The 57,671-nt window shown below is 70.5% G+C and carries 47 protein-coding genes and 1 tRNA gene (2 of these 48 running past the window's edge); 28 read left to right on the forward strand and 20 right to left on the reverse strand.

Features of this window, described 5'->3' with window-relative positions; genetic code table 11:
* Window positions 1-452, forward strand: the 3' portion of a protein-coding gene (locus TR33_RS08355; protein WP_017534416.1) for a hypothetical protein. Its footprint begins 310 nt before the window's first position; 452 of the gene's 762 nt are visible here — the last part of the coding sequence; its start codon lies beyond the left edge, outside the window; its stop codon occupies window positions 450-452.
* Window positions 453-2,573: 2,121 nt separating this feature from the next.
* On the opposite strand, the gene TR33_RS08365 is transcribed toward TR33_RS08355, so the two are convergent.
* From TR33_RS08365 to TR33_RS08385, 5 genes are all read right to left on the reverse strand, one after another.
* Complete coding sequence (locus TR33_RS08365) at window positions 2,574-3,446, reverse strand: coiled-coil domain-containing protein (protein WP_042282513.1); 873 nt, start codon at window positions 3,444-3,446, stop codon at window positions 2,574-2,576.
* A gap of 11 nt (window positions 3,447-3,457) precedes the next feature.
* Window positions 3,458-4,783, reverse strand: coding sequence for a type VII secretion integral membrane protein EccD (gene eccD / locus TR33_RS08370; protein ID WP_014913391.1), 1,326 nt, complete (start codon window positions 4,781-4,783; stop codon window positions 3,458-3,460).
* 84 nt (window positions 4,784-4,867) lie between these two features.
* Window positions 4,868-5,845, reverse strand: coding sequence for a TNT domain-containing protein (locus TR33_RS08375; RefSeq protein ID WP_014910336.1), 978 nt, complete (start codon window positions 5,843-5,845; stop codon window positions 4,868-4,870).
* Window positions 5,846-5,894: 49 nt separating this feature from the next.
* Window positions 5,895-6,188, reverse strand: coding sequence for a pore-forming ESAT-6 family protein (locus TR33_RS08380; protein ID WP_014912421.1), 294 nt, complete (start codon window positions 6,186-6,188; stop codon window positions 5,895-5,897).
* 25 nt (window positions 6,189-6,213) lie between these two features.
* Entirely contained in the window at window positions 6,214-6,543 is a 330-nt protein-coding gene (locus TR33_RS08385) for a hypothetical protein (protein WP_014909589.1), read from the reverse strand.
* A gap of 766 nt (window positions 6,544-7,309) precedes the next feature.
* Here TR33_RS08385 and TR33_RS08395 point away from each other — a divergent pair.
* The 7 genes from TR33_RS08395 (at window position 7,310) to TR33_RS08425 (ending at window position 20,097) form a co-directional block, all read left to right on the forward strand.
* The gene (locus TR33_RS08395) at window positions 7,310-7,651 is read left to right on the forward strand and encodes a DUF6507 family protein (protein WP_017534411.1); all 342 of its coding nucleotides are present in this window, start codon (window positions 7,310-7,312) and stop codon (window positions 7,649-7,651) included.
* A gap of 135 nt (window positions 7,652-7,786) precedes the next feature.
* Window positions 7,787-10,897, forward strand: coding sequence for a hypothetical protein (locus TR33_RS26570; RefSeq protein ID WP_042282517.1), 3,111 nt, complete (start codon window positions 7,787-7,789; stop codon window positions 10,895-10,897).
* 14 nt (window positions 10,898-10,911) lie between these two features.
* Window positions 10,912-11,802 (forward strand): immunity 49 family protein, encoded by an 891-nt coding sequence (locus tag TR33_RS08405; RefSeq protein ID WP_108914123.1) that lies wholly within the window; start codon window positions 10,912-10,914, stop codon window positions 11,800-11,802.
* 445 nt (window positions 11,803-12,247) lie between these two features.
* Window positions 12,248-12,970, forward strand: coding sequence for an immunity 49 family protein (locus TR33_RS08410; protein ID WP_234305783.1), 723 nt, complete (start codon window positions 12,248-12,250; stop codon window positions 12,968-12,970).
* A 108-nt stretch (window positions 12,971-13,078) separates the two neighbouring features.
* Window positions 13,079-14,524 (forward strand): DUF6177 family protein, encoded by a 1,446-nt coding sequence (locus TR33_RS08415; RefSeq protein ID WP_042282519.1) that lies wholly within the window; start codon window positions 13,079-13,081, stop codon window positions 14,522-14,524.
* 164 nt (window positions 14,525-14,688) lie between these two features.
* Window positions 14,689-18,672 carry a type VII secretion protein EccC gene (locus tag TR33_RS08420; RefSeq protein WP_042282520.1) on the forward strand — a complete coding sequence of 1,328 codons (3,984 nt, stop codon included), beginning with the start codon at window positions 14,689-14,691 and terminating at the stop codon, window positions 18,670-18,672.
* 852 nt (window positions 18,673-19,524) lie between these two features.
* Window positions 19,525-20,097 (forward strand): hypothetical protein, encoded by a 573-nt coding sequence (locus TR33_RS08425; RefSeq protein ID WP_017534404.1) that lies wholly within the window; start codon window positions 19,525-19,527, stop codon window positions 20,095-20,097.
* A gap of 21 nt (window positions 20,098-20,118) precedes the next feature.
* Here TR33_RS08425 and TR33_RS08430 read toward each other — a convergent pair whose 3' ends face one another.
* From TR33_RS08430 to cutA, 3 genes are read right to left on the reverse strand one after another with little or no spacing between them, the layout of a single operon-like run.
* Complete coding sequence (locus TR33_RS08430) at window positions 20,119-20,775, reverse strand: GNAT family N-acetyltransferase (RefSeq protein ID WP_042282522.1); 657 nt, start codon at window positions 20,773-20,775, stop codon at window positions 20,119-20,121.
* A 53-nt stretch (window positions 20,776-20,828) separates the two neighbouring features.
* Window positions 20,829-21,410, reverse strand: a complete 582-nt coding sequence (locus tag TR33_RS08435) for a hypothetical protein (RefSeq protein ID WP_042282523.1) — start codon at window positions 21,408-21,410, stop codon at window positions 20,829-20,831.
* Window positions 21,407-21,748 (reverse strand): divalent-cation tolerance protein CutA, encoded by a 342-nt coding sequence (cutA, locus tag TR33_RS08440; protein WP_014911014.1) that lies wholly within the window; start codon window positions 21,746-21,748, stop codon window positions 21,407-21,409. The genes TR33_RS08435 and cutA overlap by 4 nt, the downstream gene beginning before the upstream one ends.
* 123 nt (window positions 21,749-21,871) lie before the next feature.
* Between cutA and pyrE the strand changes: the two genes are divergently transcribed.
* Window positions 21,872-22,405: an orotate phosphoribosyltransferase gene (pyrE, locus tag TR33_RS08445; protein ID WP_017534400.1), complete on the forward strand. Its 534-nt coding sequence runs from the start codon at window positions 21,872-21,874 to the stop codon at window positions 22,403-22,405.
* A 59-nt stretch (window positions 22,406-22,464) separates the two neighbouring features.
* On the opposite strand, the gene TR33_RS08450 is transcribed toward pyrE, so the two are convergent.
* Entirely contained in the window at window positions 22,465-22,851 is a 387-nt protein-coding gene (locus TR33_RS08450) for a RodZ domain-containing protein (RefSeq protein WP_026124979.1), read from the reverse strand.
* Between the two features lie 414 nt (window positions 22,852-23,265).
* Between TR33_RS08450 and fbaA the strand changes: the two genes are divergently transcribed.
* The 8 genes from fbaA (at window position 23,266) to TR33_RS08490 (ending at window position 32,395) form a co-directional block, all read left to right on the forward strand.
* Window positions 23,266-24,288: a class II fructose-bisphosphate aldolase gene (gene fbaA / locus TR33_RS08455; RefSeq protein WP_014912124.1), complete on the forward strand. Its 1,023-nt coding sequence runs from the start codon at window positions 23,266-23,268 to the stop codon at window positions 24,286-24,288.
* Window positions 24,289-24,428: 140 nt separating this feature from the next.
* Window positions 24,429-24,845 (forward strand): DUF3151 domain-containing protein, encoded by a 417-nt coding sequence (locus TR33_RS08460; protein ID WP_014909881.1) that lies wholly within the window; start codon window positions 24,429-24,431, stop codon window positions 24,843-24,845.
* 204 nt (window positions 24,846-25,049) lie between these two features.
* A complete protein-coding gene (locus tag TR33_RS08465) occupies window positions 25,050-26,333 on the forward strand; it encodes an adenylosuccinate synthase (protein ID WP_014912392.1) in 1,284 nt (427 codons plus the stop codon).
* A gap of 45 nt (window positions 26,334-26,378) precedes the next feature.
* Entirely contained in the window at window positions 26,379-27,629 is a 1,251-nt protein-coding gene (gene purD / locus TR33_RS08470; RefSeq protein WP_042282525.1) for a phosphoribosylamine--glycine ligase, read from the forward strand.
* An 85-nt stretch (window positions 27,630-27,714) separates the two neighbouring features.
* Window positions 27,715-28,620, forward strand: a complete 906-nt coding sequence (locus tag TR33_RS08475; protein WP_042282528.1) for a phosphoribosylaminoimidazolesuccinocarboxamide synthase — start codon at window positions 27,715-27,717, stop codon at window positions 28,618-28,620.
* A 373-nt stretch (window positions 28,621-28,993) separates the two neighbouring features.
* On the forward strand, window positions 28,994-30,289 hold the full coding sequence (gene murA / locus TR33_RS08480; RefSeq protein ID WP_014911077.1) for a UDP-N-acetylglucosamine 1-carboxyvinyltransferase: 1,296 nt from the start codon (window positions 28,994-28,996) through the stop codon (window positions 30,287-30,289).
* A gap of 250 nt (window positions 30,290-30,539) precedes the next feature.
* On the forward strand, window positions 30,540-31,805 hold the full coding sequence (locus TR33_RS08485) for a hypothetical protein (protein WP_026124978.1): 1,266 nt from the start codon (window positions 30,540-30,542) through the stop codon (window positions 31,803-31,805).
* An 80-nt stretch (window positions 31,806-31,885) separates the two neighbouring features.
* Window positions 31,886-32,395 (forward strand): hypothetical protein, encoded by a 510-nt coding sequence (locus TR33_RS08490; RefSeq protein ID WP_042282530.1) that lies wholly within the window; start codon window positions 31,886-31,888, stop codon window positions 32,393-32,395.
* 17 nt (window positions 32,396-32,412) lie between these two features.
* Here TR33_RS08490 and hisC read toward each other — a convergent pair whose 3' ends face one another.
* Window positions 32,413-33,495, reverse strand: coding sequence for a histidinol-phosphate transaminase (gene hisC / locus TR33_RS08495; RefSeq protein ID WP_042282532.1), 1,083 nt, complete (start codon window positions 33,493-33,495; stop codon window positions 32,413-32,415).
* A gap of 114 nt (window positions 33,496-33,609) precedes the next feature.
* Between hisC and TR33_RS08500 the strand changes: the two genes are divergently transcribed.
* Window positions 33,610-34,311 carry a hypothetical protein gene (locus TR33_RS08500; protein WP_042282534.1) on the forward strand — a complete coding sequence of 234 codons (702 nt, stop codon included), beginning with the start codon at window positions 33,610-33,612 and terminating at the stop codon, window positions 34,309-34,311.
* Between the two features lie 30 nt (window positions 34,312-34,341).
* On the opposite strand, the gene TR33_RS08505 is transcribed toward TR33_RS08500, so the two are convergent.
* Together TR33_RS08505 and TR33_RS08510 are read right to left on the reverse strand one after the other, a co-directional pair.
* The gene (locus tag TR33_RS08505) at window positions 34,342-35,337 is read right to left on the reverse strand and encodes a MauE/DoxX family redox-associated membrane protein (RefSeq protein WP_014912118.1); all 996 of its coding nucleotides are present in this window, start codon (window positions 35,335-35,337) and stop codon (window positions 34,342-34,344) included.
* Between the two features lie 3 nt (window positions 35,338-35,340).
* Window positions 35,341-36,303: a hypothetical protein gene (locus TR33_RS08510; RefSeq protein ID WP_199806116.1), complete on the reverse strand. Its 963-nt coding sequence runs from the start codon at window positions 36,301-36,303 to the stop codon at window positions 35,341-35,343.
* Between the two features lie 387 nt (window positions 36,304-36,690).
* Here TR33_RS08510 and TR33_RS08515 point away from each other — a divergent pair, with 387 nt between their 5' ends.
* From TR33_RS08515 to TR33_RS08525, 3 genes are all read left to right on the forward strand, one after another.
* Window positions 36,691-37,218 carry a SigE family RNA polymerase sigma factor gene (locus TR33_RS08515; RefSeq protein ID WP_017534394.1) on the forward strand — a complete coding sequence of 176 codons (528 nt, stop codon included), beginning with the start codon at window positions 36,691-36,693 and terminating at the stop codon, window positions 37,216-37,218.
* 301 nt (window positions 37,219-37,519) lie between these two features.
* Window positions 37,520-39,463: an ABC transporter ATP-binding protein gene (locus TR33_RS08520; protein ID WP_042282538.1), complete on the forward strand. Its 1,944-nt coding sequence runs from the start codon at window positions 37,520-37,522 to the stop codon at window positions 39,461-39,463.
* 106 nt (window positions 39,464-39,569) lie between these two features.
* Window positions 39,570-39,656, forward strand: a tRNA-Ser gene (locus TR33_RS08525).
* An 83-nt stretch (window positions 39,657-39,739) separates the two neighbouring features.
* Here the strand turns inward: TR33_RS08525 and TR33_RS08530 are convergent.
* Both TR33_RS08530 and TR33_RS27395 read right to left on the reverse strand, forming a co-directional pair.
* Window positions 39,740-39,994: a hypothetical protein gene (locus TR33_RS08530; RefSeq protein ID WP_042282539.1), complete on the reverse strand. Its 255-nt coding sequence runs from the start codon at window positions 39,992-39,994 to the stop codon at window positions 39,740-39,742.
* A complete protein-coding gene (locus TR33_RS27395; RefSeq protein ID WP_042282541.1) occupies window positions 39,991-40,839 on the reverse strand; it encodes a hypothetical protein in 849 nt (282 codons plus the stop codon). The genes TR33_RS08530 and TR33_RS27395 overlap by 4 nt, the downstream gene beginning before the upstream one ends.
* Window positions 40,840-41,120: 281 nt before the next feature.
* Between TR33_RS27395 and TR33_RS08540 the strand changes: the two genes are divergently transcribed.
* Window positions 41,121-41,510 carry a DUF2267 domain-containing protein gene (locus tag TR33_RS08540; protein ID WP_042282542.1) on the forward strand — a complete coding sequence of 130 codons (390 nt, stop codon included), beginning with the start codon at window positions 41,121-41,123 and terminating at the stop codon, window positions 41,508-41,510.
* 84 nt (window positions 41,511-41,594) lie between these two features.
* On the opposite strand, the gene TR33_RS08545 is transcribed toward TR33_RS08540, so the two are convergent.
* Entirely contained in the window at window positions 41,595-42,398 is an 804-nt protein-coding gene (locus TR33_RS08545) for an aminotransferase class IV family protein (RefSeq protein WP_042282543.1), read from the reverse strand.
* Window positions 42,399-42,423: 25 nt separating this feature from the next.
* Here TR33_RS08545 and TR33_RS08550 point away from each other — a divergent pair, with 25 nt between their 5' ends.
* The 5 genes from TR33_RS08550 (at window position 42,424) to TR33_RS08570 (ending at window position 46,129) form a co-directional block, all read left to right on the forward strand.
* Entirely contained in the window at window positions 42,424-42,801 is a 378-nt protein-coding gene (locus TR33_RS08550) for a MerR family transcriptional regulator (protein ID WP_234305784.1), read from the forward strand.
* Window positions 42,802-42,887: 86 nt separating this feature from the next.
* A complete protein-coding gene (locus tag TR33_RS08555) occupies window positions 42,888-43,961 on the forward strand; it encodes an NAD-dependent epimerase/dehydratase family protein (protein WP_042282547.1) in 1,074 nt (357 codons plus the stop codon).
* A 70-nt stretch (window positions 43,962-44,031) separates the two neighbouring features.
* A complete protein-coding gene (locus tag TR33_RS08560) occupies window positions 44,032-44,790 on the forward strand; it encodes a glycosyltransferase family 2 protein (protein ID WP_042282549.1) in 759 nt (252 codons plus the stop codon).
* Window positions 44,787-45,452 (forward strand): TIGR04282 family arsenosugar biosynthesis glycosyltransferase, encoded by a 666-nt coding sequence (locus TR33_RS08565; RefSeq protein ID WP_042282551.1) that lies wholly within the window; start codon window positions 44,787-44,789, stop codon window positions 45,450-45,452. The genes TR33_RS08560 and TR33_RS08565 overlap by 4 nt, the downstream gene beginning before the upstream one ends.
* Window positions 45,449-46,129, forward strand: a complete 681-nt coding sequence (locus TR33_RS08570) for a class I SAM-dependent methyltransferase (protein WP_042282552.1) — start codon at window positions 45,449-45,451, stop codon at window positions 46,127-46,129. The genes TR33_RS08565 and TR33_RS08570 overlap by 4 nt, the downstream gene beginning before the upstream one ends.
* A 49-nt stretch (window positions 46,130-46,178) precedes the next feature.
* Here the strand turns inward: TR33_RS08570 and TR33_RS08575 are convergent, their stop codons facing one another.
* Both TR33_RS08575 and TR33_RS27400 read right to left on the reverse strand, forming a co-directional pair.
* Complete coding sequence (locus tag TR33_RS08575; protein WP_234305785.1) at window positions 46,179-46,625, reverse strand: hypothetical protein; 447 nt, start codon at window positions 46,623-46,625, stop codon at window positions 46,179-46,181.
* 8 nt (window positions 46,626-46,633) lie between these two features.
* Window positions 46,634-47,965: a molybdopterin-dependent oxidoreductase gene (locus TR33_RS27400; RefSeq protein ID WP_042282554.1), complete on the reverse strand. Its 1,332-nt coding sequence runs from the start codon at window positions 47,963-47,965 to the stop codon at window positions 46,634-46,636.
* Between the two features lie 186 nt (window positions 47,966-48,151).
* Here TR33_RS27400 and TR33_RS08585 point away from each other — a divergent pair, with 186 nt between their 5' ends.
* The gene (locus TR33_RS08585) at window positions 48,152-49,546 is read left to right on the forward strand and encodes a hypothetical protein (RefSeq protein ID WP_042282556.1); all 1,395 of its coding nucleotides are present in this window, start codon (window positions 48,152-48,154) and stop codon (window positions 49,544-49,546) included.
* A gap of 63 nt (window positions 49,547-49,609) precedes the next feature.
* On the opposite strand, the gene TR33_RS08590 is transcribed toward TR33_RS08585, so the two are convergent.
* The 3 genes from TR33_RS08590 to TR33_RS08600 form a co-directional block, all read right to left on the reverse strand.
* Entirely contained in the window at window positions 49,610-52,894 is a 3,285-nt protein-coding gene (locus tag TR33_RS08590; RefSeq protein ID WP_042282558.1) for a right-handed parallel beta-helix repeat-containing protein, read from the reverse strand.
* A gap of 94 nt (window positions 52,895-52,988) precedes the next feature.
* Window positions 52,989-54,632, reverse strand: coding sequence for a hypothetical protein (locus tag TR33_RS25685; protein ID WP_052358133.1), 1,644 nt, complete (start codon window positions 54,630-54,632; stop codon window positions 52,989-52,991).
* 92 nt (window positions 54,633-54,724) lie between these two features.
* On the reverse strand, window positions 54,725-57,671 hold the end of the coding sequence (locus TR33_RS08600; protein WP_234305786.1) for a coiled-coil domain-containing protein. It continues 5,717 nt past the right edge of the window; the window shows 2,947 of its 8,664 coding nt (coding positions 5,718-8,664); its start codon lies off the right edge, out of view; the stop codon is at window positions 54,725-54,727.

Raw genomic sequence — 57,671 nt, forward strand, 5'->3', positions numbered from 1 at the left:
CGGAGGGCTGGGAGCGGGGCGGTCGTAGCCGGGGCGACTGTCAGGACCCGTTGACCGGTCTGGCCAACAGCGAATACCTGCGCACCCGGGTGGGGGAGCTCTATCGGGGTGTCGAGGACGGGGTCCCGGCCGCGTTCGGGCACCACCTGGTCGTGGTGGCCCTGGACCCGGCGCTCGACCCTTGGCGGCGGACGGCACGGCTGATCGTGCTCGGCCACGAACTACGTCGTTTCTTCACCCGTGGAGAGTCGGTGTGCCTGGTCAATCGGGCGCGGATCGCGGTGATCGCCACCGAGGACCCGGACGCGAACGGTTCCCTGACCCGATTGAGGGACGAGGTCTGCTGGGAGCACGGGGCCGCGGTGTGGTCGGCTCCGCTCCCCTCGTCCCACCGTGAGGCCTCGGCTCTGCTCGACTCCCTGGACGGCGGGGGTGACCGCGCCGACGTATGACCTTCCGATCGCCGTTCGGCGCGTGAGGGCCCTCCTCGAGGGGGAGGCGCCCGTGCCGAGCGGCACCGCCGACCGCCGCGCGACGCTGAGGGGACGGAGCGTGGCCGGTCGGCGGCCCCGTCCGACGGTGATCCTCGGGTCTTCTGGCCCCCTCGAGAGGGCGGCCCGGGACACCGTCGGACGGTGGGCGCGGACGTCCGCGCCCCAGGGGCGCGTTCGCACAGGGGAGGCGGACGCGCCCCGCCCGTTCACTCGGGCCGAGGCGCTCCCGTGCGGTTCAGCCGACCTTCAGGCGTCCGAGGCTCGCTCGGAAGAGCGTCCTTCCGACGAAGGACGTGGGGACCGGAGGCACGTTCGCCACGCGCTCCTCGAAACCGCCCGGTATCGGCGCGGATCGGTCCGTCTCAGAGGCGGGGCCGGTCCACGACACGAGACCCGGTTCGTGGAAACCCGGGACCGCGGCCTCTCCGGCGGGGGCCGGGGTCCCCTCGACGAACGGGGCCGGAGGCTCCACCGGGGCGGGGGCGGGGGCCGTCTCCGGTGAAGGCGCGGGTGGGGGCGTGACCGTCTCCGGTGCGGGGGACGGCGGAGACGCGAGCTCCTCCCGCGGAGGTTCGGGTGGTGCGGCCTCCTCCCGTGGAGGGGTCGCGGGAGCCGCGTCCGCCTCTCGAGGAGGGGACGGCGGGTCCGTCGGCCGCGGGCCCGCGGGGGTGACGGCCGGCTCCGGTGTTCCCGGCATGGCCGGAGGGACCGCAGGGCGGGGCGTCTCGGAGGGCCCCGGTGGTGCGGAGGGTGGCGTCACCCCTCTGGGAGGCGTGGGCGGGGGCCCGTGGTGCGGTCGAGGCGTCTGGGGCCCGGTGTCCGGCCGCTGTTCCGGTGGGACGTCCCTCGACGGCCCGGTGGGCGCCGTGGGGGCGACCGGGGTTCCCATGAGGAAGGCCTCGGCCATCGTGTCCAGAGAGAGGTCGCGTGCGGGCCCGGCGGGGCTCTGCGGACCCGACGGGGCCTGGGCCGCGGGAGGCCCGGGAGGTCGCTGCGGCCCGGACGGCGCGGAGCCGGCCCCGGGCGGCCCGGCGAGCGGACGTCGGGGACCCGAGGGTGGCTGCGCGGGGAACCGGCCCGGAGGGTTCTGCGGACCGGAGGGCACGGAGGCGGGGCCGGGCGGCCCGGCCTGGGGACGTCGCGGACCTGGCCGGGGAGGCCCTGGAGGGTTCTGCGGACCCGACGGAGCCGAAGCGGGAGGGACCGGCCCGGCCGGAGGACGCTGCGGACCCGACGGGGCGTGCTGAGGGCCCGACGGAGCATGCTGAGGGAACCGGCCCGCGGGGTTCTGCGGACCGGACGGCGCGGAGACGGGACCGTGCGGGCCGCCGGGAGGAGGCTGCGGACCCGACGGAGCCGAGGCGGGAGGGACCGGCCCGGCCGGAGGACGCTGCGGTCCCGACGGGGCCTGGCCCGGAGGGGGCCCGGGAGGCCGTTGAGGGCCCGAGGGCGCCTGGGCCGGAGATCTCCCCGGAGGGTTCTGCGGACCGGACGGCGCCTGCGAGGACGGAGGACGCTGCGGTCCCGAGGGGATCCGAGGGCCGGAGGCCGGTGGGGAAGGGGGCCCGGGGTGCGGTCGAGGACCCGAGGGCGCGCCGGCGGGACCGTGCGGCCGTTGCGGGCCGGACGGCGCCTGCGGCGGCGGAGGTCCCTGCCGTTCGGAGGGCCCCGACGGGGTCCGCCCCGCACCGGGAGAGGCGCTCGGAGGGCGCTGGGGACCCGAGGGTTCCGGTGCGCGCTTCGGTCCCTGCGGCTTCTGCGGTCCGGACAGGGGCAGGGCCGGGCGCTCCATCCGCACGGTGACGTCGTCGGCGTCCGGTTCCTCCGGGGAAGGCGGCGTGGCCGAGGGCTCGGGGTCCCGCTTCGGCCCCCGCGCCTCCCGAGGGTCGGACAGGGGCAGGGCCGGCCTCTTCATGTGGACGGTGGTGTCGTCGGGGTCCGGTCCCTCCACGGGGTCCTGCTCCCCGGAAGGAGCGGAGAAGGAGGTCGGGAACGTGTGCCAGTGCCCTCCCTCCGCGTTCTCGGAGGTGGCCGCCCCCTCTTCGGGACGGTCGTCCTCGGGCGTGCGCTCGTCCGCGCTCATCGTCCACCCTCCGTGCTCGATCCACCGTCGACGGCCCGGGCCAGCGCCTCTACCGCCACCGCCTGCACCAGCCGGTGCGTACTCTCCGCGATCCGGTCGGGCAGCGCCTCGATCCGCTGCTCCAGATGGCGATCGGGCGGTAGGACGATCACCGCCGCCCCGCTCTCCTCGATGATCCGCGCCGTGCGCGTCACGTCGAGGTCCTGTCCCGCGTCCTGTTCCCGGGCCAGGACCACCACGGTCCGAGCGAGTTCGGCCGCGTTCTCGCCCGAGGCCACATCGTCGAGTTCCCGCCCCAGGCGCACCACCGCCTCGCGGGTCGCCCGCACCACCCGGACCCGGGAGTGCGCGCGGGCCGCCATCGTCTCCAGGAACCCGCCGCCCCGTTCACCGGCCACCAGGGTCACCCCGAAGAACCGGGACACGGGCAGCAGCCCCGAGGCGTACGTTCCGCCGTCCTCGGGGTCGGTGCGCGCCGTCCACAGCCGATCGGTGACCTGCCCGAGGCCGTCACGGACCGTTTCGAACGCGGCCGCGTCGGTCGCGCCCAGGTCCCCGGGCTCAGAGGCTCCCAGCCGGGTCGCCAACGACGGCTCCCCTGTCTCGGCGTCCACCACCAGCACCCGGTCGTGCCTCAGGTGCGCGAGCGCCCGCGCCATGAGCGCGGCCACCACGGTGGCGTCGGCCCCCGTACCCACGTCGTCCACGGCGATCCGGCGTCCGGTCACCGTGGACCGCTGCAACCCGGATCCGAGTTCGACCGCGCGGGCCACCCCGTCCACCGGCCCCAGCGGCCGGAACAGGAGGCGCCCGACCCGCCGGGCCCACCCGTCTCCGAAGACCGGCCTCACCCTCTGTTCGACATCCATCGTTCCCCCGCTCAGAACGTCTCGAGGAGACGCTGGTAGGTCCCGAAGGCCCCCACCGCCAACGGCACCAGCACGATGACGGCGACCGCCTCGCATCTGCTGGTGATCCCGCGCAGGCGAGCCCGCACGTGTTCGGGCTGTTCGACCGACAGCACCACGGCGGGGATCGCCGCGACCGCGGCGACCGTCCCGAGGGCGGGCCAGATCCCCCACGCGTACGTCTGGGTCAGGGCCAGGAGGAAGGCTCCCGCCACCACCAGGCTCGCCACGACGAGCACGGCCTTCTGCACGGTCAGCGGGAAGAGCCGGGAGCGGCTGGCCACGACCACGGCCAGAGCCACCGCCAGCCCCGCGGTCCACGGGTCGAGCTGCGAGGCCAGCCCGACGCCGGCGGTGACGGCCGCCGCCGCCACGGCCACGGTGGCGATCACGAGACTGCGGTGCGCGTCGGCCACGGAGGAGAGCACGTCTCCCCTGGCCACGTCCTCGCCCGCGTTACGCCGATCGTCGAAGACCGCCAGGCCCGAGAACATCAGGGCCAGCCTCAGGATCGTGCTCAGCAGCACCACGCAGGCCACCGTCATGACGGCGGCGACCTGATGGGCCGGAAGGCCGAAGGCCGCCGCGCCCGACCAGACCACGGCCAGGGCGAGCCCGGTCCCACCGCCGATCAGACCGCCCCGGCCCAGGCCGGAGGTGAGCCCGAGCATCAGGACCAGGCCGGCGACCAGAGCGACCGATCCGCCCCAGCGCGCCCACTCCGGCCAGCCGAAGAGATCGCAGGCGAGCCACAGGGTGAGTACACCGACCGCCGCGCCCGCCATGGACAGCGCCGTGCCCAGCGGTTCCCGCCAGAAGGCGCCCAGGGCCGCGCCCGCGACCAGGAGCAGGGCCGCGACCACAGCGAGGCCGGTCATCCCTCCGGTGGAGGGAGAGTGCAGATGACCGAGCCAGGCGCCGAGGACCGCCAACGCCACCAACGCGGCGGTGGCGGTCCAACGGGCCGCCGACGGGGTCCATCGCCCGCTGTGGTCGTCGATGGCCTGGGAGACCGCTTCGGGCACTTCGTGCACGACCGGGGCGGGGACCGGGTCCTCGGCCCGCACCAGCCGCAGCACCGCGCCGTCGGCCACCTCCCGCTCGGCGAGGGTGGTCTCCCCCACCAGGGCGGTCCCCGATGTGGTGACCAGGTGGCGCGACCGGGCCGGGTTCTCCACCGGGTCGCCCAAGAGTTCGAGTACCTCGGGCATGAGGGCGCCCACAGGCTCGTCGGCGGGCAGAACCGCGTCGACCCTGCGCTCCTCGCCCACGAGCGTCACGCGGCTCCAAGCGGTCATGGTCCTCCTATCCTGCGGGATCGTCATGGTCGTGTCGGGGGTCGCGGCTCCGGGGCGGTCCGACCGCGCCGCCCCGGGCCGAGGTCAATCGGGCACTTCGGTGACGGCGACGCGTTCGACGTAGCCGTTCCCGATGAGCCAGCGCAGGGTCGGCGCCGGCGGGGTCTCGCCGAAGCCGGCGGTGTCGAGGGTGAAACGGATGCCGCCCCCGGGCAGGTCGCCCTCGGCGGGCGCCGTCGTGGCGGTCACCTGGAAGGGGTGGATCACCCGGTAGCGGTGGTAGAGGGGTTCGCCGTCGGGGTCGGCCCGCGCGTGCTCGGGAAGACCGCGCTCGGCGAAGGGCGTGCCGTCCGGGCCGAGGTGACGTCCGCTCTCCTGGCCGAAGGCGTCCACCAGGTCCCCGGGTTCGAGGGTGTGCAGGTAGGAACCGCCGCTGCGCTGCTCCAGCTCGTCGCGGACCTTGTCGGCCAGCGCGGTGCTCGCCGCGGCGGCCTCCGTCTCCTGCGAGGAGGTGAGGGGCGCGGGGTCGGCCTCGACCGTGGCCAGCTCCTGGTGGAGCCAGCGCGCCGTCTCGTCCTCGGTACGGAACTCCGCTCCGGGGCGGCCCTGGTCGTGGTCCATGACGGACACCGAGAGGTAGCCCTCGGAGTCCTCGGTGATCAGGTAGTAGCTGTCCACCGTGCCGGGGTCGGGGCGCGGGTCTCCGGGGAGCACGTAGAGGCTCGGCGCCACCCCGGCCTCGTCGAGTTCGGCGCGCAGTTGGTCGAAGGTGACCTCGCTGCCGACCCAGTTCCCCGGGGTGGGCGGAAGGGCACGGGTGGCCGGGCCGGAGGCGGCCTGCTCCTGCTCGACGCGTTGCGTGCCGAGCCGGTGGTCGATGAAGGACCAGCCGACCGATCCTCCGCAGACCACCGCGGCCAGGCAGACGCTGCCGATCACCTTGGCGATGTTCTCGTCCAGGCGCCGCCGCGTGCGTCCGCCTCCGAAGAGCACGGCCTCGCGCAGGCGTTGTCGGCGTACGGCGACGGACTCGAGCAACTGACTGTCGTAGTCGCGTGCCACCCGTGCTCCTCGCTACCTCTCGTCGCTGAATGCCCTCAGGGGGCGGGGGTCAGATGCTCTGGACCGCGCTGTTGGCCCGGCTCAGTGTCTCCTGGGCGGTGGAGTCGTTGGTCTCCAGGGTCTCGCGGACGAGGCGGATGATCTCCCGGACCTCGTTGGCCGCGTTGTGCCACTTGAGTTCCTTCTCGCTGTACTCCTCGGAGACCCCGGTGGCCTCGAACTCGGACATCGCGGTGCTCACGTCGGTGTCGCGCTCGCCGATGATGCCTTCGAGTCGGTTCATGATGGTGTTGATGTTGCCCTGGGCCTCCTGGGAGGCGCCGAGATCGTAGGCGTTCTTCATCTGGTCTCTCCTGTGGGGGTGAGGATCAGCGGAACTTGGCGCCGTCGAAGTTGGCCGCGCCCATGTTGGCGTTGGCGTCGTCGGCCATGGTGTCGGCACCGCCGACGAAGGCCGCGTTCATGCCCTCCTGGCCGACCTGGATGGAACCGAGGCCCGCGCGCAGGTCGGACGCGATGCCGTCGGCCCGCGCCTTGAAGGAGTCGAAGGCGGCCTTGCCCGCGCCGTCGAACTTGCCGGCGAGCGGCTCGGCGGCCTGGACGAGTTGCTGGACGAGCGAGCTGAGTTCGTCACCCGAGCCCGCGGTGTTCTGTCCGAGAGTGGTCAGCGTCGCGTCGCCGACTTCCCAGCGTGACATCCGTTCACCTGTTCTTTCTTCGGGGGGTCTTCGCGAGGCCGTCGCCTCCCGTACCAGGGATGACGCGCGCGAAGCACCGACGGTTCGGAAGAACAACAAAGCCGTACAAGAAACACGATGCCCCAGAGAGGGAGAAACCGCATCCTACAAGTGGAGGGTGACGGAAAAGGAGACGGGCCGGCCCCGTAACTCGGGAGGCCGGACGAGGCCGGTGATCACCGAAGAGACATCCGGCGACTCCTGAGACGAACGAAGAAAGGCGGAGCGAGATGCACGCCACCTCTCCCCTATTCGCGCAGGTAAGAGCGGGTTTTGGAAACTCCCCCCTCGTACCGGCTTCTCCCGTCTTTCCTGGTTGTGCCAACATCGGCGACGAACCTTCCTCCCCCTTCACCCGAGCGCCCGCTCGAGGACGGAGGAGGAACGAGAACCGATCCGGCCTGTCACACGTCTGAGAGAACATCGTGAAGTTCGAGTTGATCGATCTCCCAGAACCGACGCCCTCCTCATCCGACGAACCCACCGAGCACGAGCCGGGCCTCCCCCCGGTGAGGGTCGTCGCGGAGCGGGCCCGCGGGCGTGTGCGCGCGGAGTCCGAGGCCCTCCGCGTCACCCTCGACCGGATGTGGGAGACCATCGCCTCATCCGATCCAGAGCACACACCTTCGGCATCCACCCCCTCTGTGTTACCGACCGGCTTCCGCCCCGAAGCCTTCTCACGCCGCGATGACTGAGGCACCGCCACGAACACGAGAGGAGACGTTCCATGTCCAAGTGGAACCTTGATACCGAGGCCGTGGGCGTCGTCCTGGAGACCGTCGCCGGCCACTTCGGCGAAGAGGGCAGTGGAGAGGGCTTCGTCGGTATCTTCGACGAGCTCCAGGACAGCCTCGAACAAGCCGGCGAGTACTCCAAGGACGACGCCGTCAACATGGCCCTGATGGAGTTCGCCGGACACTACTTCGGAGTCCTGGGCGGCATGGCGTCACTGACCACGTCCGCCATCTCCGGTGCCACCCAGGCCACCATCCATTACATCGAGGGCGATCTGGAGAACGCCGAGGAAGCACAGAGGAACGCGGGTGTGATCCCCGACCCCGAGCCCTAGCCGGCTCCGTTCCGCTCCGGCCGATCTCACCCCGACACGAACCCCTCCCTCTCGGGACCGGCTGCTCCGCCCCGTCAGCCGGTCCCCACTCTGGAAACCCCATGGTCCTCCTTTGACAGATGATGGTGACCCCCCTTGTCGAATCTGATCGATCCGAACTCCTTCCCCATCCCCGAGACCCTCACCCATTCACTCGACTACGTTGCGGGCAGGCTCACGCGCCAGGGCGATGAGCTCACCACCGTGGTCGGGGACATCACCAGCTCGTGGAGCGGTCTCGAAAGCTGCTACTCCGCGCCCGAGAGTGCCGACCTGCTCACCGTCCTCAGCCCGCTCACCGGTGACGCCGAAGAGGTCTCCACCGCCCTCTCCACCACGGGCGACGCGCTCAGCGCGTTCGCCGAACGCGTCGCCGAGATCAAACAGGACTGGTACGCCCTGCGGACCGAGGCCCGCGAGTTCCTGAGCAGTATCGATTACGGGGAGAAGGAGGGCTGGCGCGACGGCAGCGGGTTCTGGTTCTGGAAGGAGGAGAGCCCCGACGTCGTCAAGCACAATGAACTCTTGGAACGTCGAGACGCGCTGGTCCTCGCTTATGAAGAGGCCGCCCGCGACTGTGCCAACGCCATCACCTCGCAGTTCGGCGGCACCGAGTTCGTCGCCGGTTCGACAGACGGGACCCCACCCGCGGAAGGCCAATTCGCGTACGGGTTCGACGGGGCGGTCGATCTGCCCCCGGAGTGGGGGAGCCCGCAGGACACCGACCACGCCTGGTACAACGACGCCGGCGACGCCGTCGGCGACTTCTTCGTCGGTATAGCCGAGGACGCGGGCGGCGCGATCGGTATCCACAGCGCCACCAACGGCTGGTTCGGCGCCAGTTGGGGGGACAACCTCGCCGAATACTGGGGGGACGCCTTCTACGGCGCGGCCGCCATGGCCGGTTTCAGCCGCGACGAGGAGGGCTGGGGCTGGTCCGGTTCCACGATGAAGGACTCCTGGCGGGACGCCGCGCACGCGATGGTGCCGTGGGAGGAATGGGGCGAGCGGCCCTGGTACACCATCGGCACCGCGGCCCTCAACATCGGCTCGGTCGTGGCCGGTGTCGCCCTCAGCGCCACCGGTGTGGGCGCTGTCGTGGGCGCTCCGTTGCTGGCCTGGCGGGGTTCGAAGGTGTTGAGCTCCGTGGGCGGCGGCCGCACACCGGACCTGGACACCCCGGACACCCCCCGACTCAGTCAGGCCGAACTGGCACGGATACCCCGCTACGGCGACGGGCCCGTCACCCCGGTGGACCTGAGCGGAGTGGACGCCGCCAAACTCGACACCTCCGCGCTCGGCCGGATGAACGAGTCCCTGGAACGGCTCTCCGCCGCCCGCAGCGGTGGCGGCGACGGCAGCGGCTCGGGGAGACCCGGCGGCTCCGAGACCGACACCCAGGGGACCGGCGCCCGCCCCACCACCGCGGGCAACACACCCGACACAGAACGCACCGAGCGACGCTCCCCCGTCGGCCGCAAGGACGACGAGACCGAGAACCCCACCGCCGGACAGCTCGAGGACACCCAGGACTTCCTGGACGGCATCGACCAGGAGTCGACCAACTCCGTCCGCGAGGGCGCACAGCGGGAACAGGACAAGTGGGTCGCCGAGCAGACCGTCCCCGACGACGCGTCGAGCCTCTACGACACCCCGGTGCAGCGCTACGAGAGCGAGCCCGCCCGCGTCGAGAGCCGGGTCGAGGCCCTGATCGAGGAGAGGGTCGGAGCCGGTGTCGGGGCTGAGGGCGGAGGCCTCAAGGTCAACGCCCACAGCGACAACGGCCACGTCAACGCCAGCACCGATACCACCGGCTCCCCCATGGACACCCCCCGCACCGGCGGTAGCGGTGGACACCACCTTCTCGGCTCAGAATCCGGCCGTGGCGGCACCCTCGGTGGCAACGGGGGCAGCGGAGGAGGAGGCGGTACCGGCGGCCCCGGCAACGGCAACGGCGGCGTCCCGGGTGGCCGGCTCCCCGACGACCCCAACTCCTCGGATCGCCCCAACGACCGGTCCGACGCTGAAGACCGCCCCAACGACAGGACCGACACCGACGATCGGCCCAACGACAAGTCCGACTCGGAGACCCGCTCCGACGGCACGCCCCCGGTCAGGGATCAGGACCAGGGCGACAGCGGGCGGACCGACGACTCCTCCTCCGACAACGGCGACAAGCCCGAGCGGAACCTCACTCCGGAGGAGGAGAGAAGAGAGCGGAGGATGGAGCGGGCCGAAAAGTACATCAGGGACCTATATGGAAAAACAAAAGAAGCATTCGTCAACGAATTTGTTGACAAGGTCAACAGAATAACCGAATTGAGAGAAATCTTCTACAGGGGCGACGGAACCAGGCACAGCATCGACGATAAAATCGACGGCCACACTATTCCAGAACTCGATTTGGGAGATGATGGAATTCTCAGAACCAAGGATAAGGTCGAAACCGGACCTAGCCCGACATATATCTCCAGCGAAAAGAAAATTCTTTTCTCCGCAGACCCAAATGACCCAATGAAACCTCAACTCGATCAACTGGCACAGGATCGAGTCGCAGCAATTAATGAAAACAACAACAAGACCACAAGCAAGTACGAAGATGGCACATCCATCAATGGAAAGATGAGCCAAGTTTCGGAGATCTACGGCGAGGAATCAGCAAAACATTACGTACCGAAGATCTTCGATGGAGAGACCACTGTCCCTGTAAAAAGCCCTAATCCTTGGGGGGCCGAGGGGGAGATCACGCTCCCCAAGGTGGAGGGAGACAACCTCCTGGCTAGGCTTGAGTTCCCTCCTGGCGGAAAAAACTACCAGTTCGACATGATCCACTGGCAACCCCAGGATACATTTGTCATCACGGAAGCAAAGGCAGATGTCGACACAACCCTGGGAGGCCGAAAAATTGGATCAGGCACAAACGCAATAAGACACCAACAGGGAACCGAACCTTACCTCCACGCCACACTCCAGGATATGCTCCGACGAGGAAGGGCCACTTCGGATAGCCCCGCGAATCCAAAGTCAGACCTTCCAACCGAAGGATCGATCAATGAGATGCACCTGGCCACGAAGCTGCTTGAAGCCCTCAAAAACGGCAAACTCTATTACGCAGAAGTCAAAGGGGTGACCACAGAGGACGGAAACCACGGCGGAGTAGCATACAGTCTTTACGACATCTATTCTGGAAACAACGGCAACAATTAGAAGGGGCACTAACCATGCTCTCCAATATTCCCAAACACGACACCAGCAAGCCGCACTACCAGAAGTTCATGGAGTTTTCTCAAGATAGGCTCGAACAACCAATTTCCTGGCTGATCGAAAACCCGAGGATGTCCGGTGTGGCCATGGAAGCCGTCGGCTTGGAGGCCTTGACCTTCCTGTCCATGGACCCCAGAGCATCCGAGATCACGACCTGGGAGGCCTGGACCACCTGGATGCAGACGGCCGAAGCCCCCTTCGCTATGAGCCGTCTACAGCCGGATGAAACCGTCGAACGCCTCATCAACCAGAAGACCCGAACACTGCACCACCTACCCCTCAACCACTCATACGATGCCGGGAGTTGGCTGACCGCCTTCTTCCTTGCCGTCACCTGCCGCGACGAACAACGCGTCGCCTCCCTCTGTCAGATCCCCCCGCAGTTGCTACGCGAGGCTTCCGAAGCCGATGGGGGAGGCTACGACGAGTACATCTACCCCTGGATCACAGCGATCCAGGACTTCATCCTCGACCGCCCCACACTGGGCGAGAACCTCTACCAAGCCATGGACCTCTCCCAACCGCAGAACGCCACCATCAGCAGTGCCGAGGTCCTCAACTCGCTTACATTCCCGGTGATGAACGCCTTCTACCGGCTCGCCCAACAGGACACTGCTAAGTTCAACGAGGCCATGGAACAAGGCCTACGCCTCTTCCACTCCTACTACACCGCCGATGAGGAACGAGCCGAGAACATCTACGGCACCATCCCGACCCACCTCTTCGGAATCGCCTGCCTGGCCTACGACCTCGCCCAGGTAGTGCCCGACTTCAACCCCGACCTCGACACCCCCTACTTCCCCGTACATATCCTCCACCGAACCCGCCGCAACGACATTCCTATCTGACCCGGAATTCCGAAGGAGTGAAAGCACCGGCCAACACGAATTAGCCCCTATGGCTTGACTGAAATCAACGAAGCCTCAAAATACCCGAGACATCCTTGATGGATGCCTCTCCCACCTCGATACCGCTATTTCACCGAAGGAAGTGGGAGACGCCTCCTGGTGTCATGACCATGCCATGACACCAGGAGGCGATCATTATTTTCTATTGTCATCGAATCTTCATAGTGGGGAGAATACGATGACGAGAGCCCCTCACCTCCTCTAGGAAGAGACCGAATTGCTGTCCGACATCCCCAAGCGTGACACCGGCATGCCGCACTTCTACAGGCTCATGGAAGGTTTTCCAGAAGAAGCCGAGAAGGCTGTCCAGGGCTTTGTCGGAAAACCCTGGACCGTCGGCATGTCCGGAGACCTACTCCGCCAGAACACTATGATCTGCTTGGCGATGGACCCCAGGGCTGCGGAGATCCTGACCTGGGAGACCTGGACCACCTGGATGCAGGTCGCCGAAGCACCCTTCGCGATGTGCGTCCTGGAACCGGACCAGACCACTGAACGCCTCATCAACCAGAAGACCCGCACCCTGCACCACCTGCCCCTCGGATACACCTGCGGCGCGGGACCTTGGCTGGACGCCTTCTTCCTGGCTCTCACCTGCCGAGACGAACAGCGTGTCGCCTCCCTATGCCAGATCTCCCCGGAGTTCCTGCGCGAGGCCAGTGAGCACAATGGCGGGGCCTACGACGAGTACATCTACCCCTGGATCGCCGCGTTGCAGGACTTCATCCTCAACAGGCCCACCCTGGGCGAGAACCTCTACCAGGCCATGGACCTCTCCCAGCCGCAGAACGCCACCATCAGCAGTGCCGAAGGCCTCGACTCCCTGGTCTTCCCCCTGATGAACACCTTCTACCGGCTCGCCCAACAGGACACCGAAAAGTTCGACGAGGCCATGGAACAAGGCCTACGCCTCTTCCACGCCTTCTACACCGCCGACGAAGAACGAGCACGCGACAGAGAAGGCACCGTCCCGGTCCACCTCTTCGGAATCGCCTGCCTGGCCTACGACCTCGCCCAAGTGGCCCCCGACTTCAACCCCGACCTCGACACCCCCTACTTCCCGAAACACATCCTGGAACGCTCCCGCCACGGCGAAATGCCCATCTGACCCTTCGCCCACCGATGCCGCACTCGGTCGCCGAAGGAGGACGGGCAGGCGTTAGCGTGAGCGTTCAGCCCCTGTCCTCCCACCCCGCCGAGCCCTGAGGAGCCCCCTTTGAGCCGCAACGTGGTCGCCTTGGTGCCCACCGCCCCCGACCGACGTGCCCTGATCCACGCGCTGGCCGCCGCCGACCGGGATCTGCGCGTGCGGATGGTCGCCGACGGCGCCCTGGTGGAGCTCCTCGACGAGGAGGGCCGGGTGGTGGCGAGTATGCAGGCCGCCCAGCGGTTGACCCTGGCGACGGAGGCGGATCGTCTGCTCGCCTCGGAGATCGCCGACGACCTGCCCGCGCAGCCGTACTGGGTGGAGGCGCGCGGGACGCATCTTCCCGGGGTGGACCCCACCGGTGTGGTGTCCCGTTTCGCGCGTTCCCTCACCGATCGGCTCGGTGGTGTGGTGTGGACGCCCGAGCCGGCGCTGTCGTCCCCGGCCCCCTTCCTGACCGGCTCTTCCGAGCGGCCGGCGATCGCGGCGGTCACCGAGCGGGCCGCGGTGATGGTGGAGGACCGTCCCCTGGTCCCGCTGTCCCCCTGGGTGGTGGACGCCATGTCCCACCACTCCCAGGAGGAGACGGGGTTCCAGCTCCTCACCCCGCATACCGCCCGTCTCACCCACGCCCTGGCCAGAACCCTGCGTTCGCCCGCCGCCCGTTGGGTGGTCCAGGCCCCCGAGAACCGCTACTACGACGGTTTCTCCGGGCTTCCGCTGCGTTGGGACGAACGGGAGGCGTTCGTCGTGGACCGGGAGGCGGCGGAGGAGGGCCCGCTCGAGGAGTACCGGCCCGACCGGGCCGATCACGCCTCCCAACTGCTCGTGGATCTGAGCGTGGAGCATCCCGCCGAGAACGGGCTGGTGTTGGGCGAGGCGGTGGAGCTGATCGGCGAGATCCTCGCCGGGGCCGGCCCGGCGGTCTGGGGTACGGCCGAACCGCTCACCCAGGAGTGGCGCCGCGCGGTGTTCACCCGGACCGTCCGGATGAGGGCGCCCCGCCCCACGCTGGCCGTGTTCTCAGGGCTTCGGGGTGAGGGGGTCCGCCCGTTCGAGGGGACGGTTCGGGTCAGCCGGACCGCCTCGGGGGTACGTGAGGCGATCTCGTGCGTGATCGGTTTCCCCGAGGGTGAGGAGCACGACCCGTCCGCGCTTCCCGCTCTGGTCAAGGCGCTCACCGAACGGGAGCTGTTGCGGACCTTGACGGTGCACCGGCTGCACGGCCGATCCGACCTGACGTACGCGCCGCACTGGGTGGGGCCGCCCATCCCGGTGGGGATCGCGTTGGGGGTGGAGGCGGTGTCCGAGGTCGGCACCGAGCACGCGGTCAAGGCCCCGATCCGTCCGGTCCCCTTCGGTTCTCCGATGGCCCCGGCGCTCTGGTACTCGGTGGGCACGGGGATCGAGGAGGAGTCCTGGCCGCGGTTCCGGGCTCTGATGACGCATCTGACCCCCGACTCGGTCTCCTCGCCCGGGTCCTCCTCCGAGAACACACCCGCTCGGGGGGACTGATCCCGGGCGCCGCCGGCCGTGCGTCCAGGAGAACGGTCCGCCCGGCGCCTCCCCTTCCATGACGGAAGGCCCGCGGAGTCCTGTTCGGTAGGGTTCTCCCGAACCCCCGGGCGCCCCCGTCTCAGCCCGCCCACCCCCGTCAGGCACCGCCGAGAGGAACGCCGATGAGCCTTCGCGTCGTGCACCGCCCAACACGCACCGTGCACCCCGCACCGGCGCAGGAGCCCCACGAGGTCGAGGCCCCGCCGACCCTCCCCGACGGTAAGGCGCAGGGGAATCCGTTGATGACCATCATGCCGGTGGTCGGTATGATGGTGTCGATGACCGTCATGATGGTCATGCGCAACCCGGCGTTCATCGCGTTGGGCGGAGTCATGCTGGTGGTGGCCCTGCTCGCGGCCGTCGCCATGTTGTTCTCCCGCCGTGGCCAGGTCGGCCGTCAGCGCCGCCAACAGCGGGAGCTCTACCTTCAGTACCTGGAGGAACTGCGCGAGGAGCTCACCGGGTGGGAGCGGTCGACCCGTTCGCACGCCCGGCTGTTGGATCCGCCGCCGGAGGCCCTGTACGACGTGGTCCGTGATCCCACCCGGTTGTGGGAGCGTCGTCGTAGGCACCGCGACTTCCTGCGCGTGCGTGTGGGGACCGGTCTGACCGAGGGGCGTCCGCTGCGGCTGGCCGAGCAGGGCACGGCGCTCACCCCCACCGACCCGTTCATGCTCTCGGAGGCGCAGACGGCGATCCGGCGGTTCGAGACGATCCCCGACATGCCGCTGACGTTGCCCTTGGACATGGCCGGGGACGTGAGCGTGGTGGGTGAGCGCGAGGACGTCATGCGGCTGGTCCGGGCGCTCATGGCCCAGTTCGGCGCCTTCCACGCGCCCGAGGACGCCGGGCTCGCGGTCTCCTATCCCGAGGAGCGCGCCGAGGACTGGGCGTGGCTGCCCTGGCTGCCTCAGGTGTTGGACCCGCAGCGGCGCGAGGGCGGGGCGGCGGTCCGCCTCATCGCGCCCACCCCCGCGGAGCTGGGCGGTCTGCTCGCCGACGAGCTGCGCGCGCGCACCGACTTCGCGTCCGAGGTGCGACGGGGTATGGGCAAGCGCGAGGCCTATCAGATGATGCGTCGTCTCCTCGTCGTCCACGACACCCACGGCGAGGTCGCCTCCGAACTCGTGCGCCCCGATGAGGCGGTCGACCCCGGTTCGCTCGCGGTCACCGTGCTGCACCTGGTGTCCCGACAGGTGGACGAGCCCGGGGACGTGAACGTGCGGATCACCGTGGAGGGCGACCGGATCCGGATGGAGGAGCTGCGCGGCTCCGACCCCGTGGTGACCGTCGGCACCCTGGACGATGTCTCCGACGCCGTGCTGACCGGTCTGGCGCGCATGCTGGCGCCGCTGAGGCTGTCCCCGGAGTCGGTGGAGGAGACCGCCCAGGAGGGCGGCTCGGTGGACTTCCCCGCGATGATGGGCGTCCAGGATCCGGGTGCGATGGACGTTCCGAGGATGTGGTCGCCGCGGAGCGAGCGGGCCTTCCTGCGGGTGCCCATCGGGATGGACGACATGGGGCGCCCGGTCATCCTGGACCTGAAGGAGTCCGCCCAGTTGGGCATGGGCCCGCACGGGCTGTGCGTGGGCGCGACCGGTTCGGGTAAGAGCGAGATGCTGCGCACCCTGGTGCTGGCGTTGGCGGCCGGGCATTCGCCGGAGCAGGTCAGCATGGTGCTGGTCGACTACAAGGGCGGTGCCACCTTCGCGCCGTTCGAGAGCATGCCGCACGTGGCCGGGGTGATCACCAACCTGGAGGACGACGCGGCCCTCATCGAGAGGGTGTACTCGAGCCTGTCGGGCGAGGTGCAGCGCCGGCAGCAGGTCCTGCGCGACGCCGGGAACGTCCCCAATATCGGTGACTACCTCTACAAGCGCCGGCACGATCCGAGTCTGCCGCCTCTGCCGCATCTGCTGGTGATCATCGACGAGTTCGGTGAGCTGCTGACCGCCAGGCCCGACTTCATCGACCTGTTCCTGTCGATCGGCCGGATCGGCCGCAGCATCGGTGTGCACCTGTTGCTGTCCAGCCAGCGGATCGAGAGCGGGAAGCTGCGCGGTCTGGAGACGTACCTGTCGTACCGGCTGGGGTTGCGCACGTTCTCCGAGGAGGAGAGCCGCACCGTCCTCAACACTCCCGACGCCTTCCATCTGCCCTCGCTGCCCGGCTTCGGGTATCTGAAGGTGGACACGAGCGTGTACCAGCGGTTCAAGGCCGGGTACGTGTCGGGGGCCTACCGAGGCCCGGTGGCCGAGGAGGAGCCGGACGAGGGGCGACCGTCGGTGCGCCTCTACACCGCCTACAACGAGGACCCGGAGGAGGCGGTGGACACCGGGGGCGGCGCGCAGGAGGAGAGCCCGATGCCCTCACGTACCGTCGGCCCGACCCTGCTCGACGTGATGATCTCGCAGTTCGGCCGACACGGGGATCCGGCCCGGTCGATCTGGCTGCCGCCGTTGCCTCACGCCGCGGCCCTGGACACGCTCGTGGGGGCTCCCGAGCGCGGCGACTCCGGGCTCCGGCTGCCCGGGGACCGCGAGGCGCTGCACGTGCCGATCGGCCTGTTGGACGACGCCACCAAGCAGTGGCAGGGCGTGTGGGAGCTGGATCTGACCGCATCGGGCGGGCACGTCGCCGTCATCGGTGGCCCGCAGAGCGGTAAGACGACGTTGCTGCGCACCCTGGTGCTGTCGCTGGCGATGACCCACACCCCGCAGCAGGCCGCGGTGTACTGCCTCGACCTGATGGGCGGCGGTCTCCAGGCGTTGTCGTCCCTGCCGCACGTGGGCGGGGTGGCCGCGCGGACCGACGGCGAGCGGGTGCGGCGGACCGTCGAGGAGGTCCAGGGCATGCTGGAGCACCGTCAGGAGGTGTTCCGGGAGCGGGGCATCGACTCGGTGGCCCAGCTGCGTCGCAGGCACGCGCGCGGTGAGGTGCCCGAGTTGACCAGCGCCGACGTGGTGCTGGTCATCGACGGGTTCGGTGCGCTGCGCAAGGACTTCGAGGACGTCGACACCATCGTCAACGATCTGCTCCAGCGCGGTGGCGGGTACGGGGTGCACGTGGTGGCGGGCATGTTGCGCTGGAACGACGTGCGCATCGCCGTGCAGTCCAACTTCGGGCAGAAGCTGGAGCTGCACCTCAACGACGCCTCCGAGTCCACGATCGACCGCAAGCTCGCCGAGACCATCAGTGCGAAGGCCCCCGGGCGGGCGCTGTCCGACTCGGAGTTGTTCGGTCAGGTGGCGTTGCCCCGCATCGACGGGGTGGACACCGACGACGAGCTGGGCGAGGCCGTGGAGAGCGCCGTCCGGGAGATCGACGGCGCCTGGGCGGGCCGTCGGGCGCAGAGCGTTCGGGTGCTGCCGCACCGTCTGTCGGCTCGGACCCTGCCCACCCCCGAGTCCGAGTCGCGTCTGGTGCCGATCGGGGTGGACGAGCGGGCCCTGGATCCGGTGATGCTGGATCTGTTCGATCGGGATCAGAACCTGCTGGTGCTGGGGGACGGCGAGTGCGGCAAGACCAACCTGCTGCGGCTGATCGCGGAGGGGCTGGTGGCCCGCTACTCGTCGGACGAGGTGGTGTTCGCGGTGATGGATCCGCGGCGGACCCTGCGCGAGGTGGTGCCCGAGCCTTACATGGGCGGGTACGCGAGCAGCCCCAAGGTGTGCGCGGGGCTGGCCGCCGGTGTGGCCAAGGAGGTGGAGGCGCGGGTTCCCGAGGACGGCGACCTGGACGCCTTGGAGCCGGGGTCGATCAAGGGGCCGCGCATCGTGGTCCTGGCCGATGACTACGACGTGCTCACCACGGCCGGTCAGAAGCCGCTGGCCCCGTTCGTGCCGTTCGTGTCCAACGGACGCGACATCGGCCTGCACTTCGTGGTGGCCCGGCGGGTGGCCGGTGCCGGGCGGGGGATGTTCGACCCTCTGGTGCAGGCGGTCCGGGAGATCGGGACGAGCGCGCTGATCATGTCCGGCGACCGTTCCGAGGGCCAGCTCCTGCCCCGGCTGTACGCGAGCGCGCAGCCTCCCGGCCGTGGCCGGTGGGTCCGCCGCGGTGGCAGCCCCCACCTGATCCAGACCGCTCTTCGCGACGAGGTCTGAGGGGCGGGTCGACGCCCCGGGTTCAGGCCTGGCCCCCGGGCCTGTCTCCGGGGCCGAAGGTGCGGTAGGGGTCGGTGGCGTAGGAGGGGGCCGGGATGTGGAAGGGGCCGTTCGGCGGCATCGTCGGGCGGGCGGGTTCCGGCCGTTCTCGGGGCGCCGAGTCCCAGGGGGCGGCGGCCGGTCGCTCGCCGTACCGCGTATCGGCTCCGGGGCCGGTGTTCCACCGGTCGGACCGGCCCGCAGTGGGTGCGGGCCGTCCCGGAGGGTTCTCCCCGGGGCGAGGCCGCGCGTTGAGGAAGGCGTCGGCGTAGACGTCGCCGGCGATGACCGGTGGCCGCCGGGGCGGCGTGGGGGCCGATGGCCGGGGAGGCAGAGGTCGTGCCCCCGATACCGAGGGTCCGGTCGGGAACGAGGGGGGTCCCGAGGCCGGAGGGCCCGGCGGGACCGGGGCCGAAGGGCGTGGGGCGGCGGGCGCGCCGGGGTTCCACGCGGGGTGGGCCCCCGTGGGCCCCGTGGGCCTCGGGGGGTGGGGCCGGGGAGGGAGCCGAGGTTCCGGAGGGGGTCCGGGATAGGCCGGCCCGGTCGGAGGAGCGCCGATCCCGGGCCCGTTCTCGAAGGCGACCGGTGGTCGGGGGCCCGGGTCGGCCCGGACGTGCGGAGGCCGGGGTGCCTCATCCGGTTCTCCGGCCCTCGACCCCCGCGTCGCGTGTTCGCTCATGGGCTCTCTCCCTCGTCAGCCCTCACTTCGTGTGAGCCTCCCCAGGAAAGCACACCCGTGTTCGTGTTCGACAGACGGGCGACCCGACCCATAAAAGGATCAAAACGTACATTTCGGGTCGTTATTATCAGTCAATGTTCACACGATTCTCGGGGTTCCTCATCGGGTCGTTCTTCGGCCTGGTGTTCGTTCTGGTCAACGTCGGACCCCCGCTATCCCCCGCCCTGATCTGGGGAATCCGCGTTCTCGCGGTGACCATGGCCGCGGCCGTCATCGTCCTGATCATCCTCATCTCCCGCCGAGAGTCCACTCAGAACGCACAGCCCCCTTCCGACGCCGAACCGGAGGAACCGCGGTTCGGCCCCTTCTTCGGCGTCGTCGTCCTCATCGAGTTCGCCCTGATCTTCGCCGGGGCCACTCTGATCGGCCGTCTCGGTCTCCCTCCCGAGACCGGGGTCGCCTGGGTCGCACTCGTCGTCGGCCTGCACTTCTTCCCGCTGGCCTGGAAGTGGCGACAGCGTGAGCTCGTCTTCGTCGCCTGGTACGCGACCGTGCTCGGTGCGATCGGGCTGGCCCTGGTCGCCGCCGGTCTCCCCGCCTGGGCCCCGCTCGTCAGCGGCGTGGTGACCGGCTGCGGGATGCTGCTCGGCTGCCTTCTCGGGATCGTCCCCCTCTACCGGCGGGCCCTCGCTCCCTCCGAAGCCTGACGTCCGCCCGCCGGCCCCGTCCTATTCGGGGAGTTCCCCCACCCCGAAGTAGGGCAGGGCCGGCTCCAGTCCTTCGATCTCGACCGGGACAGTGCGGTGCTCCTCCCAGTCCCGCCGGGTCAGCCGGTAGCGCAGTTCTCGGACCCGCCGCCCACGCACCTCGAGGTGGTCGATCCCGTCCGGGCGATAGCCCAGACGCCGGGACACCCCGATGGAGGCCGCCGAGGTGTCGAAGGCCTCGGTGACCGCGTCCAGTGCGCCGAGCCCCTCGAAGGCCAGATGCAGGATCGCCGCCCGCATCTCGGTGCCCAGGCCCCTGCCCTGATACTCCCGGGTCAGCCAGGATCCGCTCCCCACCTGGCGGGTGACCGCGAAGTCCTTCGCGTTCATCTCCTGGAGCCCGATCACCCGCCCCTCGAAGATCACGACGGCGTTGAAGGCCCACCGTTCGGGGGTCCAGGCCGCCATGGTGCTCCAGTTGTGCTGGATCACCGCCCGTCCCAGCCGCTCCGGGCCCTGGTCCGTCCAGGGTTGTCGGAACGGCATGGTCTCCGGGTCGTGGACCCCTCGGAGCGCGGCGTCGGCCAACGCGGAGAGGTCGGCGTCGGTGGGCATCCGCAGACAGAGGCGGGGCGTGCTCAGACCCACTCCGAGCGGCGGGAAATGGTCACTGATCATGCCCCCGCATTCTTCTGCCCTCCGCCACCGGATGTCACCCGGTTTATCGGTGCTCAGCGAACGAGTTCGTCGATGAGCGCCACCAGTGCCTCGGCCGTCCGCCCGGGTTCGGCGACCGCGTCCTGTACAGCCCATCCCCGCATCCCCGCCAGATGGGCGGGGTGCGCGTAGGCGGGATCGGTGAGCAGGTAACCGCAGGGCGCGTCCGGCCAGTCCGGGACCGTGGGCAGACGTTCGGTGCGGTAACCGGCGGGTTCGTCCGCACCGGCCGGGATCCCCGTCAGATCCTGGTCTCGGGAGATCTCCTCACGTGTGGGGCTGCCGGGACGCGGCAACGGGGCGTCGACCAGCACGTAGCCGAGGACGGGCCGGTGGGCCGCCCGTTGGGCCGCGCCGACCGCTCCGAGCAGGGGGCCCGAGTCGCCCCGGGCCACCAGGACCGTGGGTTCGTCGGTCGCGACCAGGCGGTTGATCTCCAGGCTCGCCCGGGCCACGTAGCGCGCGGCGTGGGGCGCTGTGAAGTCGTCCGTCACCTCGGGCAGGACCGCCGCGCGGCCGAGCGCGTCGAGGTCCCGGTCGATCCCCGGCGGGGAGAAGGGGGCGCCGAGGGTGGGGGGTAGAAGGACCGTGATCACGCGGGGCCGCCCCCGCGTGTCTCGTCCCGGACCCAGGCGAGGTAGCCGGGGTTGCCCCCGACCACCGGCAGGGCCACGACCTCGGGCACGTCGTAGGGGTGGATCTCGACCAGGTGGGCGACCAGGTCGTCCAAGCGGTCGGACGCGGTCTTGATCACGACCTTCCACTCCTCGTCCGCCCGGACCTCCCCCTCCCAGCGGTAGAGGCTGCGGTGCGGACCGCCGACCTGGGCACAGGCCGCCAGTCGGTTCTCGATGACCGAGCGGGCCAGCGCCTCGGCCCCTTCCCGGTCGTCGATGGTGGTCTCCACCCTGACGACATCGGCACGTTCTGACATGGTCACCCCATCGGGACGGTGTTGTTCCGGGTCGGGCGGGATCGTGCGAGGTCGCCGGTTCGGCGCCCCGCCCCTCGTCGTCCGGTCCGAGGGGCCCCACCCGGTGTTCTAGGCTCACTGATCATGAGCGAACGTGATGAACTCCTGCGTCAGATCAACGATAAGGCGGTCGTGCGCGGGAAGGTGACCCTGTCCTCCGGCCGGGAGGCCGACTACTACGTCGACCTGCGCCGGATCACCCTGGACGGGGAGGCCGCGCCGCTGGTCGGCTCGGTCCTGTTGGACACCGTCGCGGACCTGGAGTTCGACGCGGTGGGCGGTCTGACCCTCGGCGCGGACCCGGTGGCCACCGCGATGCTGCACGCCGCGCACGCGCGGGGACGGCGCCTGGACGCCTTCGTGGTGCGCAAGGCGGGCAAGGCCCACGGGTTGCAGCGCAGGATCGAGGGTCCGGACGTCAAGGGGCGGCGTGTGCTGGCCCTGGAGGACACCTCCACGACCGGTGGCTCGGTGATGACCGCGGTCGAGGCGTTGCGCGAGGCGGGAGCCGAGGTGGTGGCGGTCGCGCTGATCGTGGATCGCGGCGCGCGGGCCCGACTGGAGGAGGAGGGCCTGGAGTACCGGCCGATCTTCGAGGTGTCCGACCTGGACGTGTGAGTCCGGCCTCTCGGTGCGGGCGGGGTCGATGCCGGCCCCGTCCACCGGGGTCCCGGGACTCAGGGGTTCAGGGTGAAGGAGTATCCGGGGTCGCGGTCGGAGACGTCGCGCGGTTCCCCGTTGACGTAGAGCTCGACGGCGGTCGGATCGCCGATGGCGACCTCCAGGCCGTCGGTGTTCTCCCGGTAGTGCACCGAGTCGCCCTGGACGACCTCCTGGTCGAGGAGGACGTCACCACCGGGCACACGGACGAAGACGCTGGTGGACTCGCCCACCACGTCGATGTACAGGGCACCGGTCTCGGTGGTGTCCACCGGTTCGGCGGCGACCTCGGACGCGTTGACGCCCTCGGAGGCACTGCCGGTTCCCGGGATCGAGCGGTACAGGAAGTACCCGCACAACGCCACGAGGGCCACCAGGAGCGCGACGGTCCCGACGATGGCCATCACTTGGCCAACGCCCTTCGGATCATTCCTATGCCGTCCCACGGCGATGAATGTAGCGCGTATCACGGCAAAAAGCGACAGCAGTCGTCCTGAAGACCCGCTTCCACCACTGGAAACCACAAAACGGTAGGTAAACCGCTTTTCTTCCCGACCCCTCCGTCGTCCTCTCCGGCACCCCTCGTAAGCTGCGGGTACGTCGACATTCCCGGCCGTTTTGGTCTAGACCTTTCAATCGGCTCCGGGGATTCGAGATACTTGAACGACACCTGGTGGACACCCCGGACGAACGGCCCGCCTCCCGGGCCTCCCTCACGACCGGTCCCTCCACCGGGGCAACGCACACGGGGTGCCGTCGGCACGCAGAGTAGGCGCCGGCGGACGCTCGCTCCAGGCCGAACCAGGGAGAGTCAAGCCATGCCCATCGCCAGCCCCGAGGTCTACACCGAGATGCTGAGCCGCGCGAAGTCCCAGGGCTTCGCCTACCCGGCGATCAACGTGACCTCCAGCCAGACGCTGCACGCCGCGCTGCGCGGCTTCGCCGAGGCCGAGACCGACGGCATCGTGCAGATCTCCACCGGCGGTGCCGAGTTCCTGTCCGGCGCCTCGGTGAAGGACATGGTCACCGGCTCCGTCGCCTTCGCCGAGTTCGCTCGCGTCGTCGCGGACAAGTACCCGGTGAACGTCGCCCTGCACACCGACCACTGCCCGAAGAACAAGCTCGACGGTTTCGTCCGTCCGCTGCTGGAGATCTCCAAGGAGCGCGTGGCCAAGGGCCGGGAGCCGCTCTTCCAGTCCCACATGTGGGACGGCTCCGCCGTGGAGCTCGAGGAGAACCTTCAGATCGCCGAGGAGCTCCTGGCCGCCTCCAAGGCCGCCCGGACCATCCTGGAGATCGAGGTCGGCGTCGTCGGCGGTGAGGAGGACGGCATCGTCGGCGAGATCAACGAGAAGCTGTACACCACCCCGGAGGACGCCCTGCGCACCGCCGAGGTCCTGGGCCTGGGCGAGAAGGGCTACTACATGACCGCCCTGACCTTCGGCAACGTGCACGGCTCCTACAAGCCCGGCTTCGTGAAGCTGCGCCCCGAGGTGCTCAAGAGCGCCCAGGAGGCCATCGCCGAGCGTTACGGCAGGACCAAGGCCTTCGACTTCGTCTTCCACGGTGGCTCCGGCTCCACCCTGGAGGAGATCCACGAGGCCATCGACTACGGCGTCGTGAAGATGAACATCGACACCGACACCCAGTACGCCTTCACCCGCCCGGTCGTCGACCACATCATGAAGAACTACGACGGTGTGCTCAAGATCGACGGCGAGATCGGCAGCAAGAAGGCCTACGACCCGCGCGCCTACGGCAAGGTCGCCGAGGCCGGCATGGCCGCCCGCGTGGTGGAGGCCGCCCAGCACCTCAAGTCCGCCGGCAACAAGATGAAGTAGGACCCGGAGTCCTTCGCGGTGCCCGGTGGCCTCGGCCGCCGGGCACCGTTCGTCTCCCCCGTTCCCCGGGCGCCGACCCGGCTCCGACATGGACCGGACCGTCCTCCGGAAGGGTCTCGTCCCGGTGGCAGGATGGAGGCATGAACCTGCACCGGAACCTGCTGAACGAGCCGCCCGAGACGCGCCTGGCCGACGACGCCGAGGCGCGTGAGGCCCTGGCCGCCTCCGACGACCCCACCCCGGTCGCCGGCCGTTTCCCGTCCTACTCCGCCGCGTGGGCCCGTCTGGCCGAACTCGCCCTGGCCGACGGCCGGCCGGTCGCCGCCTACGCCTACGCCCGCACCGGGTACCACCGGGGCCTGGACCAGCTGCGCCGCTCGGGCTGGAAGGGCCACGGCCCGATCCCGTGGGAGCACGAGCCCAACCGGGGCTTCCTGCGCGCCCTGCACTACCTGGGCAAGGCCTCCGAGGCCATCGGCGACACCGAGGAGGCCGAGCGCTGCTCGACCTTCCTGCGCGAGTCCAGCGCCGAGGCCGATCGGGCCCTCAACGGCTGATCCGCTCCGATCCTCGCGTGCCGGGCGTTCCGGGAACGCCCGGCACGGTGTGACACGGGCACCCCACGGCCGCTCTCAACCGAGATGCGCAGGTCGTGTACGCTCAATACGCAACGGCCCCTGTCGCTGCCTTGCGCCAGGGGTTGATCCATGTCCGGGGTGGGAAAAGCCCTGTTCAGGTGTCGAGCGAAGAGGTAGAGACCAATGCCGGCGATCACGCTCGTGGGTGCCCAGTGGGGCGACGAGGGCAAGGGCAAGGCGACCGACCTGGTCGGTGAACAGGTGGACTACGTGGTCCGCTACCAGGGCGGCAACAACGCCGGCCACACGGTGGTCATCGGAGACCAGAAGTACGCCCTGCATCTGCTGCCCTCCGGCATCCTCTCCCCGAACGTCGTTCCGGTCATCGCCAACGGCGTCGTCATCGACCCGGGGGTGCTGTTCGAGGAGCTGCGCGGGCTTCAGGACCGGGGTGTGGACACCTCGCGTCTGCTGGTCTCCGCCAACGCGCACCTGATCATGCCCTACCACCGGGCCCTGGACAAGGTCAGCGAGCGCTTCCTCGGCAAGGGCAAGATCGGCACCACCGGTCGCGGCATCGGCCCGGCCTACGCCGACAAGGTCTCCCGCCAGGGCGTGCGCGTTCAGGACATGTTCGACGCCAAGATCCTCACCAAGAAGATCGAGTTGGCGCTGCACGACAAGAACCAGCTCCTCACCAAGGTGTACAACCGGCGCGCTCTGGAGGCCGGGCCCATCATCGAGGAGTACCTGGGCTACGCCGAGCAGCTCCGCCCCTACGTCGCGGACACCTCCCTGATCCTCAACAAGGCGCTGGACGAGGGCAAGACCCTCTACCTGGAGGGGTCGCAGGGCACGCTCCTGGACATCGACCACGGCACCTACCCGTTCGTCACCTCCTCCTCCCCCACCGCCGGCGGCGCCGCCGCGGGCGCGGGCATCGGCCCCAACCGCATCTCCAAGGTCGTGGGCATCCTGAAGGCCTACACCACGCGTGTGGGTTCGGGCCCCTTCCCCACCGAGCTCCTCGACGAGCAGGGCCAGTGGCTGCGCACCCAGGGCGGCGAGTACGGCGTGACCACCGGTCGCGACCGCCGCTGCGGCTGGTTCGACGCCCCGATCGCCCGCTACGCCACCCGGGTCAACGGCGTCACGGACTTCTTCCTGACCAAGCTCGACGTGCTCACCGGCCTGGAGCGGATCCCCGTGTGCGTGGCCTACGACGTCGACGGCGTGCGTCACGACGAGATCCCGATGACGCAGACCGACTTCCACCACGCCACCCCGATCTACGAGTACTTCGACGGTTGGACCGAGGACATCACCGGTGTCCGGGAATTCGACGATCTCCCCGAGAACGCGCGGGCCTACGTGCGTACTCTGGAGGAGATGGCGGGCGCCCCGATCTCCGCCATCGGCGTCGGACCGGGCCGTGAAGAGACCCTCGAACTGCGTCCCCTGGTCTGACCCGGCGACCACCGTCCCTCCAGACAGAAGAAGAGGCCCCCTTCAGTGAAAGCCCTCGTTCTCGGCGGCGGAGGCCGCGAACACGCACTCGTCCGCGCCCTGTCCCTGGATCCGGGCGTCACCGACATCCACTGTGCCCCCGGTAACCCGGGCATCTCGGAGATCGCGGAGAACCACGTCCTGAACGTGACGGACGGGTTGGCCGTGACCGAGTTGGCCGCGCGCATCCGCGCCGAGCTGGTGGTGATCGGTCCGGAGGCCCCGCTGGTGGCGGGCGTGGCCGACGCCCTGCGCGACCGGGGCATCCCGGTGTTCGGCCCGGACCGTGAGGCCGCCCGTCTGGAGGGCTCCAAGGCCTTCGCCAAGGAGATCATGGAGGCGGCCGGGGTCCCCACCGCCAAGGCCCGCGTGTGCCGTACGCCGGGTCAGGTCTCCGACGCCCTGAACGAGTTCGGCGCCCCGTACGTGGTCAAGGACGACGGACTGGCCGCCGGTAAGGGCGTCGTGGTGACCGAGGACCGCGGCGCGGCCGAGAGGCACGCCCGCGAGTGCGGCCGTGTCGTCATCGAGGAGTACCTGGACGGCCCCGAGGTGTCGCTGTTCGTGCTCACCGACGGTGCCCACGCGCTGCCGCTGCTGCCCGCGCAGGACTTCAAGCGCGCCTACGACGGCGACCAGGGCCCCAACACCGGGGGCATGGGCGCCTACGCCCCGCTGCCCTGGGCCCCTCCGGGGCTGGTCGACGAGGTCATGGAGACCGTCGTGCGACCGACCGTCTCGGAGATGAACCGTCGTGGGCTCCGCTACCAGGGCCTGCTCTACGTGGGTCTGGCGCTGACCTCCCAGGGGCCGCGCGTGGTGGAGTTCAACGCGCGGTTCGGCGACCCGGAGACCCAGGTCGTGCTGGACCGTCTGGCCACCCCGATCGGCGCGGTCCTCCAGGCCACCGACACCGGCGGGCTGGGCGCGATCGGCTCGCTCCAGTGGAAGAAGGGCGCGGCGGTGACCGTCGTGGTCGCGGCCGAGAACTACCCCGGGGACCCGACCAAGGGCGACCTCATCGGCGGGCTGGACGCCGCCGGGGCCATGGAGGGCGCCTACGTGCTGCACGCGGGCACCGCCTGGGACGGGGCACGCGAGGTCAAGTCCAACGGCGGCCGTGTGCTGAGCGTGGTGGGTACGGGAGCGGACCTGCGTCAGGCCCGCGAGCGCGCCTACGAGGCGGTCGGGAGGCTGGACCTGCGCGGTTCCTTCCACCGCACCGACATCGCCGAACGCGCCGCCGCCGAGCTCTGACTCGTCGACTCCGACAGGGAGGGCCCGGCCTCGTCGACCCATGGGGCCGGGTCCTCCTTCCAGGCAGAAAGCCGGAAGGAACATCATGAGCGGTTTCGTCACCGTGCCCGAGCCCGTCCAGGTGCCCGGACTGACCCACCTGCACACCGGTAAGGTGCGCGACCTGTACGCGACCGCCTCCGGCGACCTGGTCATGGTGGCCAGCGATCGTATCTCGGCCTTCGACTGGGTCCTGCCCACGGAGATCCCCGGTAAGGGGCGTCTGCTCACCCAACTGTCCCTGTGGTGGTTCGAGCGTCTGGGCGATCTGGTCCCGAACCACGTGGTCTCGGACACGCCGCCCGAGGGCGCCCCGGCCGACTGGGCCGGCCGTACGCTCGTCTGCGAGCGGCTGGACATGGTCCCCGTGGAGTGCGTGGCCCGCGGCTACCTCGCCGGTTCCGGACTCGCCGAGTACTCGGTCGACCGCACGGTCTGCGGGGTTCCGCTCCCCGAGGGGCTGACCGACGGTTCGGAGCTGCCCGAGCCGATCTTCACCCCGGCGGTCAAGGCGGCGGTCGGCGATCACGACGAGAACGTCTCCTTCGACGTCGTGGCGGCCGAGCACGGTGAGAGGCTCGCCACGGAGCTGCGCGAGATCACCCTGCGTGTCTACGGGCGCGGTCGGGACGTCGCCCGGGAGCGAGGGGTGATCCTCGCCGACACCAAGTTCGAGTTCGGACGGGATTCCTCCGGCGCGCTGGTCCTGGCCGACGAGGTGTTCACCCCGGACTCGTCGCGTTACTGGCCGGCCGACGAGTGGAGCCCCGGACACGCTCAGCCCTCGTTCGACAAGCAGGTACTGCGCGACTGGCTGACCTCAGGCGATTCCGGTTGGGACCGGGCTTCGGAGACCCCTCCGCCGGAACTTCCGGACGACGTGGTGGAGCGCACTCTGTCCCGCTACAAAGAGATCCATGAGCGCTTGACCGGGACAAAGCCGGTGCTCTGACACGCGGCGCGCGAGTGATTCAGCGCACGCGGTCACCGAATGGGCCGCGAAAGCGCGTATGGTGGTGGAGTCGTGCGCAATGCCGGAGTAACGGTCAGCCATACGCGCGACCCTTGGTCTCTCCCTCAGGCGTAACGCCACTTTGGTCGTTTGGCGGGACTCTATCCGCGATCTGCGGGTATACCACGTTCTGGGCCGGTATGCGCCGGCGGTTGCTATAGAGTCTTCGCGAACCGAACGGTTCAATGGCCGCGCAGGTCACACGCAAGATGGTCGCAACGTTCCAGGGGAAACCCGCGTCTCAACCTCACATAGGCGAAACCCGACGAGGGTGACCTTTTTTCACATCTGCCTCACAAAGGAGCACATGAGCATGGGCCAGGAGGTTCGTTACCGCGTCCGCGGCGGACGCCCCCTCAGTGGAACGGCGTTCATCCAAGGCGCGAAGAACGCCGTCCTGCCGATGATCGGGGCCGCCCTGCTGGCGGCCAAGGGCCGTACTGTGCTGCGGAACGTTCCGGTCATCGAGGACGTCTACCGCGCACTCGAGCTCGCCGAACACGTGGGCGCCAAGGTCGCCTTCCACGAAGCGGAACGCACCGTCGTCATCGACGCCTCCGGCCTCAACGACCCCGAACTCGCGGTTCTGCCCGCCGAGATCGCGGCCCGCTTCCGCGGCTCCGTGCTCTTCGTTCCGGCCCTGATGCACCGCACCGGCCGTGCGCGCATCGAGGGCGTCGGCGGATGCAACCTGGGCAGCCGGAACCTGGACTTCCACTACCGCGGCTTCGCCCGTCTGGGCGCCGAGGTGACCGAGGACCCCGAGCGCAACCACATCAACGTGGAGGCGAGCAGGCTCCGCGGCGGTCGGCTGTACCTGGACACGCCCTCCCACACGGGCACCGAGAACCTCATCATGGCCGCCGTGCTCGCGCCCGGCACCACCGTGATCGAGCACGCGGCCCTGGAGCCCGAGGTCCTCGACGTCATCGCGTTCCTCAGCGCCATGGGCGCGAAGATCAGCGGTGGCGGCACCGGTCTGATCACCGTCGAGGGCGTCGAAGAGCTCACCGCGGTCGAGCACACGATCATGTCGGACCGCATCGACGCCGGTGTGTTCGCGATGACCGTCGCCGCGACCGGTGGCGAGGTCAGCCTGGTCGGCGCCAACCTGGACCACCTGGGTGTCGCCCGCTGGAAACTGGAGCAGATGGGCGTCGGCTTCTCGCAGGAGGGCGCCGTCCTGCACGTCCAGCGGGACCCGTCCGTGCCGCTGCGGCCGATCAACGCGGTCACCTCTCCCTTCCCGGGCTTCGCCACCGACCTTCAGTCTCCGCTGATGGCCCTGGCCACCCTGGCCGAGGGTGAGAGCTACATCCACGAGGCCATCTACGACGGCCGCTTCGCGCTGGCCGACGAGCTCAACAAGATGGGCGCCAAGATCGAGGTCGAGGGCACCCGCGCCATCGTGCACGGTTCCACGAACCTGCGCGGCGCCGAGGTGATCGCCCACGACCTCCGTACCGGTGCCGCCCTGGTGCTCGCCGGACTGGTCGCCGAAGGTGAGACAATCGTTGCGCCTGGTTATCTGGTGGACCGCGGTCACGCCCAGTTCGCGCAGCGTCTCGCCACGCTAGGCGGCGACGTGGAGCGCGTCACCGTCTCGTAGCTGTCGTAAGCGCAGTTCAAGCCGGGGTGGGAGGCCTCCTCCCACCCGGGCTTTCGGCGTTGATATGGAAAACGATCTTCTTTGGCCCCGCACAATGGGTACGATCTCGGCAATCATGCCGTGACAGAGATCGGGTCGGGAAACCAGTGGGCGCACATAGTGAAGAGCGTGGAATGGTAGCGGGGAGCAACCCGAGGTGAGTGCCCAGCGTACTGGCGATTTGACGATCGGCGTCATAGGACCCCATGAGGTGGTCGAACGGGTCATGCTCATGGGTCCTGGGTCAACAGGACCTCTCAACGCCAGACTCATCGCCGCCGCGTACCGAGATGAGCAAGAGGCGACGGACAAGGTCGTCAGGCTGGGTTCGGCGATCGATGCCTATCTGTTCGCCAGCCCTGTCCCCTACGAGTTCGCACGGAAGGCGGGCGTGTTGACCATGCCCGCGACCTTCGTGCCGCTCGGCGGGGCGAGCCTGCACGAGGCCCTGCTCCGAGCGACCCTCGACGATCGCTACGACCCCACCAGAGCGAGTCTGGACGTGCTCGGCAGGGCCGACGTGGTGGAGGCCTACTCCGAGGTCGACCTGCCGGTGGACGGTATCCACGTGCACGAGGAGCTGACCAACACCGCTCAGCTCACCTCGTTCCACGAGGGGTTGTGGCGGCGCAAGGCCACCAGGATGGCGATCACCTGCGTCCGCGGTGTCGCCGAGCGCCTGGAGGCGATCGGGGTGCCGGTGATCCGGCTGCGCCCCACCAACGCGGGGGTGCGCAGCGCTCTACAGACCGCCGGTCTGCTGGGTGCCCACCACCGTCTGGAGGAGGCCCAGCTGGGCGTCGTCGTGGTCGACGTGCCCACCCTGCGCGACTCCTCCCGCCGCTCCACGCCCCGTTACTGGCGTGAGGAGCTGCGACTGTCCCTGCACCGTCTGCTGCTCCAGGAGGCGCACCGGATCAACGCGACCGCGCACCGCCTGGACGACCACTCGTTCATGATCACGGCCACCCGCGGTTCCCTCGTCACCGCGACCGAGGGGTTCCGGCAGCCGCCGTTCGTGGAGCGGATCAAGGCGGAGCTCGGGATCGCGATCGAGGTCGGCATCGGCATGGGACGCACCACCCAGGACGCGGAGTCGCACGCTCGCGCGGCCCTGAACCGCGCCCAGGCCTCGCGACAGAGCTTCGCGGTGGACCGTGAGGGTCGTTCCCTGGTCCCCGCCCAGCGCGCGCCCGCACGGCAGTCCTCCGAGCCCCTGCGCACCAAGGGACGCGAGACCCTCATCCGTCTCTCGGAGAAGATCGCGGAGGAGGACGGTCCTCTGGTCGTCGACGCGGAGAACGCCGGGCGCATGCTCGGGGTCACCTCCCGGACGGCCCGACGGCTGCTGCGCACCCTGGTGGAGGAGGGGTTGGCCTGGCCGCTGCCGCCCAACCGCACCCTCCAGCCGGGACGCCCGCGGCAGCTCTACCGGCTGATCGTGGAGAAGTTGGACAAGGACGCGGCCGGCAAGTAACCGGTCGACCACGTGGAAGGGCGGTCCCCATCGGGGGCCGCCCTTCGCGCGTCCTCGGGCCGTCGGAAAGAATCGCCTCCATGACGCGACGACGGCTCACCACGCTCGCGATTCTGGAGACCGCCAACGTCTTCTGGTTCGCGCTGGTCTTCTTCGGCCTGCTGGGAACACCGACCACCGGTGCCAACCTGGCGGGTTTCGCCGTGTGCTCGGTGTTGTTGATCCAGGGTTCGGCCTACTGGTACCTGAAGCTGCGGCAGCTGGACCGGGGCGAGCGGCTCCCCGCCGGGATGGCCGTGTTCGGGGTTCTGCGTGTGGTGAACCCGATCCTGCTGCTCGTCTCGGGCGCCTACATCGGATGGACGCTCCTGGGCGGGGTCTCCTGGTGGACCGAGGTGTTCCTCGGGATCGTCCTGTGGGTGCTCGCCGTCCTGGAGCAGGTGAACTACTTCCACGTCCAGCTGTCCTACGACAACCGTGCCGACCTGAGCAGGCTCATGCGGACGCGACGACTGCGCCGCTCGCACCTGGCCCGTGATCTGGGTCGTGCGCGACGGGCGCCGGAACCGGTCGGTCCTCGGCGCCCGTGACGAGATCCTTCGAGGGGTCAGCGACGGTCGGGGAAGACGGTCGCGACCGCGAGGAAGGCGTCGTTCTCCTCGGGTGAGGCGATGGTGACGCGGGCGCCCTCCCCCTGGAAGGGACGAATCGCGACACCCACCTCGGCGCAGGCCGCGGCGAAGTCCAGGGTCCGCTCTCCCAGACGCAGCCACACGAAGTTGCCCTCGGTGGGGGGAACCGTCCAGCCGGCGTCCAGAAGGGCGCCACGGACGCGCTCGCGCTCCGCGACGGTGGCCTCCACGCGCTCCAGGAGTTCCTCCTCGGCGTTCAGGGAGGCGATCCCGGCCGCCTGGGCCAGGTGGTTGATCGCGAAGGGCACGAGGGTCTTGCGGACCGCGCCGGTCACCTGCGGGTGCCCGACGAGGAAGCCCAGACGCACGGCGGCCAACCCGTAGGCCTTGGAGAAGGTGCGCAGGACGGCGACGTTGGGCCGGTCCCGGTACAGGGAGATCCCGTCGGGGACCTCCGGGTCGCGCACGTACTCGCGGTAGGCCTCGTCCAGGATCACCAGGACGTGGTCGGGGATCCGGTCGAGGAAGTCGACGAGCTCCGCCTCGCGCACGGTGGTCCCGGTCGGGTTGTTCGGGTTGCAGATCAGCACCATGCGCGTGTTGGCGTTGATCGCCTCCAGCATGGCCTCCAGGTCGTGCCCCTCCTCCTTGAGCGGCACCTTGACCGAGGAGACCCCGGCCAGTTCGACCAGCAGGGGGTAGGCCTCGAAGGAGCGCCAGGCGTAGACGACCTCGGTTCCCGGCTCGCCGACGGCCTCCAGGAGCTGCTGGAGCATGCCGACGGAGCCGGCGCCGAGGGCGACGTGATCCTCGGGCACGCCCAGACGTTCGGCGAGGCGGGTGACGAGGTCCTCGGCGGCCGGGTCCGGGTAACGGTTCAGGTCGGCCGCCGCCTCGGCGATGGCCTCACGGACGGACGGGAGCGGACCGTAGGGGCTCTCGTTGGAGGACAGCTTGATGGAACGACCGTCGGGCCCGACGATCTTGATCCCCGCCCGGTAGGGAGGGATGGACTCCAGTACCGCCCGCAGATATGGCGATTTCGACTCCGACACCATTGTCCTTCCTCAATACTTTGTGCTAGCCCCGCGACACTCTCAGCTATGACAGGTCCGGGTCGGTCACCGCTCCAAGTGGAAATATCGCACGAACCAGGAGATATCACCATGCCTATGTCCCGCACCGCCCCCACCGCGCGAGCCGTGGCCGCGGCCGTCCCCCTGGCGGTCCTCCTGGCCGCCTGCGGCGGTCCGGAACAGGAACAGAACGACGGCCCCGACACGGAGGCCGCCTCGGCACTGCACGAGGCCCAGCCGTTGAACGTCAGGGACGCGACCCCGATGCCCGAGGGCAGCGAGAGCGGCACCTACTCCGACCTTGTCACAGTCCAGTACTCCGAGGAGGTCCGGGCCGCGACGGTGCTGGACAAGCCCGAATGCCTTGACGCCGCCAACCGGTGGGGGGAGTTGGACGCGGTGCGCGAGGCGCCCGCCTCCGTGGCCGCCTACGAGTGGGAACCCGGCACGATCTCGCACATCCTCGTCCAGCTGGACGAGGGGGCCGCGACCGAGGCGCTCGCCACCGAGCCCCCGGAGAGCTGCTCGGAGTACACCGCCACCTACGAGGACGGCACCAGCTCCGATTACGGGGTCGCCGACCTGGACCTGCCCGAGGTGGGCGACGGCTCCCGGGCCTTCACCGTCCAGGTGACCGACGACAGCGGGGAGAACCACATGTACACCGTCATGTACCGCAATGGTGGTCTGCTCGGCACGGTCTCGATCATGGGACAGGGCGACCCCGCCGAGTACGAGCGGATGCTCATGGACTTCAGCGAGGCCGCCATCGACCGACAGGAGCAGATGCTGGGGTGAGGCGCCGCCGAGGGCGGGGCCCCGCCCCGCTCAGGCCCCGGCGCCCTGGATCTCTTTCGAGGGGCCGCCCGGCATGCCGCGACCGGCCTCGCCCGGAGGCTCCTCCGCCAGGGTTCCGGGCTTGGGGCCGCCACGCCCCTCGGCCTCGTCCCTCTTGGCCGCCTGACGCGGCTTGGGCAGCCTGCGCGGCGGCCCCTGGAGGTCGAGGGTCGTGACCGCTCCGAAGGTGGCGATCACCGCACCGCTCTCACGGTCCACCAGGGCCGCGCGCACGCCGGTCCGGCGCGGTCCGCCGATACGGACCGCGTAGACGACGTCCACCCGACGACCGTGTCGCATCCCGTCGTAGCGCAGGAATCGCCAACAGCCGTGACGCCAGGTGTCCTCCGGCTCGTCGGCCAGCATCACCTTGGCGTTGGTCCGCCAGACGTCGCTACGGCGCAGACGCCTCAGGGAGCGACGTGGAGACCCCTCCCGCAGTGCGCACGGCTCGCCGGTGGTCGCGCGCGAGAACACCTCGCGCAGCTCGGGGCTGAGCAGCCCCAGCAAGAGCAGTTCCACCCCGAGGACGATCCCGTGGGTCACGGTGGGTTCCGAGGCCGACGTCCATCCGTTGGGGCCGAGACCGATCGTGGTCGCCGCGGCCACCGCGAGCAGGGACGCCCGGGAGAGCGTCCGCCACCCGATCGGTTCGCGGCTCAGCCCGCCGAAGCAGCCGCAACCGGCCTCCGGGTCGCGCCGCCGGACCACGAGCAGAACTCCGACGGACACGGCGAAGAGCAGCACGGTGAGGCAGCGGACCACGTCGGCCGCCGGCCCGGTCAGGGTCAACAGACCGACCGCGAGTCCCACCTCCGCCAGACAGGTGGCGAGGGTGACGGGGCGGCGCAGTCGCTGTGGAACCAGGAGCGCGGCCCCCGTGCCCGCGGAACGCGGAGAGGCCTTGGCCGCCGCGCCGAGCAGGAGCAGCGCCGCCAACAGGGGCGCCTGCACCTCTCTGATCGCTTCGAGGATCTCCGGGAACATCGATCATCCCTCCTGGTTCGCGACGGTCATGGTCGCGTTGAAGCAGCCGACCTCCAACAGGCCGCCCAGGGCGACGAAGGAGGTCATGGTGAGAGAGGCGATCCGCCCCGCCGCCCGGGTCCCGCAGGCCGGGCACAGGTCGCAGAACCAGCTGTCGGAGGCGGCGCAGTCGATGACGGGCACGACCGCCGTGTCCCGGGTGCAGTCGTTGCGCAGGCTGAGCGTGGCCCCCGTCGACAGCAGCGGCAACGGCAGACACGAGGTCCTCCGGTCGCATCGGCCCTCATGCCCCGACCGGTCCAGTGCGGGGTAGGCGGCGCCCGGTGCCTGGGCCCGGGGGTCCAGGTGGGACGAGCGGCCCCGGGCCGGGTCGTACCAGCTCACGATCCCCTCGACCGTCGTGGAGTACTCGCGGACCGGCGGTCTACGTGGAGAGGCGGCCAGTGGGTGGGGCGGCTGGGTGGTGGCCGGGCGGGCCGCCCACACGGCGCCGTCCTCCCAGATACCGACCGCGTCGAACAGGTACCCCGGCTCCAGCCTGGGGTGACGGACCGTGATCCGCCCCGAGGTCCGGTAGGGCAGGACCACGGTGGTCCGAGGGCGGCCATGGCCGGGATCGAGGGTGAGCGTGTCCCCCTCCCGTTCCACGATCACCCCGGTGGCGCGGGCCACCCGCGCCCAGACCCGTTCGGCGATCAGGCGGCCGTCCTGCGAGCACCGGACCACAACGTCGTCGCCGGGGCGCAGTTCGGTGGCGAGGATCTCTCCGCCCCGCCAGAAGGTGGTGCTGTTCTCGTAGAGGAAGCGTTCCTCCCCTCGCGGGGTGGCCAGGCAGAACATGTACCGGGTCGCGTCCACGACCACGCCGCGTACGACGCGTTGGTGGATCGGGGTGGGTTCGGGTGCGGCCGCGGCTCCGAGCACCGTCGACGTGAACCGACGGCGTTCCCGACCACTGTCCGTCATCACTGACATGTCCTTCGCGCCCCCTGTCGCCCGACTCGTCCATCAGTGCCCATTGTGACCCTCGATTTCACGAACACTCGCTCACACGCCGTGATGGCACGGTTCGTGCCGGTGACATTTCCCGGGTATTGCATGATCGCGCCCTTTTCCCCACATCGCCACCACTCTCGGTGACGACATGAGCATCGCGCACCGACCGAAGAGACTTCGCGAAGGATGTCGCTTAGGAGAGTGTCCAACGCGTTCGCGCGGTTTGTCGGCACGTGGTCGCCAGGTGCCCGGACGTTTGCGTTCGCTGTGTGACAGTGAGAATCAAGGGCGGCGACCGAGGCCGCAGGGAACACGACGATGTCGCGTGACGGGAGTCGGCGCGACCTGTGAAGGTCGGTGGTCGGCGTGACGGGAACCACCCGTACCCCCAACTCCGAGGAGTTCGGCCGCTACGTGGCCGAGCGCGGCCCCGCGCTGCTGCGCATGGCCCGATCCCTCACCAACAGCCACGCCGACGCCGAGGACCTCCTCCAGGCGGCGCTGGTCAAGACCTTCCTCGCCTGGGGCCGCATCGCCAACCCCCGGGCACGCGACGGCTACGTCCGTCGGGCCATGGTCAACACCCAGATCTCCGAATGGCGCCGTGCCCGACTCGACGTCTACCCCACCGACGAGATCCCCGAGCAGCGCGTGGACGACCCCACCTGGCGCAGCGATCTGGCCGACGTCGTGACGCGGGCCATCGACCGCCTGCCCGACCGTCAGCGCACGACGGTGATCCTGCGCTACTACGAGGACCTCACCGAGGCGCAGATCGCCGAACGCCTCGGCGTGACCATCGGGACCGTGAAGAGCACCCTGTCCCGCTCCGTCGAGAAACTGCGCCGCGACGCCGACCTCATCATCGAACGCACCACCGGCTGACCGACCCGGCCACCAGGCCCCCTCCCCGTTTCGAGGACACCGACGCGCCGCGGACACCGGACCACCGGCCATCGGCGCCCCACCGCGCACTTCGCGCGGGACCGATTCGCACGGGGAATCGGATCGCGACTATCCCACCGGATTCCCCACCGACATCTCCCACGACCCTCCCAGGGCAGGGCGACCGCATCGAACTGGAGTGCGATCCGGACCGCCCGCAACCCTCCGGCGCCCTTTCGAACGACACCCCTCCCGGTCATCATCGGCCCTTCCGATCCGCCGAGCTCCAGGAGGAACCCCCGTGCGCACCCGCCACGCCGTCAAGGAACCCGCCCCGGGCGACGGCCTCGACCTGCCCGAACTCGCCCCGCCCCAGTGGAACCGGCACGGCTCCACGATGCTCGACTCCTCCTGGATCCGGATCGCCCGTCACATGCCCTCGCTCCTCGGCCGGGCCACCACCCTGGCCTGGCGGAGCGGCCCCGGCGACGTCGTCGCGACCGTCCTGTTCAACCTCGGATCCGGCGCCGCCACCGCCTGGGCGCTGGTCGCCACCACGGCGGTGCTCACCGAACTCTTCGCCGAGGTCCCCACCCCGGAGCGGATGGCCTCGGCCCTGCCCTCCCTGCTCCTGTTGCTCGCGGCCCTGGTCGCGCGGGGAGGCTGCGGCGCCCTGGCCGGACGCGCCCAGGCCCGACTGGAGCCCAAGGTCGTGCTGACCGCCGAACGGCGCCTGCTGCGCGACGCCACCGCCGTGGAGCTGCGCTCCTTCGACGACAGCGACTTCCACGATCACCTGTTCCGCTCCCGCACCCGCGGGTGTGACGAGGCCGGAGCCCTGGTCCGCCAGAGCGCCGACGTGCTCACCGGGCTGGTCGGCATCGTCGCCGCGGCCGGGGTGCTGAGCGCCCTGCACCCCGCCCTCGTCCCGCTGCTCCTCCTGGCGATGGTCCCCCAGTGGTGGGGCGCCTCCGCCTCCGCTCGCATGAGGTACCGGATGCTCCTGGCGTTCACGGAGGGCCACCGCCGCAAGTACATGCTCGAACAGCTCATGACCTCCCGGGACAGCGCCGCCGAGGTCCGGTCCTTCACCATGGAGCGCCGTCTGCTCACCGAGTTCGACCGGGTGGCCCGCCGGGAGCTGGACGTCCACCTGGGCCTGGCCACCCGCCAGTCCATGGTCCGCCTGGCCGGCGACGCCGCCGGAGGTCTGGTGACGGCCGGCGTGTTCGCGGTCCTCGCCCTCCTCCTGACCCAGGGGGTCGTGCCGATCGCGGTCGCCGGGACCGCCGTCGTGGCCGTCCGTGTCGCCCAGGGAGCGCTGGCCAACGCCCTGCACGCCGTGACCCGGGTGTACGAGTCGGGCCTGTACTTCTCCGATCTGGTGGCCTTCCACCGGCAGGCCCGATCCCTTCTCCCCCGCCCCGGCCTGAAGCCCGCCCCGACCGGGTTCGAACGGATCGAACTGCGCGACGTGACCTTCGGCTACCCCTCCGGAGAGGGGACGGCCCTGAAGGACGTGACGCTCACCCTCCATCGAGGCCGGACGATCGCGCTGGTCGGCGAGAACGGTTCGGGCAAGAGCACCCTCGCCAAACTGCTGTCCGGTCTGTACACGCCGCAGAAGGGCGTCGTGCTCTGGGACGACACCGACCTCTCCGAGGTGGACGGGGTGAGCCTGCGCGAACGGATCTCGGTGATCGCCCAAGACCACACGCACTGGCCGCTGACCGCGCGCGGCAACACCGTCATGAGCAGCCCGAACGACGCCGAGCGTCTGACCCGCGCGGCCACGGCCGCCCAGGCCGATCGTGTCGTGGCCCGCTTCGAACACGGCTGGGAGACCCTGCTGGACAAACGCTTCCTCCACGGCGTCGAACCCTCCGGCGGCCAGTGGCAGCGGCTGGCGGCGGCCCGCTCCTTCTACCGGGGCGACGACGGCGACGCGGTTCCGCTGCTGATCGCCGACGAACCCACCGCCGCCATGGACGCCCGCGCCGAGCACGGCTTCTTCGCCTCGGTGCACGACCACGCCCGACGTACCGGAGCCGCCGTCGTGTTGATCACACACCGCCTGGCCTCCGTGCGCATGGCCGACCACATCGTCGTCCTCGAACGCGGACGTGTGATCGCCCAGGGCACGCACGACGAACTGATGGCCGGCGACGGCCTGTACCGGGAACTGTGGGAACTTCAGGCGAGCGCCTACCGGGCTCCGTCGGTCCCCCAACCGCGCGAGCCCTGACCTGCGCCGGGAGGGGGCGGGCCCGGTCCGCCCCCTCCCGGCCCACGCCGCCGCGCGAGATTCGTTTTGCGCAGGGACCCCCCGCTCTGTAGGCTGGTCGCAGCCAGGAGGATTCGCCTAGAGGCCTAGGGCGCCGCACTGCTAATGCGGTTGGGGGGCAACCCCCTCATGGGTTCAAATCCCATATCCTCCGCCGGTCAGAAGGGGTTCCTGCCCACGTGGTAGGGGCCCCTTCGTCGTGTCCGGCCCCACCGCCTCGCGGGTGGGCGCTCCCGGTCACTCCTCCTCGATGCCCTCCTTGGGCGTACGGAGGCGTGCGGCGAGCCGGTAGTCGACGCGCACGTCCTCGTAGACCACCCCGGTCTCGACGGGGCGGGGCAGCCCCGAGCGGTCGCCGCTCACGGTGCCCTCGGAGCTCGGCCCTCCCCCATAACGGGACTCGACCTTCGATGTCTCGTGGAACGTCAGTTCGTCCGCGGAGAGCGACGCGCCGATCTCGACGTCGTACTCGGACGGTCTCCGGGTGTTCACTTTCCGCTCCCGCTCTTGCCGCCGGAGCGTCCGGTCTTCCGTTTCGCCGTGCTCCCGGCGTTCTTGCCGGCCTCCTCTGCCACACCGCGGGCCGCCTTCGAGGCGTTCTTCGCGGTGTCCCCGGCGCCCTCGCCGACGTCCTTCACCGCGTTCTCGGCACCCTCTCCGACGTCCTCCACGGCGCTCCCTGCGCCTTCGCCGACGTCCTTCACGGCGGTGCCCGCGCCTTCGCCGACGTCCTTCACCGCGCCTCCGGCGCCCTCGCCCACTTCCTTCACCGCGCTTCCGGCGCCCTCACCGACGTCCTCCACGGCGCTCCCGGCACCCTCGCCCAAGGCCCCGACGGCGCGGCCCGTGCCGCCCGCCACCTCTTGGATCCCAGCCCCCACACCCCGGGTCACCTGCTCCAGGATCTGCGGGTTCGCGTCGATGGTCTGGAGAACACGAGCGATGATCTCCCGAACGTTGTCGAGCCTGACCTTCAGCAGCGCCTGGGCCTCGACCCCCTTGATGCCGAGGTGGACACGGCCGAGTCCCACGTCCGCCCCCACCTTCAGGTTGAGCAGGTCCAGCACTTCGGCCTGGAGAGAGACGGAGGCCGCCAGGTTCTCGACCTCCAGCTCGATCTCGTCGACCTTCAGGGTGGGGACGTCGAGGAGGACGTCGGTCTCCCCGCCGTCTCCCGAGGCGCCGACGGGCTCGGGGGCCTTCTCCGGCCTCTCCGGGCGTGTGTTCTCCGGGTTCTCCGTGTTCTGGTCCGGCCCGCGTTCCTTCGCGGAACCCCTGGTTCCCCCGCTCTTGGTCCGGCTTCCGGTCTTACCGGTCTTCGGAGTGTTCTGGTCCACCTTCCCCGCACCCTTCCGCGTGGTCCGACACACCCCGCGGTGTCCACGCCCTCCCGGGAATGTGTCGCGTCCGACCGGCCGCGACCCGGACCCCCGTACCGGATGTCCGGTTCGTAGCCGTTCACGAATATCGAGGGCGTGTCCGCCCCATGTACCCGAGCTCGGCTTCGGGAAACGATCCTGCCTGGTGAGAGCCGGTTTCCAGGGGGCCGTGATTCACCCGGCGCCCGTGGGCAGGGTGTTCATCGAAGGCACTCGCAGTCCACGCACGAGGGGGAACGATGCGCTGCGACGAGTTCCTGGCCGAGGTCCGTGATGTCGGGGAGTACGAGGATCAACGCGAGGCCGAACAGGTGACCCGGGCCGTGTTCTCGGTCCTGGCGGAACGGCTGCCGGGCTCCACGCTCGACCATCTGGCCGCGCAGATCCCGGAGCCGCTGGACGAGGCTCTCGACCCCGGTGACCGGCTGGAGGCCGAGCCGTTCGGGGTGGAGGAGTTCTACGTCCGCGTCGCGGAGGAGACCGGGGCCCTGCCCCTGACCGCGCGCCAGGATTCCGGCGCGGTGCTGAGCACCGTGGCCAAGGCGGTGTCGGGGGGTGAGCTGAACCAGGTCCTGAGCCACCTGCCCTCGGGATACGCGGTGATGTTCGGCAAGCCCGATCTGGCCTGAACGGGGAGGTGGTCGGCGCCGAGGCGGTACCCCGGCCGCGAAGGGGCCCTGCCCACGTGGCGTGGGCCCCTCCGTCGTTCTCCGTCACAACCGGACGGGCGACTCGGACGCGAAGGCCTCGTGCAGGAGCTTCGCGAAGGTCGGGTCCTCCGACAGGTTCCGGTCGCCGACGCGCGACACCGGGATCGCCGGACTCCAGGAGTTCATGACCACGGCGGCGAGATCGGCGGAGAGATCCTCCTTGCGCACCTCCCGACGCAGGCGGGGGACGCCCATGGCCTGGAGTCTCCGGTCGAGGATCCTCATGGTGATCCCGGTGAGCATGTCCGCCTCGGGCCAGATGACGGACTCCCCGTCCCAGAACGCCAGGTTCCAGATGGTCGCCTCGCTCAGCCGCCCTTGGCGGTCCTCGAAGGCGGCGTCGTCGAACCCTCGATCGTTCGCCAGCCTCAGGTAGTGGGTCTTGGCGATCTCACCGACGTGCTTGATCTCGGGGAGTTCCCGTTCATGCCGGGCGACGTCCAGGGCGAGCGGGCCCTCGGGCGGTGTCGCCGGGTCCGTGACCTTCACCAGCATGTCCAGCCCCGCGTCGGGGTCGGCCGCCTGGAACTCCCCGGAGCGCGACGTGACGTAGGCGGTCACCGTGGCGTCCGGTGTCACGTTCTCCACCGCCGAGTTCAGGTAGCCGAGCAGCACGTCGTCGGGCAGGTGCTTTCCGAAGAGCCGGTCGCTGGCCGTACGCAGGCGGTCGAGGTGGAGGTCGAGCCCCCGCACCGCACCGTCGCACACCTGCATGGAGGTGAAGTGGACATAGCCTGCGAAGGCCATCGGAGAGAGGTCCTGGGCGGTGGCCTCACGGTCGTTGATTCGCGTGATCGAGTTCGTCATACGGGGACTGTAGGAGTTGACACCAGTGACAAGTGCAAGTCGGGACGAGATGAACCTGCTCCGGGTCGGTGATCTCTCCGAACTGACCGGGGTGAACACCCGCCTGCTCCGCTACTACGAGAACCAGGGGCTCATCCGCGCCGAGCGGTCCACCGGGGGCCATCGGCTCTTCGACCCGGCGGTGGTCGAGCAGGTCCGCAGTGTCCGTCTGCTCTTGGCCGCCGGGCTGCCGACCCGCGTCATCGGCGAGCTCCTGGAGTGCATCAACGACCCGGACCGGCTCGAACCGTGCGCCGTACCCACGCTGATGGAGCACTTGGTGGACTACGACGAGCGGATCGCGAGCCTGGTCGGCACGCGGGACACCCTCCAACGGCTGATCGACGCCTCGGTCACCACCTGACGGACGGACGGCCGAGGGCCTCTCACGGCGACACGGGGCTTCGGGGAATCCGGTGACGGACCGTGTGCGCGGCGTAGGTTGACCCCATGCGCGTACTTGTCACCGGCGGGGCCGGGTTCATCGGATCGCGGGTGGCGGAGGAGCTCCGCCTGGCCGGGCACGAGGCGGTCACCCTCGACGCCTATCTGCCCTTGGCGCACGGAGAGCACGACCCTGGCGAGACCGTCGACGTCGTGGCCGACGTCCGGGACGGCGAGGCCGTGGAGCGGGCTCTGCGGGGGGTGGACGCGGTGTGCCACCAGGCCGCGATGGTGGGCCTGGGATCGGCGGACTTCTTGGACGCGCCCGACTACGTGGGCTGCAACGACCTGGGGACGGCGGTCCTACTGGCGGCCATGGCCCGCTCCGGGGTCCACCACATCGTGATGGCCGGCTCCATGGTCGTCTACGGGGAGGGCCGGTACACGTGCCCCGAACACGGCGACGTCCGGCCCGGGCCGAGGGCGGAGGCGGACCTCGCGGCCGGGATCTTCGACCCTCCGTGCCCCCGCTGCGGCACCGCTCTCCTCCCCGGCCTGGTGCGGGAGGACGCGCCGAGCGATCCCCGCAACGTGTACGCCACGACGAAACTGGCGCAGGAGCACCTGTGCGCGTCCTGGGCCCGCGCGGTCGGTGGTCGGGCTCTGTCACTGCGCTATCACAACGTCTACGGGCCGGGCATGCCGCGCGACACCCCCTACGCGGGCGTGGCCTCCTTCTTCCGGTCGGCGTTGGCCCGAGGTGAGGCTCCGCGCGTGTTCGAGGACGGCCGCCAGCGACGCGACTTCGTGCACGTGCGGGACGTGGCCCGGGCCAACGTGGCGGCGCTGGAGGCGCTGCCGGACCGGGCGGAGGGCGGACTGTCCGCGTTGAACACCGGCAGCGGTACACCGCACACCATCGGGGAGATGGCCCTGGCGCTGGCGGACGCGCACGGCGGCCCCGCGCCCGTGGTCACCGGCGAGTACCGGCTCGGGGACGTCCGGCACATCACCGCGTCCTCGGACCGCTTGAAGCGGGAGCTGTCCTGGCGACCGAGGATCGGCTTCGCCGAGGGGATGGCGGAGTTCGCCCGCTCCGACCTGCGTGGATCGGTCGGCGGTGGCGTTCCGGCGGGGTGATGACCGATACGCCCGCGTGTCGTGAGCGCCTTCACAGGCAGTCCCTTTATCGCTTCGTAACGTGATCAGCGTGATCAACGAACCTCACGGTAACGAACAGGCGTGGGAACGCCCGGACACGACCGAGGTCGGTCCGCTCTCGGTCGATGTGGTGCTTCCCTGCCTGGACGAGGCCGCAGCGCTCCCCTGGGTCATGGAACGCGTTCCGCCGGGTTGGCGGGCGATCGTCGTGGACAACGGCTCGACCGACGGCTCGGCGGCCGTCGCCGAGAGCCGGGGGGCCGTCGTCGTCCACGAGCCCCGGAGGGGTTTCGGGGCGGCGTGCCACGCGGGCCTGTCGGCAGCCACCGCCGAGTACGTCTGCTTCTGCGACTGCGACGCCTCCCTGGATCCGGGTCTGCTCCCGAGGCTGGTGGACCGGGTGCGACGAGGGGAGGCGGACCTGGTCATGGGGCGGCGGCGCCCCACCCGGCGGGGCGTCTGGCCGGCGCACGCGCGGGTCGGCAACGCGGCCGTCGCGCGGATGCTGCGCTCCCGAACGGGGGTGCGGGTCCGTGACATCGGTCCGATGCGGGCCGCCCGCAGGACGGGGCTGCTGGGGCTGGGGATGACCGACCGGCGCTCGGGCTACCCCTTGGAGACGGTCGTGCGGGCCGCCGACGCGGGCTGGCGCATCGCGGAGGTGGACGTCCCCTACCTGCCGAGGTCCGGGGCGTCCAAGGTGACCGGGACCTGGCGCGGGACCTGGACCGCCGTACGCGACATGACCGCGGTACTGCGTGAACCACCGACCGGCGCGCACGCCCGCGCGAGGGAGGGGAAGCGATGAACCGTCCCGGTCGGACCGACCCGCGCGCCACGACCCTGCTGGTGATCGCCAAGGAACCCGTCCCCGGCCGGGTCAAGACGAGGCTGACGCCGGGGTACTCGCCGGAGGAGGCGGCCACGATCGCCGAGGCCGCGCTCGCGGACACGCTCGACACGGTGCGCTCGCTTCCGGCGCGTCGGCGTCTGCTGGTCCTGGAGGGGCGGACGGGACCCTGGATGCCGGACTCGGGGTTCGAGGTGGTCCCGCAGTCCGGCGGCGGACTGGACGAGCGGATCGCGAGCGCGTTCTCTCTGTGCTCGGGGCCCTCCCTGCTGATCGGTATGGACACCCCCCAGGTCACCGCCGGACATCTGGCTCCCGCCTTGGCCCCGGACGCCTGGGAGCGCGCCGACGCGTGGTTCGGCGCGAGCGAGGACGGCGGGTTCTGGGCGCTCGGCATGGCCGCCCCCGACCCCGACCTGGTGCGCGGCGTGCCGATGTCCACGTCTCGCACCGGGAGCCTCCAGCGTGCGCGACTGGTGGAGGCCGGGCTGCGGGTGGGCGACCTGGACGTGCTCAGCGACGTGGACACCCCACAGGACGCGGCCGCCGTGGCGCGACTGGTACCGAGGAGCCGCTTCGGCAGGGTCGTCGGGTCGGGGAGAGAGGGGGCCCGGGCATGAGCGCGCCGGAGACGGGTGCGGGCACGCGGGCGACTCCGTGGCTGTGCGACCCGTACTCCCGGGCGCTCGCCGACGGCCACGGCCCCCTGTACCTGCGCAGGACCGACGGGTGGATGCTCCCGCTGGAGGTCGAGCGGTGGTGCGGAGCCACCGACGTCGCCGACGAGAGCGTGCTGGAACGATCCGAGGGCGACGTCCTCGACGTGGGCTGCGGTCCCGGCCGGATGGTCCTCACCCTCACCTCCAGGGGGCACCGGGCACTGGGTGTGGACACGAACCCGGTGGCCGTGGCGCGCGTGGTCGAGGCGGGCGGACGGGCGGTGCGCGCCTCGGTGTTCGCCCCCCTGCCGGAGGAGGGCCGCTGGCACACCGCGTTGTTGATCGACGGCAACATCGGGATCGGCGGGACCCCGTCGGCCCTGCTCTCGCGGATGCGGGAGCTCGTTCGGCCCCGGGGGCTGCTCATCGTCGAGACCGCCGGCCGAGACGTCCACGAGTACGTGACCGTACAGGTCACCGATGGTCGAGGAGAGCCGGGCGCCCCCTTCACGTGGGCGCGGCTCGGGCTCCCGGCCCTGCGCTCCTACGCGGAGGACACGGGGTGGCGGTGGTCGGACTCCTGGCGGACGCGGGGGCGCTGGTTCGCGGCCCTGCGCGCCCCCTGTCGACCCCGGTGACCGTGGTGCGGGCCTTCCCGGGCGGTCTCCCGCCCGGGAGAACCCGCCATCAGGCCGGGCCGCGGCGACGCCCGGCCCGCCGGTACCTGACCGCTCCCACCACCGCCGAGGCCGCGAACAGGGCCGCGCCGACCAGGAGCCACCGTGCGGCGAACGGCGACCCGGTCAGGCCCGTCTTCGAGACGTAGGCGACGGAGGGCCCGAGGATCGACGGAAGGTAGACCAGGAGCAGCAGCCCGGAGGCGACCGAGGGGACCAGTACGAGGTCGGGCAGGCTCGCGTTCCCTCGGCGCCCGACCCACCGGATGGCACGTCCCGTCAGTGTGTACGCCGGGACGAACACGAGGTCGTGCAACAGGGCGGCACCGACGAACCAGACCGCGATGCCCCACGGGTCACCGCCTCCGAGCAGCCGCGCGCCCGCGTAGGCGACGACGGCCAGCACGCCGACCATCAGGATCAGGTGCCATGGCGAGGCGCCGTACACGCGACGCACCGGAGCCGTCACACCGCACCGAAGCCGAGTCGGGTGACCCACTTGGTGTTGTGCACGCCCGGGCAGGCCGGAACGATCACCCGCGCGGGGTAGCCGTGGTCGATCGACAGATCCGCCCCATTGACGCGCAGGGCCAGCAGCGACCGGGGATCCGCGACCTGGTTGTCACGGAGCGAGGCGCTGCCGAAGGAGCCCGAGGTCTGCGCCGACTCCACGAAGACCCCCGGCGGCCCCTGGGCCCCGACCAGGTCGGCGAGGTCCGCCAGACGTACCCCCTCCCAGTCGAGGTTCCGCGTGGACCACCCCTCCACGCAGGCGATGGGCAGGGAGGAGCGGTGTTGGGGCAGGTCGAGCAGGTCTTGGCGGGTGAGCACGACCTCCCGGCCCTCCCCGCTCACGGTCAGCCGCCAGTCGGGGCCGGTGTCGGCCTCGGTGATACCCGCGTAGGCGGCGGTCGTGTTCACCGGAAAACCGTCGACCCCCGACCGCCCGTGCGGTGCCAGGAGCGCCGTCGGCCTCAGAGAGCCGCCCAGGCTCTGCCCGACCGTCGTCAGGAGGAGCGCCAGCGAACCCAGGCCCACCGCGCCCAGGAGGGTGCGGCGCGAGGCCGCCCCCGGGTCCGGATCCGGCGCGACGAGTTCGCCCCGCTCCGTGTCCCGTCCCCGATCGCTCAGGGCCTCGCGGAGTCCGCGTGCGCGCAGCTCCCGCACCATGGTCGGGAGCTTCAGTACGACATGGGAGAACAGGGCCGCGACGAACACCCAGGCGCCGTAGAAGTGCAGAGGGTAGAAGGAGCCGGGGAAGACGTACTCCAACTGGATGTTGAGGATCCCGGTCGCGAAGACGAACAGGGCCCCGCCCACCAGGAACAGGACGGTCAGGCGTTCCAGGGCCCGGGCGACGGAGTCGGCCGCGGGCCGGCGGAAGAGGAGCGGCACGACCGACCACAGCTTGGCCAGGAGCACGGGGACCAGCACGATCCCGAGTGTGACGTGCACGCCCTGGGTGAGGCGGTAGAGCCACGGGGGGTCGGTGGGCCAGGGGAAGAGGTAGAAGCCGAGCAGGCCCTTGTCCGGGGTCTTGTCGTTGGACGCCAGGTCGGGGTTGTAGGCCGCGTAGGAGAGCAGGCCGGTGACGAACAGGACCGGGAGGCCGACGAGCAGGATCGCCCCCAGGAGGGATGTCAGCCAGGGTCCGCGCGCGGGGCTGCGCCAAAAACCCGGCCGGGCGGGTCCGAAGGGCGGCCCGCCTCGTAGTGGTCCCCACGCCCGTGTCCCGGGCCCACCGGCGGCGCCGTCGGGCACCGGAGGCGTCTTCCCGTCCTGATCGTCCTCGTTCACGCGATCGGTCGCCTCTCGGTCCGATGGGCCGGCTCGCGGTCATGCTAGGACGCCCTCCTCCGGCCGGGGCGCACCGTCGCCCCCACGGTGTGTCCCCGAGTCGCCGGTCGGCCCGCTTCCCCCCGGTCCGCGCGACACGCCCCGGCGCGACCGGCCACGGGGGCGCGCCTGACCTACGGTGACGGCGTGACGCAGCCCGAACTCCACAGGAGGGTCCGGGGCGGGACCGACGAGGACCGCGCCCCGATCCGCGCCGACCTGCTCATGGCCGCCCTGGCCGTACTCCTCTTCGCCACCGCCGCCGTGGTCGGTACCCGTATCCAGAACGCCCACGGCGTCCTGTACGTGGCCTGGCCCCCGCTGTACGCCTCCTGGCTCCCGCACGTGGGCCCCGGCACGATCCCCGCCCTCGCCCTGGCGGCGGTGGTGATCCTCCAGGGGCCCGCGGTGGCACGGGCTCTGCCCTGGCGTGCCCTGCTGTGGTCCGTCTGGGGCGCCTCCGTCCTGTGGATCACCGCCCTCGCCCTGGTGGACGGCCCACGGCGCGGGATCACCGACCGTCTCCTCTCCCCCCACGAGTACTTGAGCTCGGTCGACCGCTTCCAGGACGTCGGAGCCGCCCTGAGCACGTTCACCCGGCACATCCTGGTGGGGCAGCCGGACAACTGGCCCACCCACGTGGCCGGGCACCCGCCGGGCGCGGTCCTGACGTTCGTCGCCCTCGACCGGATCGGCCTGGGCGGCGGAACGTGGGCCGGGATCTGGTGCATCGTGGTCGGCGCCTCCGCCTCGGCGGCGATCCTGGTGGCGATGCGCGCGCTCGGAGCGGAGGAGGCGGCCCGCCGGGCGGCACCGTTCCTGGTGCTGGTGCCCGCGGCCGTCTGGGTGGGGGTCTCCGCCGACGGCTACTTCGCGGCGGTCACCGCGTGGGGACTGGCCCTGCTCGCCGTCGCGGCCTCCCCCGGGGGCCGCGCGCCGCGTTCCACGGCGCTGGCGTCAGGGGTGTTCCTGGGATGGTCGGTGTACCTGTCGTACGGCCTCGTGCTCATCGGTGTCCTGGCGGTGGCCGTGCTCCTGTGCGCGAGGAACGCGCGCGCACTCCCCTACGCGCTGGTGGGCGCCCTCGCGGTGGCCGCCGCCTTCACCGCCGCCGGCTTCTGGTGGTGGGAGGGGTACCGACTGCTCGTGGAGCGCTACTACCAGGGGGTGGCGGCGGTCCGCCCCTACGGTTACTGGGTCTGGGCGAACCTGGCCACCGTGTGCGTGACGGCCGGGACGGCGGCGGTGGTGGGGGCGCGCCGGGCTTTGGCCCGGGTTCCGGACGCCGTGCGCGGGTTGCGACACGGGCCCGCGCGGGAGACCACGACGGTGGCCCTGCTGGTGGGCGCCGCGCTCTGCGCGATCGCCGCCGCGACCCTGTCCGGGATGAGCAAGGGCGAGACCGAGCGCATCTGGCTGCCGTTCGTCCTATGGGTCGTCCCCGCCGCGGCGCTCCTGCCGGCCCGCCACGCGAGGGTGTGGCTCGCCGTACAGGCGGCCACGGCCCTGCTGGTCAACCACCTGCTCCTCACCGGGTGGTGAGCGCTGTGACCGGCGCCCGGGCGTGACGTCCACCCGCTCGGGGCGGGTGGACGTCGGGGAGGGTCAGGGCACGTCGGCGGGGGTGAGCAGGGTCAGGTCCTCGCGCGTGGGATCGGTCAGGGCGATGGTCCGGCCCGCCTGTCGGGTGATCATGCGTTCCAGGACCTGGCGCGCGTACCGGGCGTTACCGAAGGACTCGGTGCGCGGGACCCCGGCGAAGTGCTCGCCCAGCGCGGCGGCGGTCTCGTCCGGGACGGTGAACCCGCCGGCCGCGGCCATACCGCCCACGATGGAGACCAGTTCCTCGTCGGAGTAGTCCTCGAACCGGACGTGGTGGGAGAAGCGCGAGGCGAGTCCCGGGTTGGAGTCGAGGAAGCGTTGCATCTCCGCGTTGTACCCGGCGACGATCACGACCACCTCGTCGCGGTGGTCCTCCATCAACTTGACCAGGGTGTCCACGGCCTCCTGGCCGAAGTCGCCGTTGGCCCCGACCGGGGTGAGGGTGTACGCCTCGTCGATGAACAGGACGCCGCCGCGCGCCTTCTCGAAGGTCTCCAGGGTGAGCTGGGCGGTGTGTCCGATGTAGCGTCCGACCAGGTCGGCGCGGGCCGCCTCGACCACGTGCCCCTGCGGGAGCACGCCCAGGGCGTGCAGCAGTCGACCGTAGAGTCGGGCGACGGTGGTCTTACCGGTACCCGGAGGGCCCGCGAAGACCAGGTGGTGGCTGAGGGTCGGGGCGGGCATCCCGATCGCCCTCCGACGCTCGGCGGCGACCAACACGTTGACCAGGTCGTTGACGGTGGACTTGACGTCGGACAGGCCGGTCAGCGCGTCGAGTTCGGCGCGCAGGCTCGCGACGTCGTCCCCGCCGGGCCCGGAGGCCTGCGCGGCGACGGCCCCCAGGTCGTCGGGGGTGAGGATGGTGAGTTCGGCGGGGTCGGCGGGCGGGTCCTCTCCGAGCCGGTGCGCCTGGCGGTCCACCATCTCCTCGAAGACCTTGCGGGCCTCACGGCCGTTACCGAACGCCGGGCCCTTGGGCAGGGCCTCGAAGTGCTGGAGCAGCAGCGGGCGCAGGTCCGGGGAGAGCGTGTACCGGTGGACGGAGCCCAGACGCTCGACGATGCTCACCAGTTCCTCGGCCTGGTAGTTGGGGAAGGTGATGGTCCGCGCGAAACGCGAGGCCAGGCCGGGGTTCGAGGAGAGGAACCCCTCCATCTCGGCCGCGTATCCGGCGACGATCACGACCACCTCGTCGCGGTGGTCCTCCATCAGCTTGACCAGGGTGTCGATGGCCTCCTGGCCGAAGCCCCCGTTGTCCTCGGAGGAGAGCGTGTAGGCCTCGTCGACGAACAGCACGCCGCCGCGGGCCTTCTCGAACACCTCGGTGGTCTTGATGGCGGTGGCGCCGACGTACTGACCGACCAGGTCCGCGCGGGCGGCCTCGACGACGTGCCCGTAGCGCAGGACGTCCAGGTCGGCCAGGACCCGACCGTAGAGGCGGGCCACGGTCGTCTTACCGGTGCCCGGGGGGCCCGCGAAGACCAGGTGGCGGGCGACCGGCGGTGAGGGCAGCCCCATCTCGGCGCGGTGGCGGGCCATCTTGTTCCGGTTGATGAGGGTGGTGACCTCGTCCTTGACGCTGTCCAGACCGATGAGGGCTTGGAGCTCGGCCAGCGGCCCCTTCTCCTCGTCGTCCTCGGGGTCGTCGGTGGTTGCCCCGCCCGATACGGCGTCGGCGGGAACGGCGTCCGGTCCGTACAGATCCTCGGCCTGGTTGCCCTCGCTGGTCAGCGCGTTCACCTGGATGTCGGCGTCGGCGACGGTCTGGCGCAGCCCCGCTCGGGCGTTGGCGCGCACCGTGCACCCGTCGAGGACGACGTTCTCGCCGCTGCCGACGAGCACTCCGTCTCCGCCGTTGCCCACCAGTTCGCAGGAGCGCAGCACGGCTCGGCCGCCGGCCGCCACCAGGACGCCGTTGCGGGTGTTCTCGTGCGAACGCACGCGCAGTGCGGTGATCTCTCCTTCGGCGTGGACGGCCACACCGTCTCCGCCGCATTCGGAGGCCTCGCTGTCGCGCAGGTCGAGCACGGCGCCTCCGGTGGCGGCGAGGCCGTTCTCCCTGGCGTCGATGACGCGTACCCCGCTCAGGGAGGCCCGGGCCCCGGCCGCCGCGTACACACCGGTCCGGCGGGGGCGGGAGACCTCGAAGTCCTCGACTCGACCGCCGCCTCCCTCCCAGCGGACACCGTGGCCGCGTGCCCCGGTGACCGTGCCGTTGCGGAGGAAGGGGGCCGCGCCGGAGAGGATCTCGACACCGGTGCCGGCGGTGCGTTCCACGATGACGCGGTCGAACTCGGCGGTGGAGTCCTCGGCGACGTGGATTCCGGCGGCCTTCGTACCGTGCACGGTCAGACCGCTGAAGAGGGTGGAGGAGCGGCCGGTCACGGCGACCCCTTCGGCTCCGGCGTCCCTGATCTCGCACTCCCGGAGGTGGCCGCGGGCCTTGTCCTCGGCCGCGATACCCGTGCCGCCGCTGCCGGTGACGCGGACCCGCTCCACACGCGGGTCGGTTCCGGCGCGCAGGACCAGGCCGCGGCCGGCGGGCCTCTCGATGACGAGGTCCTCGACGGTCACGGAGGAGCGGGTGGAGATCACGACGCCGTCGTCGGCGACCGAGTGCACGCGCAGGCCGCTCAGGCCGGTGGCCGCGTGCTCGTCGATCACGACGGCGGCCTTGGTGGTCCCCGAGACCGTGCAGTCGCTGATGTGTCCGGCGCCTCCGCCGGCCGCGTAGATCCCGTTGGCTCCGGCGTCGCGGATGGTGCACCGACGGACCTCGGGGGCGCCCTTGTCGTTGATGACGACGCCGCTGGTACCGACGTCCTCGATCACGCAGTCCTCGATCACGCTGATCTGTTCGGAGGTGACGACGATGCCGGCGCCCTCACCGCAGCGCACCGTGCAGCCCCGCAGCGCCAGGGCCCCGCTGTCCCGGGCGAGCACCGCCGCCCAGGCGGATCCCTCGACCTCGCAGTCGGCCAGTTCGACCTGTCCGGCGGCGACGTCGACCACCGGGGCCTCCTTGTCGCGGCCGCGCAGGACGAGACCGGTGAGCTTGACCGCCTCGGCCACCGAGGTGACGGCGGTACCGGAGGAGCACAGGATCTCGACGGTCCCGGGGCCGTCGGCCGCCATCAGCGTCACCACGCGTGAGAGCACGAGCTGTTCGTCATAGCGGCCCGGGGCCAGGGACAGGACGGCACCGTCACCGGCGCCGGCGAGGGCTTCGCCGATGGTGCGGAACTCGGCTCCGCCGGAGGGGTCGACCGCGCGCACGTGACGGTTCATCGTCTGTCGTCTTCCTTTCTGTGCCCGCGGGCCGGGGCGGCCCGCGGGCTTTTCCTACTGTGCCGGTCAGGGGTCACCGGCGGCTACTCGTCGGTCAGCGGCACTCGGTCTCGACCACCGAGATGGGCAGCTGCGGGGCCTCGCCTCCCTCGGGGATGGCGCCCCGGTTGCGTGCGCGCAGCGTGAACGAGTTCCCTTCGGGCTGGAACTCGGTCAGCGCCCAGTACCGGCCGCCATCGGGCTTGGTGACCTCGAAGCCGCCACGGAAGCCGCCGTCGGTGTTGTCACCGTCGAACAGCTCGTAGTGCATCGGGACGCCGTTGGCCCAGAGCGGTTCGGAACCGTTCTGCACGAGGATCTTGACCGTGCAGGTGGAACCGGGTCGGTTGGGCCAGAACGTCCACTCCGCGGAGGTCCCGCCACCGTCGGGGTCGCCGCTCACGGACATGACATCGTAACCGTCGACACATCCGCGCTCGGTGTAGCCCGAGGGGCCCGAGCGCCAGACGCCATCGCCGTGCACGCGGTAGCGTGCGCCTTCGTTGCTGCAACCGGGGCCGGAGACGGCGAAGAAGGACTCGGGCTCGGGTTCCGGCTCGGGCTCGGGCTCGGGCTCGGGTTCCGGCTCGGGCTCGGGCTCGGGCTCGGGTTCCGGCTCGGGCTCCTGCGGGGGCTCGGGCTCCCGCCGCTGCTGCTCGTCGGCCTTCTCGTTCTCCTGCTCTCGGGCCTCGGTGCCCTCGGCGCCCGGCTCGGTCTTCGATCCGGCCTGCGCGGTGAGCGGCTCGGCGACCACACCGTCGGGCGCCTCGCCCTCGGCGTCGCCCTCGTCCGCCTTCTCGGCGTCCTCATCGGAGTCGGTCTTCTCGGAGCCGGGCTTCTCGGACTTCTCGGAGTCCTCGCCCCCACCGTTCCGCTCGTTCAGCAGGATGTCGAGCAGCGAGCCCTTCTCGACGGTCACGCCCTGGGGTTCGCCGGTGACACCGCCGCCCTCGCCGTCGAGACCGTCGGTCCCGGTGCCGTCCTCGTCATCGTCGTCGGCGCCTCCGCCCGGAGGAACACCCTGTGGGCCTCCGGACGAGGGGTCCACGGGACGTTCGGGAAGGCCGCCGCCGCTCGAGCCCTCGGCGCCACCGCCCCCACCGGAGGAGGGGTCGGACTCGGTCTCGTCGCCCGCTCCGGGGAGGACCGGGCTGTTCGGCTGTACCTCGGGGACGTACCCCTGCACACCCGTGCCCGAGGACGAGGCGGAGGCCGAGTCCGAGGCCAGGCCCGAGGCGGAGGAGGAACCGGACGCCTCCGGGAAGGCCCCCGAGGCGAGATCGCCCTGGAGCAGCATCTCGTTCTGGTGTTCCTTGGCGGCGGACAGCCCGAACGGGGCGGCCACCAGCATCAGGCCGGCGATGGCCGCGACCGCGAGGACCGGGCGGCCCGGACGATAGCGGTCCTCCTCGGCCTTCTCGGCACCGTCGGCGGCCTTGGCCGCGTTACCTCGCAGTGTCAGGGCCGAGAGCAGCGCACGACGGCCACGCTCGTTTCCGTCCACCGCGGTCTCACTCGCGACGGAGGCGGTCGGGGCGGGGGTGGGAGTGGGTGCGGTATAGGGGGCGGTCTGGCCTTGGCCTTGCTCGGCCGGGGCCCCGATGGCGTCCCTGGCCTTGGCCGAGGGCGCCTCCCCCGTCGAGCTCAGCACGGGCCCCGTGCGGTGGGGACCGCGCGGTGCCTCGTTGTTGTCGGTCATTCTTCGTTTCTTCCTTTCGGAAACCGGAGGTGCTCCGGCGTTTCGGGGGCGGCCGCGAAAAGCGACTCGTGTGGAGAGGGTCTGTGGGCCCGTCAACTCGATGAGGACGGGGAGAGGGCCTGCATGAAGTGCTGGAGCATCGCCGGGTCGACGCCGCCGGAGGTGTCCGTGGGCGAGAGGGTCGGGGTGGACGGAGGGACCATAGGGGCGTAGGCCGGGTGGGTCTTGCGCAGGGCCTCGAAGTAGGTGTCGAGGGTCTCACGGTGTTCGCGCAGTTTGGAGAGCAGGTCGGCGCGGCGCTCGATCAGGCCGCTCAGAGCGTCCACCGTCTCCTTGGAGAGACCGTGGGGGGTCCCCTGGTCTTCTCGGAGCCCCTTCAGCCCCTCCCGCGCCGCCTCGTTCGCCTCCTTGTCCTGGTCCTTCGAACGATCCCAACCGGGACCCTCGGCGCCGAGGCCGAGGTAGTCGCGGACGGCCTCGACCCCGTTGGAGGTGCGATCCGACCAGGCGCTCGGTTTCAGCGAGGGGTCGAAGGACAACAGGTCCATGGCCTTGCGGGAGTTCCTCCGATCCTCCTCCGACCGGTCCAGCCCCAGTTCCTTGTCGACCGCGCCGTTGAGCTCCTTCTCGGATTTGGCCGCCGCGTCCTGGCGGTCGGCGACGCCGTCCCACGCCTTGATGGAGTCCGCGCTCACCCCGCCGGCGAGCTCCTTGACCTGGTCCAGGCTCAGCCAGACGTCGACGGTGGTCGTGGTCGTCTCGGCCTTCGGGGCGTCGGACCCGGTGTGCTGGGCGACGAGCAGGGCGTCGACGGGGAACCGCACCAGGTATCCGCGTCCCTTGACGGGGGCGTCGGCGACGGTGTGCACGGTGGAGGCCGACTGCTTGCCTCCGCCCGCCGCCGTACTGGCGGAGCCGGCACCGGTCGTGCCGCCGCCGATGAGGGCCGACCCCTCCTGGAAGTCGGAGACCGGCTGGTCCACGGCCTTCATGCCCGAGAGGTCAGCCCCATGGGTGAGGGCGGTCGATCCGGAGTGGGACACGGAACGCTCGTCGCGGTGGACCTCCGTGGACTCCTTCCCGGTCGACAGTTCACCGGTGGCCCCGATGATGGTGGCGCCGTCCGGGTCGATCTGGGTGAACAGCTTCGTCTCCAGCCCGGGCACGACGAAGGGCCCGTACGGGTCCTTGCCGACCAGGGTCGCGCCGTCTCCCCCGGACGCGTGGCCGAACAGCCCTCTCAGCACGTGCCCGTCCACGGCGGCCCCGAGCATGGGGCCGCGGGACCCCGCCCCGTTCCGGCGGAGGTGTTCGACGGCCTCGGCCACGTTGTTCTGCCGAGAGGCATCGGGGTTCCAGCCCATCGCCTTCGCCTCGGCGATCAGCGCCGCGTCGGCGATGGGCCCCTGACCCACCGCTTCGACCATGGGCAGGATGGTCTGGTCACGGCCCAGCCCGTTACGCCAGTCGGTGGCGAAGGAGGAGATGTCCTTCGCACCGTCCGTGGTGGGCGTGAACGGCGTGGGTCCCCGGGGGGTCTCGGTCTGCGGGGGCGGGGTCGACGCCGAGGGGCCGCCCTTGGGCGGGTCGGGGAGGAAGGTCCCCGTCTGGAACACCTCGGTGCGCGGGCCCACGTTGACCGACGAGCTGAAGGCCGCGCCCCGCGAACCGCTTCCGTACCAGTGGTCCAGGGACAGGGTGAAGTCGATCTTCATCGGCGTGGTGGCGGTGATCCCGGGGGCCTTGATCGTGCGCGAGGTCGTCTTCGTGTCGGTGTCGGAGGTCAGCTCCGTGGAGGTGGTCGCGCTCTCCCAACCGGTGCCGGCGCTCAACGTCTTGGTCTGGTAGCGGTCCTTGGGGAAGGTGGGGGCGCCCTTGTCGTCGGTTCCGGTCGCCGCGACGGGGTTCCATCCCCCGTCCAAACCGGCGGTCACGCCCTTCTTCTTCTGCTTGCCTTTGGACTCGTTGTGCTCGGAGGACTCCGAGACGGAACGTTCCGAGGACAGCCCTGCCTCGACCGAGTGGAGGTCGGAGTCACCGTCCCGGCTCAGCCCTAGGCGCAGCCAGCCGCTACTGCTGAAGCGCTGCCCGCCGAGCGTGCCCTCGCGCACGTTGACCGGCAGGACCAGACCACCCGTCTGGAGCCGGAGGTTGTCCCCTCGTGTGTAGCCGGCCGAGAGGGCGGCGCGGATGTCGCTCTTGCTCTGTTCGGTGAGTTCGACCCCCTGGTCCTTCACCTGTTGGAGGATCCCGTCCACGGCCGCCTTGGTGTCGATGCCGTTGAGGGCGTATCCGGAGGTCTCGTTCCCGGGGACGAACGTGATGTCCTTCGGGATCTCCCGGGCCTTCCCCAACGCCCCGTCGAGCCCCTCCGGGGAGGGCAGAGCGTTCTTCTGGGCCAGGTCGAGGACGCGGTAGCGCGACTCGGTGGTGCCGGACTCGGTGTCGTCCCGGGTCTGTTCCCGGGTGCCGTCGTCCTGAGTGTTCTCGGCCCGATCCCGGTTCTCATCGTTCCGCTCGTTCTCGGCCCGATCCCGATTCTCCCCGTCCCCTTCGTTCTCGGCCCGATCCCGGTTCTCCCCGTTCCGGTTCCGGTCACCGCCGTTCTCGAGCGGGGTCTTCGAGGTGGACCCGTTCCCCTCCGTCGTGGAGGTGATCGGCACCGAGACGAAGGCGTTCCACTGGGTGCGGATCTTGCTGTGCACCTGGAACTCGTCGGAGGTGGTCACCTTCACGGTGCTACCGCCGAAGGAGAGCTTGTCCTCCCCTCCGAACGAGTTGGTGTCGCCCTTCGTCGTCGTCTGTTTCGAGGCGTAGGGCGTCGCGCCCGCCGAGCCGCGCAGGCGGTTGTTCCTGCTGTCGCCCTGGTTGAGGACCGCCTCGCCCTTCAGGCCGGCCGTGACGTTGTGCCCGGAGCTATCGCTGCTACCGGTGATCCGGTCGGACTCGGACTTGTAGGTGAGGTCGATGCCGCCGTCGAGCACGGCGTCGGAGGTGTGCATCGACTTGCGTTCGGCGCTGATGTCGACGTTGACGTTG

Source organism: Nocardiopsis alba (assembly GCF_000710955.1).
Classification (GTDB): domain Bacteria; phylum Actinomycetota; class Actinomycetes; order Streptosporangiales; family Streptosporangiaceae; genus Nocardiopsis; species Nocardiopsis alba.

Bases quoted from the DNA above. Each gene is read 5' to 3' on its own strand.
- TR33_RS08425 (WP_017534404.1), top strand. From the start codon at position 19,525: ATGTTCACACGATTCTCGGGGTTCCTCATCGGGTCGTTCTTCGGCCTG.
- TR33_RS08460 (WP_014909881.1), top strand. From the start codon at position 24,429: ATGAACCTGCACCGGAACCTGCTGAACGAGCCGCCCGAGACGCGCCTG.
- TR33_RS08590 (WP_042282558.1), bottom strand. From the start codon at position 52,894: ATGAACCGTCACGTGCGCGCGGTCGACCCCTCCGGCGGAGCCGAGTTC.
- TR33_RS08555 (WP_042282547.1), top strand. From the start codon at position 42,888: ATGCGCGTACTTGTCACCGGCGGGGCCGGGTTCATCGGATCGCGGGTG.
- TR33_RS08475 (WP_042282528.1), top strand. From the start codon at position 27,715: ATGAGCGGTTTCGTCACCGTGCCCGAGCCCGTCCAGGTGCCCGGACTG.
- TR33_RS08565 (WP_042282551.1), top strand. From the start codon at position 44,787: ATGAACCGTCCCGGTCGGACCGACCCGCGCGCCACGACCCTGCTGGTG.
- TR33_RS08450 (WP_026124979.1), bottom strand. From the start codon at position 22,851: ATGGCCATCGTCGGGACCGTCGCGCTCCTGGTGGCCCTCGTGGCGTTG.
- TR33_RS08385 (WP_014909589.1), bottom strand. From the start codon at position 6,543: ATGTCACGCTGGGAAGTCGGCGACGCGACGCTGACCACTCTCGGACAG.
- TR33_RS25685 (WP_052358133.1), bottom strand. From the start codon at position 54,632: ATGACCGACAACAACGAGGCACCGCGCGGTCCCCACCGCACGGGGCCC.
- TR33_RS08545 (WP_042282543.1), bottom strand. From the start codon at position 42,398: ATGACGAACTCGATCACGCGAATCAACGACCGTGAGGCCACCGCCCAG.
- TR33_RS08380 (WP_014912421.1), bottom strand. From the start codon at position 6,188: ATGAAGAACGCCTACGATCTCGGCGCCTCCCAGGAGGCCCAGGGCAAC.
- TR33_RS08410 (WP_234305783.1), top strand. From the start codon at position 12,248: ATGGACCCCAGGGCTGCGGAGATCCTGACCTGGGAGACCTGGACCACC.
- TR33_RS08510 (WP_199806116.1), bottom strand. From the start codon at position 36,303: ATGACGGACAGTGGTCGGGAACGCCGTCGGTTCACGTCGACGGTGCTC.
- TR33_RS08395 (WP_017534411.1), top strand. From the start codon at position 7,310: ATGTCCAAGTGGAACCTTGATACCGAGGCCGTGGGCGTCGTCCTGGAG.
- TR33_RS08420 (WP_042282520.1), top strand. From the start codon at position 14,689: ATGAGCCTTCGCGTCGTGCACCGCCCAACACGCACCGTGCACCCCGCA.
- TR33_RS08465 (WP_014912392.1), top strand. From the start codon at position 25,050: ATGCCGGCGATCACGCTCGTGGGTGCCCAGTGGGGCGACGAGGGCAAG.
- hisC (WP_042282532.1), bottom strand. From the start codon at position 33,495: ATGGTGTCGGAGTCGAAATCGCCATATCTGCGGGCGGTACTGGAGTCC.
- TR33_RS08365 (WP_042282513.1), bottom strand. From the start codon at position 3,446: ATGGATGTCGAACAGAGGGTGAGGCCGGTCTTCGGAGACGGGTGGGCC.
- TR33_RS08405 (WP_108914123.1), top strand. From the start codon at position 10,912: ATGCTCTCCAATATTCCCAAACACGACACCAGCAAGCCGCACTACCAG.
- pyrE (WP_017534400.1), top strand. From the start codon at position 21,872: ATGAGCGAACGTGATGAACTCCTGCGTCAGATCAACGATAAGGCGGTC.
- fbaA (WP_014912124.1), top strand. From the start codon at position 23,266: ATGCCCATCGCCAGCCCCGAGGTCTACACCGAGATGCTGAGCCGCGCG.
- cutA (WP_014911014.1), bottom strand. From the start codon at position 21,748: ATGTCAGAACGTGCCGATGTCGTCAGGGTGGAGACCACCATCGACGAC.
- murA (WP_014911077.1), top strand. From the start codon at position 28,994: ATGGGCCAGGAGGTTCGTTACCGCGTCCGCGGCGGACGCCCCCTCAGT.
- TR33_RS08500 (WP_042282534.1), top strand. From the start codon at position 33,610: ATGTCCCGCACCGCCCCCACCGCGCGAGCCGTGGCCGCGGCCGTCCCC.
- TR33_RS08540 (WP_042282542.1), top strand. From the start codon at position 41,121: ATGCGCTGCGACGAGTTCCTGGCCGAGGTCCGTGATGTCGGGGAGTAC.
- TR33_RS08570 (WP_042282552.1), top strand. From the start codon at position 45,449: ATGAGCGCGCCGGAGACGGGTGCGGGCACGCGGGCGACTCCGTGGCTG.
- TR33_RS08430 (WP_042282522.1), bottom strand. From the start codon at position 20,775: ATGATCAGTGACCATTTCCCGCCGCTCGGAGTGGGTCTGAGCACGCCC.
- eccD (WP_014913391.1), bottom strand. From the start codon at position 4,783: ATGACCGCTTGGAGCCGCGTGACGCTCGTGGGCGAGGAGCGCAGGGTC.
- TR33_RS08505 (WP_014912118.1), bottom strand. From the start codon at position 35,337: ATGTTCCCGGAGATCCTCGAAGCGATCAGAGAGGTGCAGGCGCCCCTG.
- TR33_RS08490 (WP_042282530.1), top strand. From the start codon at position 31,886: ATGACGCGACGACGGCTCACCACGCTCGCGATTCTGGAGACCGCCAAC.